This is a genomic window from Verrucomicrobiota bacterium (assembly GCA_034440155.1).
In the GTDB taxonomy this organism is placed as follows: domain Bacteria; phylum Verrucomicrobiota; class Verrucomicrobiia; order JAWXBN01; family JAWXBN01; genus JAWXBN01.
This window is the reverse complement of record JAWXBN010000084.1, coordinates 1-42152: the sequence shown is the minus strand read 5'-3', so window position 1 is coordinate 42152 and position 42152 is coordinate 1. Positions and strand designations below refer to the sequence as shown.

At 45.0% G+C, this 42152-nt stretch carries 40 protein-coding genes; 18 read left to right on the top strand and 22 right to left on the bottom strand.

Annotation, left to right across the window (positions count from 1 at the left end):
- A partial coding sequence (locus SGI98_08890; GenBank protein MDZ4743516.1) for a fucose isomerase occupies positions 1-1290 on the bottom strand: 1290 nt, incomplete at its 3' end.
- 97 nt (positions 1291-1387) lie between these two features.
- On the bottom strand, positions 1388-2038 hold the full coding sequence (locus tag SGI98_08885; protein MDZ4743515.1) for a CAAX prenyl protease-related protein: 651 nt from the start codon (positions 2036-2038) through the stop codon (positions 1388-1390).
- A 123-nt stretch (positions 2039-2161) separates the two neighbouring features.
- Between SGI98_08885 and serA the strand changes: the two genes are divergently transcribed.
- Positions 2162-3757 (top strand): phosphoglycerate dehydrogenase, encoded by a 1596-nt coding sequence (gene serA / locus SGI98_08880; GenBank protein MDZ4743514.1) that lies wholly within the window; start codon positions 2162-2164, stop codon positions 3755-3757.
- A 41-nt stretch (positions 3758-3798) separates the two neighbouring features.
- Here serA and SGI98_08875 read toward each other — a convergent pair whose 3' ends face one another.
- Positions 3799-4023 carry a type II toxin-antitoxin system VapC family toxin gene (locus SGI98_08875; protein ID MDZ4743513.1) on the bottom strand — a complete coding sequence of 75 codons (225 nt, stop codon included), beginning with the start codon at positions 4021-4023 and terminating at the stop codon, positions 3799-3801.
- A gap of 424 nt (positions 4024-4447) precedes the next feature.
- Here SGI98_08875 and SGI98_08870 point away from each other — a divergent pair, with 424 nt between their 5' ends.
- Positions 4448-6694 carry a heavy metal translocating P-type ATPase gene (locus SGI98_08870; GenBank protein MDZ4743512.1) on the top strand — a complete coding sequence of 749 codons (2247 nt, stop codon included), beginning with the start codon at positions 4448-4450 and terminating at the stop codon, positions 6692-6694.
- Positions 6695-6698: 4 nt separating this feature from the next.
- Here SGI98_08870 and SGI98_08865 read toward each other — a convergent pair whose 3' ends face one another.
- The 7 genes from SGI98_08865 to SGI98_08835 form a co-directional block, all read right to left on the bottom strand.
- Positions 6699-7106 (bottom strand): iron-sulfur cluster assembly accessory protein, encoded by a 408-nt coding sequence (locus SGI98_08865; GenBank protein MDZ4743511.1) that lies wholly within the window; start codon positions 7104-7106, stop codon positions 6699-6701.
- A gap of 39 nt (positions 7107-7145) precedes the next feature.
- Positions 7146-8585 carry an NADH-quinone oxidoreductase subunit N gene (locus tag SGI98_08860; GenBank protein ID MDZ4743510.1) on the bottom strand — a complete coding sequence of 480 codons (1440 nt, stop codon included), beginning with the start codon at positions 8583-8585 and terminating at the stop codon, positions 7146-7148.
- Entirely contained in the window at positions 8582-10078 is a 1497-nt protein-coding gene (locus SGI98_08855) for an NADH-quinone oxidoreductase subunit M (GenBank protein ID MDZ4743509.1), read from the bottom strand. The genes SGI98_08860 and SGI98_08855 overlap by 4 nt, the downstream gene beginning before the upstream one ends.
- Positions 10075-11901 carry an NADH-quinone oxidoreductase subunit L gene (gene nuoL, locus SGI98_08850; GenBank protein MDZ4743508.1) on the bottom strand — a complete coding sequence of 609 codons (1827 nt, stop codon included), beginning with the start codon at positions 11899-11901 and terminating at the stop codon, positions 10075-10077. Before nuoL ends, SGI98_08855 begins: the two co-directional genes overlap by 4 nt.
- A gap of 8 nt (positions 11902-11909) precedes the next feature.
- Positions 11910-12215 (bottom strand): NADH-quinone oxidoreductase subunit NuoK, encoded by a 306-nt coding sequence (gene nuoK, locus SGI98_08845; protein MDZ4743507.1) that lies wholly within the window; start codon positions 12213-12215, stop codon positions 11910-11912.
- Positions 12212-12712, bottom strand: coding sequence for an NADH-quinone oxidoreductase subunit J (locus SGI98_08840; GenBank protein ID MDZ4743506.1), 501 nt, complete (start codon positions 12710-12712; stop codon positions 12212-12214). Before SGI98_08840 ends, nuoK begins: the two co-directional genes overlap by 4 nt.
- Before the next feature lie 157 nt (positions 12713-12869).
- On the bottom strand, positions 12870-15125 hold the full coding sequence (locus SGI98_08835) for a mechanosensitive ion channel (protein MDZ4743505.1): 2256 nt from the start codon (positions 15123-15125) through the stop codon (positions 12870-12872).
- Positions 15126-15237: 112 nt separating this feature from the next.
- On the opposite strand from SGI98_08835, the gene SGI98_08830 reads away from it, so the two are divergent.
- Positions 15238-15972 (top strand): HAD hydrolase-like protein, encoded by a 735-nt coding sequence (locus SGI98_08830; GenBank protein ID MDZ4743504.1) that lies wholly within the window; start codon positions 15238-15240, stop codon positions 15970-15972.
- A gap of 66 nt (positions 15973-16038) precedes the next feature.
- On the opposite strand, the gene SGI98_08825 is transcribed toward SGI98_08830, so the two are convergent.
- The gene (locus SGI98_08825) at positions 16039-16440 is read right to left on the bottom strand and encodes a response regulator (GenBank protein ID MDZ4743503.1); all 402 of its coding nucleotides are present in this window, start codon (positions 16438-16440) and stop codon (positions 16039-16041) included.
- Positions 16441-16731: 291 nt separating this feature from the next.
- On the opposite strand from SGI98_08825, the gene SGI98_08820 reads away from it, so the two are divergent.
- The 4 genes from SGI98_08820 to SGI98_08805 all read left to right on the top strand — a co-directional run bounded on the left by SGI98_08820 (position 16732) and on the right by SGI98_08805 (position 20254).
- Complete coding sequence (locus SGI98_08820; protein MDZ4743502.1) at positions 16732-17838, top strand: LacI family DNA-binding transcriptional regulator; 1107 nt, start codon at positions 16732-16734, stop codon at positions 17836-17838.
- A gap of 5 nt (positions 17839-17843) precedes the next feature.
- Complete coding sequence (locus tag SGI98_08815; GenBank protein MDZ4743501.1) at positions 17844-18980, top strand: LacI family DNA-binding transcriptional regulator; 1137 nt, start codon at positions 17844-17846, stop codon at positions 18978-18980.
- 461 nt (positions 18981-19441) lie between these two features.
- Entirely contained in the window at positions 19442-19738 is a 297-nt protein-coding gene (locus SGI98_08810; protein MDZ4743500.1) for a hypothetical protein, read from the top strand.
- Between the two features lie 21 nt (positions 19739-19759).
- Positions 19760-20254: a PEP-CTERM sorting domain-containing protein gene (locus SGI98_08805; GenBank protein ID MDZ4743499.1), complete on the top strand. Its 495-nt coding sequence runs from the start codon at positions 19760-19762 to the stop codon at positions 20252-20254.
- 354 nt (positions 20255-20608) lie between these two features.
- Here the strand turns inward: SGI98_08805 and SGI98_08800 are convergent, their stop codons facing one another.
- Complete coding sequence (locus SGI98_08800; GenBank protein MDZ4743498.1) at positions 20609-21079, bottom strand: ferritin-like domain-containing protein; 471 nt, start codon at positions 21077-21079, stop codon at positions 20609-20611.
- A gap of 223 nt (positions 21080-21302) precedes the next feature.
- On the opposite strand from SGI98_08800, the gene SGI98_08795 reads away from it, so the two are divergent.
- The 11 genes from SGI98_08795 to SGI98_08745 are packed head-to-tail and all read left to right on the top strand — an operon-like array spanning position 21303 to position 32654.
- Positions 21303-21956, top strand: coding sequence for a cytochrome c3 family protein (locus SGI98_08795; protein ID MDZ4743497.1), 654 nt, complete (start codon positions 21303-21305; stop codon positions 21954-21956).
- Positions 21953-25219, top strand: a complete 3267-nt coding sequence (locus SGI98_08790; GenBank protein MDZ4743496.1) for a TAT-variant-translocated molybdopterin oxidoreductase — start codon at positions 21953-21955, stop codon at positions 25217-25219. Before SGI98_08795 ends, SGI98_08790 begins: the two co-directional genes overlap by 4 nt.
- A 5-nt stretch (positions 25220-25224) precedes the next feature.
- Entirely contained in the window at positions 25225-26727 is a 1503-nt protein-coding gene (nrfD, locus tag SGI98_08785) for an NrfD/PsrC family molybdoenzyme membrane anchor subunit (GenBank protein ID MDZ4743495.1), read from the top strand.
- Position 26728: 1 nt separating this feature from the next.
- Positions 26729-27283, top strand: coding sequence for a DUF3341 domain-containing protein (locus SGI98_08780; GenBank protein MDZ4743494.1), 555 nt, complete (start codon positions 26729-26731; stop codon positions 27281-27283).
- Positions 27280-27900: a cytochrome c gene (locus SGI98_08775; protein MDZ4743493.1), complete on the top strand. Its 621-nt coding sequence runs from the start codon at positions 27280-27282 to the stop codon at positions 27898-27900. The genes SGI98_08780 and SGI98_08775 overlap by 4 nt, the downstream gene beginning before the upstream one ends.
- Positions 27901-27903: 3 nt before the next feature.
- On the top strand, positions 27904-29115 hold the full coding sequence (locus SGI98_08770; protein MDZ4743492.1) for a hypothetical protein: 1212 nt from the start codon (positions 27904-27906) through the stop codon (positions 29113-29115).
- 8 nt (positions 29116-29123) lie between these two features.
- On the top strand, positions 29124-29522 hold the full coding sequence (locus SGI98_08765) for a hypothetical protein (GenBank protein MDZ4743491.1): 399 nt from the start codon (positions 29124-29126) through the stop codon (positions 29520-29522).
- Positions 29523-29524: 2 nt separating this feature from the next.
- Positions 29525-29779 carry a cbb3-type cytochrome oxidase assembly protein gene (locus SGI98_08760; protein MDZ4743490.1) on the top strand — a complete coding sequence of 85 codons (255 nt, stop codon included), beginning with the start codon at positions 29525-29527 and terminating at the stop codon, positions 29777-29779.
- A gap of 5 nt (positions 29780-29784) precedes the next feature.
- Complete coding sequence (locus SGI98_08755; protein MDZ4743489.1) at positions 29785-31284, top strand: cbb3-type cytochrome c oxidase subunit I; 1500 nt, start codon at positions 29785-29787, stop codon at positions 31282-31284.
- On the top strand, positions 31281-31898 hold the full coding sequence (locus SGI98_08750; GenBank protein ID MDZ4743488.1) for a cbb3-type cytochrome c oxidase subunit II: 618 nt from the start codon (positions 31281-31283) through the stop codon (positions 31896-31898). Before SGI98_08755 ends, SGI98_08750 begins: the two co-directional genes overlap by 4 nt.
- An 18-nt stretch (positions 31899-31916) precedes the next feature.
- Complete coding sequence (locus tag SGI98_08745; protein MDZ4743487.1) at positions 31917-32654, top strand: cytochrome c; 738 nt, start codon at positions 31917-31919, stop codon at positions 32652-32654.
- A 48-nt stretch (positions 32655-32702) separates the two neighbouring features.
- On the opposite strand, the gene SGI98_08740 is transcribed toward SGI98_08745, so the two are convergent.
- The 10 genes from SGI98_08740 to coxB form a co-directional block, all read right to left on the bottom strand.
- On the bottom strand, positions 32703-32984 hold the full coding sequence (locus SGI98_08740) for a hypothetical protein (protein MDZ4743486.1): 282 nt from the start codon (positions 32982-32984) through the stop codon (positions 32703-32705).
- 42 nt (positions 32985-33026) lie between these two features.
- Entirely contained in the window at positions 33027-33461 is a 435-nt protein-coding gene (locus SGI98_08735) for a DUF420 domain-containing protein (protein ID MDZ4743485.1), read from the bottom strand.
- A 2-nt stretch (positions 33462-33463) separates the two neighbouring features.
- The gene (locus SGI98_08730) at positions 33464-34144 is read right to left on the bottom strand and encodes an SCO family protein (GenBank protein ID MDZ4743484.1); all 681 of its coding nucleotides are present in this window, start codon (positions 34142-34144) and stop codon (positions 33464-33466) included.
- The gene (locus SGI98_08725; protein MDZ4743483.1) at positions 34111-34902 is read right to left on the bottom strand and encodes an ABC transporter permease; all 792 of its coding nucleotides are present in this window, start codon (positions 34900-34902) and stop codon (positions 34111-34113) included. The genes SGI98_08730 and SGI98_08725 overlap by 34 nt, the downstream gene beginning before the upstream one ends.
- 2 nt (positions 34903-34904) lie before the next feature.
- Positions 34905-35849, bottom strand: a complete 945-nt coding sequence (locus tag SGI98_08720) for an ABC transporter ATP-binding protein (GenBank protein ID MDZ4743482.1) — start codon at positions 35847-35849, stop codon at positions 34905-34907.
- A gap of 483 nt (positions 35850-36332) precedes the next feature.
- A complete protein-coding gene (locus tag SGI98_08715; GenBank protein MDZ4743481.1) occupies positions 36333-37004 on the bottom strand; it encodes a cytochrome c oxidase subunit 3 in 672 nt (223 codons plus the stop codon).
- A 145-nt stretch (positions 37005-37149) separates the two neighbouring features.
- Complete coding sequence (gene cyoE / locus SGI98_08710; protein ID MDZ4743480.1) at positions 37150-38049, bottom strand: heme o synthase; 900 nt, start codon at positions 38047-38049, stop codon at positions 37150-37152.
- Complete coding sequence (locus SGI98_08705) at positions 38046-39164, bottom strand: COX15/CtaA family protein (protein ID MDZ4743479.1); 1119 nt, start codon at positions 39162-39164, stop codon at positions 38046-38048. Before SGI98_08705 ends, cyoE begins: the two co-directional genes overlap by 4 nt.
- Positions 39165-39188: 24 nt before the next feature.
- Positions 39189-41048, bottom strand: coding sequence for a cbb3-type cytochrome c oxidase subunit I (locus SGI98_08700; protein MDZ4743478.1), 1860 nt, complete (start codon positions 41046-41048; stop codon positions 39189-39191).
- Positions 40994-41881 (bottom strand): cytochrome c oxidase subunit II, encoded by an 888-nt coding sequence (gene coxB, locus SGI98_08695; protein MDZ4743477.1) that lies wholly within the window; start codon positions 41879-41881, stop codon positions 40994-40996. The genes SGI98_08700 and coxB overlap by 55 nt, the downstream gene beginning before the upstream one ends.
- Positions 41882-42152: the final 271 nt, after the last annotated feature.

Below are 42152 nucleotides of genomic sequence, written 5' to 3'. Positions count from 1 at the left end.
CTTCATGGTCCCACCACCGAGGCGGAAATACATCGCGGGCTGGCGTTCACTCGAGGCTCCCTTGTAACCACCGATAAAGTGGGAAGCCGGTGCGGCCCCAGAAATCAGGAAGACCCAGACATAGGCGTCGAGTTTGTCATCCTTATATTGGCGGCCCCAACGGAGGTCGTGCAGGGTATTGTCCGGTTGGTATCCCAGTTCATTCCAACAGATTTTGGTAATCATCCCGTCCATACCGGCACATTCATCGACTTCATTAAAATGAGTAAGGGCTTCACCGGGCAGGATCACTTTGCCTGTTTTTTCAGACTTAACCGGAGGGCGGTCGGAACAATTCAGCATCCCTTCGACAAGGTCAGAAGCGGGAGTGAGGTCTTTTAACCCCTGCTGATACTGGATACCGATTGCCGAACAACCGAATTCCTCAGCAATCCGAACCGCCGCAACATACATTTTACACTGTTGTAGGATTTGATTCTCGGTTAACTCATTTTCTTCATCTTGGCCGATATTAAATTTCATGCCCTTATCAAGAAGCCATTGATAAACGCCACGGGCCTCATCGTCAGAGATGGCGAGCATTTTAGCGTAAAGGGAAGACTGGCTGAGGCGTTCCTTAAAAATGCCGGTCTCGTGGAGCAATTCATCGGGAACGATGGCATTATACATGCCCATACAGCCTTCATCAAAGACACCCATGATTTGTTTCTTGCGGCGCAGCTCATCGGCGAGGCGTTCTGCTGTTTTTTGGATCGCACCAGAGACTTTAAGGTCTTTGAGTTTACGGACATGGGTGATTTTGTGTTTGATCTCCCCGTTCTTTAACCAGTTAGAGAGCCCTTTTTGGAAAAATTCATCATCGAAATTCTCACTCCAGAGGGAACTATACTTGACTCCTGCTTTTGTAAGCGAACCATTAAGATTAAGCATACCGACCAGCCCAGGCCAGATACCGCTCCAATTAGCCAGTGTCAGGATCGGGCCTTTGTGGGTGGAAAGGCCGGCAAGCAAATGATGGCTGTATTGCCAGACACATTCAGCGATGATCAGCGGCGCGTCTTGGGGAATTCCTTCAAAAACTTTCATCCCCATCTTCTGGCTGTCAATGAATCCATGCCCGAGCTCGCGATTGTATGAATGGGCCCGTTTGACAGTGTAACCCTGGGCCTCGATGGCTTTGGTTACGATTTTCTCCATCTTTTCCTGTTCTGGCCAGCATTTGGCATTTGCAGTGGTACGGAGATCGCCATTAGCGACCAAATAGACAGTTTTTTTTAGGGTTTTTGCCATAATTTTCTCTTAAGGTTAAAAGTGGTTAATGCGTTTGAAGATAATGCAATATTTTGTATTTATGCAATCACCTAATTGTAACAATCCTAGTAGAAGACTACCAAAAATACCATTTTTGCGTGGCCACCACGTACACTCCCAAAAGGAAATTCGTCACCCCGTGGGCGACCATCACACTCGACAGGCTCCGGGTGTAACAATACCAAGCTCCAAAAATAACCCCTGTCGGGATCGCCACCATCCATTCACCCCAATGGGCAATGGAAAAAAACGCGGTTGTCACCCAGAAGGAAAGGTGTGTGTAAGTTCCTTGGGGGACTTTCTCAAATTCATTTGCCACCAAGAACCGCTGGAGGAATCCCCGGATAAAAGCCTCTTCCATGACTGGCACGATTAAAGATGCCCCCAGAATCCGGAAAGCAATTAAAACCCAAGCGGTATGCCCAGCAAATTGCGCAAAAGGATTATATCCGCCTTGGCGTGCCGACTCTTTGACTATAAGGTCATAAGGGAGAATCCAAATCAGCAGGACGAATATCCCCACACCGACCGAAAGGAGCAAATGGCGCGGCTTTGCCAGTTCAAGTCTCTTCCAGACAAAAAGGATCAATGCCCCGACCAAAACCGTTTTCAGGGGGTAAACCCAGTAGATTGCTTTTTCATTAATCCCCTCTAACAACCCCAAAAGCCCGAAGGCCAGATAGGAGGCGACAAATGTAAAAACAGGCGTTTTCAAGAGTTCTTTCATGGAGGTAGTCTAGCTGATTCAAGTCAAAATGCAAAAAACTCATGAAAAAAGTCTTTTTCAAACAAAGACTCTCCCTCAAAACCGTTGACGATAACCCCGCAATCGAATAGGTTTTGGGGTCTTATGGCAGCGAAATTCAAAGCATTGATTACGGACGGCCTCGCCGATCGCGGGGTAGAAATCCTGATTCGTGACGGAGTCATCTCCGTCGATAAAAAACCCGGCCTCAAGGAAGAGGAACTCCTCCAGATTATCGGGGATTACGATGCTTTAATCGTCCGAAGTCAGACCAAGGTGAATGCCAAGGTGATCGCCGCTGCAAAAAAACTCAAAGTCGTCGGACGCGCCGGAGTCGGTGTGGACAATGTCGACACTGAGTCCGCCACCTCGCGCGGAATCATCGTCATGAATACCCCCGGTGGAAATACCATCGCCACGGCCGAGCTGACTTTCACCATGATGATGGCCCTCACCCGTAAAATCCCCCAAGCCCATGCCAGCATGGTCGCGGGAAAATGGGACCGCAAATCTTTTGAAGGGACCGAACTCTACGGTAAAACCCTCGGGATTATCGGTATGGGCCGTATCGGCAGCGAGGTCGCACGTCGCGCAATCGCATTCGGCATGCGTGTCGTCGCCTTTGACCCGTTCCTTTCCTTGAGCCGCGCCAAACAAATGCAAGTCGAGCTGATCGATAAGGTGAATGACCTTTTGCCCCACGCCGACTACATTACGGTCCATACCCCGTTGACAGCAGAAACAAAAAACCTGCTCAACTCTCAAACCCTTAAGCTCTGTAAAACCGGGGTTCGCCTAGTCAAATGCGCCCGAGGCGGATTGATTAATGAAACCGACCTTTACGAGGCCCTTCAAAATGGACAAGTCGCGGGAGCCGCCCTCGACGTTTATGAAAAAGAGCCGCCTGCGGAAGACCTGCCCCTCCGCAAATTGCCCAATGTCGTCCTGACCCCACACCTCGGTGCTTCCACCGCTGAAGCCCAGGAAAGTGTCGGGATCGAAGTGGCTGAACAAATTTTCGACTACCTGACCACAGGGACCGTTCGTAACGCAGTTAATGCCCCGAGCGTGGATGCCAAAACACTCGCCATCCTCGGGCCACACCTGAATCTCGCTGATAAACTCGCCAAAATCCTCGCGCAACTTGCTCCCAAACGGGTTGATTCCCTCCAGATCACTTTCTGGGGAAAAGTCTATGATGAGGACATCCGGCCGATTGCCCGCACGATTGTGAAAAGTTTCCTCGAAAGTGCCGGGGATAACGATGTGAACCAAGTCAATGCTTTAAGCTTGGCTGAGCATCTCGGCATCAAAATCGAGACCATGAAAAATTCCGAGGATGTCAATTACACAGAAATGGTCAAAATCAGCGTAAAAAGTGCCGAAAGAGAAATCTCTGTCTGCGGAACCCTTTTCGCGCATGAACCTCGCCTTGTTTCCGTAAACGGAAAAAATGTCGAAGTCACCCCGGAAGGCATCCTCTTCTTCATGGAAAATACCGACCGCCCTGGCGTCGTCGGTTGGCTCGGCACGATCATGGGCAAACATAAAGTCAATATCGCCAACATGAGTCTGTCCCGCATCAAACAGGGCGGACATGCCCTGACGGTACTCAATCTGGATAGCGAACCCACCGCGGAGGCACTTGCAGAAATCCGCCAGGACAAAGACATCCTGAATGTCCAAGTCGTAAAGGTATAATGGGATAGTACTGCAAGGGAGGGGATGAAGTCACCCCTATCTCATACCGGTTTTAAAAGTGATGATGGATTACGTATCGAATTCTCAACTTTTAATTCGCCCACCCGTTTGGATTCATTCACATTATCGGTCACTAAAATCAATCCGTGTGTAAGGGCAACTGAAGCAATTTGCATGTCATAAGGCCCGATGGGATGACCTTTTTTTCCGAGCAACAGCCGGATTTTTCCGTATATGACTGCACTTTCCACATCAAAGTCGAGAATGTCGAAAAGCCCGATAAATGCCGTACATTAATGCCTATACTTTTTACTCTTAAAACAACCTAAATTATCATAACCCCCAATAACTGGTTATACCCGATTACTTCACTCTACGGAGTGTTTACCTGGTCTCCTTCACGCCAAGTCTTTTCCTGAATTCTTCCAATAGAAATATATTTACCCCTTAATTCCTCGACTGTTCCTCGTATAGGATCTCCGCCCATATTATGGTTTCCCACTTAAAATGCCGAAGACCCTTTTTGATAAAATGATACAGGAGAGGACACTCGTGAATGTCCAGGCCATAAAGGTGTAGAGACTCAATAGCATTGGGGACACTATCGCCCCCGAATAGGTTGTTATCTGGTATGAAAATACTTTTTCGTGCTAGCTCTGCCGTCCATTTTTCGTCATATACGACTACCCCATGAGTGATTCCCCCGATCGTCAAGTCGAGCATCTTTCCCGGTTTTTGGGAACCCAGAATGACATTGAAGCCATCCTCTACGACCCTGAAAAAAACAAAGTCTCCCTCGCTTTCCTCGGTAATGTCGATCAGGAAGCCCTCCAACGCGCGCTCAAGGAGACACTCAGGATCCTCGAGCATGAGCTGGGCGCGCAACTTGCGCAAAATGACACGGTAAAAGCGGAAGATGACATTTCCATCCGCAAATTGCCCCACCAGATTCTCCTCGAGAAAAACCAGCACAAATCAGTGTCTGATGATTGGAAATGGAAGGATTTCAATCTTGAGCCCTTGACAAATGCAACCGAGGAAGAGGAGGAAGAAGATTGGCGTGTGCAAGCGGCATTTGCTGCCGTATGCGGACTGGGGATTATTCTCGGGTGGACATCGGAGCATATGAATTGGCACCCATGGCTTCATAACGTATTTTATATACTGGCCATTATTGCTGGTGGATGGGACCCGGCCATTGAAACTTTTGAAAATCTCAAAAAACGCAAGCTCGACATCCATTTCCTGATGTTAGCCGTCGCCCTCGGTGCGGCTGCCATTGATGCCTTAACCGAAGGAGCCCTGCTCCTTTTCCTTTTCAGCCTTTCTGGAGCACTGGAAACCTTTGCCCTCCACCGGACCAAAAAAGAAATCAGCGCCCTCTTTAAGACTACTCCCAAACGCGCCACGATCATCGGGGCTGATGGCAAAGAAAATGATGTTCCGGTCGAAGAAGTCACCACGGACCAAATCCTCCGTGTCAAACCCGGTGACCTCGTGGCCGTCGACGCCCTGATTATTGACGGGAAAACGGCTACGGATGAATCCACCCTCACCGGGGAATCCGTGCCGGTGAATAAAAATCCTGGGGACACTATTTTCAGCGGGACCATTAATACCTGGGGCTCTGTCGATGCCAAGGTGCTCCGTCCGGCAAACCAAAGTGCTCTCCAGAAAATTATCACCCTGATCCAACAAGCCCAAAAACTCAAAGCCCCTTCCCAAAGGTTTACCGACAAATTTGGCACGGGTTACACTTGGTTTGTCCTCGGCTTGACGACATTGATGTTTTTTATCTGGTGGCTGGGATTCGGGATTTCTCCTTTTGATAATGTGGACGGGAAATATTCTTCCTTTTACCGGGCCATGACATTACTTGTCGTTGCCAGTCCCTGCGCCCTTGTCCTTTCCATTCCTTCTGCGATCTTAGCTGCCATCGCTTGGGGTGCAAAAAACGGCATTCTCTTCCGTGGTGGTGCCGCCGTGGAAAAACTCGCTGAGGTCGATACTTTGGCCTTGGACAAGACAGGAACCATGACCACGGGTAATATGCAGGTAGTTTCTATCGATAGTTACCCTCCCTCCCGTGAACGCGAGATTGCCGAACTCGCCTATGCCCTTGAGAGCCAGTCGAAACACCCCATCGCCCATGCGATTGTGCAATACGCCCTCGAAAACAAACTCCCCCTGAAACAAATTGATTCATTCCAATCCCTCACGGGCAAAGGATTAAAAGCCAAAATGGGAGAAAGCCAGATTATCCTCGGGCGACGTGAATTACTCGAAAAAGGACCTCTTGCAAAGTCCATCGGGACTATCCCACAGCCCCAACCCGGAATGACTGAAGTATGGTTGATCTATGATAAACTGATCGGCTGCATCATGCTTAAAGACGAGGTCCGCAAGGAAACAAAAGAAGTCCTCGCGAAAATCAAATCATTGGGAATCAATTCTCTCATGCTCACAGGCGACCGCCAAGAGGCCGCCCTATGCGTGGGTGAATCGGTTGGACTCTCCCCCGAACAAATTAAATTTGGACTACACCCTGAGGACAAGGTAAAGATCATCGCAGACCTGACACGTTCAGGTAAACGTGTCGCCATGGTCGGCGATGGGGTCAATGACGCTCCTTGCTTAGCGGCCGCTTACGTTTCTATCGCGATGGGAGCCCGGGGGAGTGATGCCGCCCTTGAACAAAGCGAAATCATCCTGATGAAAGACAGGATCGATAATATCCTTAACGCCTTTTCACTGAGCCGTGAAGCCCGCAAAATCATCAAACAAAACCTGGTTATTTCCCTCGGGACAGTCTTGGTGATGGTTTGTGCAGCCATGGGAGGATTTGTCCCCCTCACCCTCGGCGTCATTGCACACGAAGGTAGTACAGTTCTTGTTTGTATTAATAGCTTGAGACTGCTTTTCCTGAAAAAGGAATAGGAATTTAAACAGCAAACGATTCGCCACAGGAACACGTGGAGGATGCGTTGGGATTAATGACCTTGAATCCGCCTTGCTGGAGGTCATCGCTGTAGTCGAGCTGCCCACCGGTAACAAAAAGAGCGCTTTTAGGATCTACAACCACTCGCACCGCGCGGGAACAAACAAGGATATCCTTATTCCGAGGGGCATCAACGATATCCATCTTATAGCTCAGTCCCGAGCAACCACCACCAACAACAGCGATTCGCATGGCTCCCTTGTCCGATTTACCCTGTTTGTCGAGGATACCAGTCAATCGCTTTGCCGCTTTATCGGTGACTTGGAAAAACTTCTCATTACCCTCTTTGTATTGGACTCCATCATAAAGGGGGATCGAGTGGAGAGTAGGAGCGATTTGCGTGTATGACATAGTTCCAAAAATAAGCTAGGGCAGCTCATCCGTCAAGGGTCAGTAACCCGAACCAAAATTACCCAATGAATTCGTAATCCAAGTCGTGAGTGTATTCTGGCATATCCCGAGGGCAAAAACCGCGACAATTAAAACAATCATGGTGAACTTTGCTAAAGTGGAATAATGGAGGGCACGATCGTCTTCTACCTTGCCGAAATACATCATTTTCACAATGCCGAGATAATAATAAAGGCCAATCAACGTGGAAATAATCCCGACAGCGACCAAAATCCAGAATCCTGGATAGGCTGGGGCGTTATAAATCGCGGCACTGAATACCAAGAACTTACCGAAAAATCCAGCCAATGGGGGAATACCAGCCAATGAAACCAAACCAATCGTCATGGCAAAAGCCAGTCCAGGGCTTCTTTTGGCCAGACCGGAAAATTCAATAATATTTTCAGAATGGCTCGTATTGGAAACAATAATCAAAACCAGAAAACATAGGATAGTGGCAATGACATAGGCAAAAAGGTAATAAACGACTGCCGTCAGGCCAAAACCATTCACTGTCGAGAGCCCGAGCAAGACAAATCCCGTATGTCCGATACTCGAATAAGCAAGGATACGCTTGATATTGGTTTGCGGCAGGGCTGCGAGATTACCAAAGAGCATGGTCACACCAGCAACAGCCGCCAACACCGTGGACCATAGTCCGACCATCGAGGGGGTCGCAAACGCGAGAAAAAGCACCCTCATGAGGGCGACATAACCAACGACCTTTGAGGCCGTAGCCAAAAAGGCGGTAATGGGCGTAGGGGCCCCTTGGTATGTGTCAGGCACCCAAATATGGAATGGCACTAATGCCACCTTGAAACCAAGGCCTGTAATGATAAAAACCAGTGCCATAATCGCAAATCCCTCAGCAGGCAATGCATTGATCAGCGACGTCGTTCCGAGAATTCCAAAATAATAGGCGATCCCCATCAGCAAAAATGCACTGGTCAACGCACTAATCACGAGAAACTTAATCCCAGCCTCCAAGGATCGTGGACTCTTACGCAAGAAACTGACCATCACATAAAATGAGATCGTGACCAGTTCCAAAGAAACAAAAAGCGTCATGAATTCATTCACCGAACAAAGAATCATCATTCCTGTCGTCGCCATCATGACTAAAAAAATCAGCTCTGCAAATCCCAGCGGAATTTGCGAACGATATTCATAAATCAAGACTACTGTGAATAAAGAAGAAATCAGGATTAAAGGTTTGGTGATCGCACTGAATCCGTCATGGATGTAGAGTTCATTAAAAAATGCAGAAGGTATCTCGAAATCTCCAAAAAAGGATAATCCGGTTAACCACAATAGAACCAATACGCTCAGTCCTGTGACAATCCCCCTGTCTGCTTTTGGATTAAACGCATCCCACATAAGGATCACCACCCCCCAAAGAATGAGTCCTATTTCGATTGAATATGCTGGTAGAAAAATCATTTCGGCATCACCTCGGCAAATTTAAACCAATAATCAACACTCGGCCCGACATACTGGAGTAAAAGCTGGGGCGCAAATCCGACAATTAAAAGGCTAGCAGTCAATAGCAGGTAAGGCCACCTTTGTGTCCCGGTAAGATCTTTGACATGCTCATGTTTGGCGGAGAGATTCCCGTAAAATATATTTTTGATCGCGCGCATCATATAGATGGAGGAGATAATGACCCCCCAGAGTGCAATCACCGTAAACCAGACCCAACCCGCACTCCATGCCCCAAAGAAAATCAGGATCTCACCAGCAAAATTTGCAAATCCGGGAACCCCTACCGAAGCCAAGGCAGCCATCATAAATATCACCGCCACAAAGGGCATTTTCTTCATTAATCCCCCCAGATGATTCATCTCTGTGTGCCCAATCTGAGCGTGAATATACCCGGCTAATCCGAAACCAATGGCTGCTGTTAATCCGTGGCCAAAAATATAAAGCACCGCTCCGCTAATCCCTAAAGTATTTCCAGCTAATATCCCTAAGAAGATGTAACCCATATGGGACACACTCGAAAAACCCAGCATCATACGCAAATTGCGTTCGGCCACGGCGACGTAACCTACATAAAATATATTTGCGCAAAGAAGAACACCAAGAACAACCGACCATCCTTGGGCACCCGCAGGAAGCAGAGGTTCAGCAACACGGATCAAACCGTAAAGCCCGAATTTCTTGAGCACTCCGGCATGGAGCATGGCCGCAGCGGCCGGGGCCCCGGCATAACCTTGAGGTGCCCATGAATGGAACGGGAACAGAGAAATTAAAATACCAAAACCAATCAACATTAACGGATAGATATATGTTTGTACATTCGCACTGATGTAGCCGGGGTCATAAAGCAAACTACGGATTTTAATCAGGTCGAAGGTTTGTTGTCCTTCCGGAAGGGCGAAAAAGAAGGCTAGAACCCCCGCCAAAAGAATCAGACTTCCTAATGATAGGTAGATGGTCAGCTTCATGGCCACTTTTTCACGGTCAATCGATTGTCCCCATAACCCGATGAGTATAAATGTGGGGATCAAGGCAAACTCGTGGAAAATATAGAGGAAGAATAAATCCAATGAAATAAAAGCACCGATCGCACCCGTAATAATGAAGTTAATACAAATAAAATATTCCTTCGCGCGGTCTTTGATGCCAGAGGAAACCCCGATGGCAGCCACGGCGACAATGGCCGTCAACAACAACATCACCAGATTAATCCCATCGACTCCCACACTATAACTTAATCCCATCTGATCCACCCAAGGGGTGACTTGGCGGAACTTAAACCCGTCAAATGCCGGGGCCTTCGGATAAGCAACAAAAAGGTAAAGAACCCCGAGCAACAACATGATAGATGCCATCAAGGAAATACGGTAAGGAGCATTTTTGTCTGCTCGGAAAAGAACAATTGTACCCACGGCAATCAAGGGAATAAAGAGTAATATCGTTAAAATGCTCACGGTTGAACTCCCGACATTAAATTCATTAAAGGTGCCAATCCAAACATAAGTAGCAGGAGTACAATCAAGCCGAATACTAGTGTAATCGTGTAAGTCTGTAAATTGCCGGTTTGCAGGAGGGCTGTTGCCCGTCCGAAGACATTAGTGACAATTCCTGATCCGGAGACAAAGAGCCCGTCGATAAACCAGCGGTCGATAAAGGCCAGTAACCGGGCAAAATTCTGCTGGATACCCTCCACCAAGAATTCATAGAATTCATCCCAATAAAACTTCTTCTTTAAAACCGTAATATTGAGTGGATCCCTCGATTTATCCTTGTAAAGGAACCATCCCAGTGCCAACCCGCAAAAAACACAAATGGACGAAGCGATTTCAACAATCTTTGAAGCATGGGTTTCTCCTCCCATACCTAAATAATGGGGTACTCCGACATAACCGACGGCAATAGCCGCAATCGCCAATATCACCAATGGCATTGTCATGACCCAAGGAGATTCCTGCGCGTGTTCCACAGCGGCTTTATTATCTCCTGACGGTTTATTAATAAAGGCAACCATATAGAGACGCATCACATAAAATGCTGTGAGGAACGCAGTGAAAGTCCCGATAAACCAAAGGGCCTTATTATGTTCAAAAGCCACTGTCAGAATTAAATCCTTACTAAAAAATCCACTTGTCAGTGGGAATCCCGCCAGAGCTAATCCCCCGATGGCGAAAGTAACGGCGGTAACCGGCAACTTTTTGAATAGACCGCCCATTTTCCATATATCCTGCTCATGATGCATGGCAATAATCACCGAACCTGCCCCTAGGAAGAGTAATGCCTTGAAACAAGCATGGGTGGTGAGGTGGAACATTCCGGCATCCGGGCTGGTTAATCCTACCGCCATGACCATATACCCGACTTGCGACAGTGTCGAATAAGCTAAAATCTTCTTAATATCATTTTGCTGAATCGCGATAAAGCCAGCCATACAACAAGTGATGCCACCGACCCATGCAATGACTTCCAAACCCGTTTGTGACAAGGTAAGTACAAAGAAAATACGGCTGAGCATATAAACACCAGCAGCCACCATAGTAGCCGCATGCATGAGTGCCGACACAGGTGTGGGGCCTTCCATAGCATCGGGTAACCAGACATGGAGCGGGACTTGTGCGGATTTACCGACCGCACCACAGAAAAGAAGGATAACCGCCAAATCCACCGCGACACCCAATTGCCCGGTCTGGCTTTGAAGTTCAGTCAAAGATACAGTTCCTGTCGTGACATAAATGAGGATGATTCCCATGATAAATCCGAAATCACCGATTTTATTCGTTAAAAACGCTTTTTTTGCGGCATCAGCGGCTTCATGTTTAAAGAACCAATGTCCGATGAGGACATAGGAGCTCACCCCGACCAACTCCCAGAACATGAACATCATGATCAAGTTATCCGCAAAAACGATACCCGTCATGGAGAACATGAATAAAGACAGTCCGGCAAAATAACGGGATTTACCTTCATCACCTTTCATATATCCCAAGGAATAAAAATGGACAAGGAACCCGACTACAGTGACAACCAGCAGCATGAGCTGGCTGAGGTGATTATACCAGAACCCGATTGTGACATTAAGCCCCCCAATGGTCATCCAGTGAAACGGGGCGGGCGGAGTCAACCCTCCAAAGGCCAGAATGATCGAAAGAAGCGCACAAATACCGGCCGAGGATGTCGATATTAAACTGCTTAATGAAGAACATTTGATTGTAAAACAGGCGATCACTGCCGCGCTGACCAGCGGAAGGAATAAAATAAGCCATACGGGGTTAAAATTCATAGTCATCTCTAAAACTTCATTGAGTTCATGTCTTCGATATGCGTTGTCTGCTTGAGCCTGTAATAGGCGACAATAATCGCCAGTCCCAAGGCTACCTCAGCAGCGGCTACGGTGATCAGGAAAAAAACCATTATCTGGCCGTCCAGCACATCATTAAATTTTGCAAAAGCCACAAAAGCCAAGGCGGCTGCGGAGAGCATGATTTCCAGACACATATATATGACGAGGATATTCCTCCTCAAAATAACTCCGAGCAGCCCTATGGTAAACAGGAGACCGCTCACTAAAAGATAATGTCCGATTGTCACAGTCATTTGATTTTGACCTCCTTGCGGCTCACATGGACGACGCCTACGGTGGCGACTAATAATATCAAGCCGACGATTAAAAACGGAAGCATATACTCAGAGTAAAGGAGATGACCAAGGCTTTTGACATCATTGACCCTTTGTGTCAGGTGGGGCATCGGTGCATTATCCACCAATGGGGCAAATTGCTGGCATAAAATAAAGAAAAAGACTGTAACGATCACCCCGGCAAAAATCCCTTGGAGTTTGATTTTACGGCGCTTTTCCACCTTTAAATCCAAAAGCATAACGATAAAAAGGAAGAGAACCATGACCGCACCGGCATAAACCAGGATTTGAACGACAGACAGGAAAAAAGCTTCTAACAAAAGAAACAGCCCGGCCACCATGCCAAAACACATCGCCAAACACAAGGCGCTGGCCACGGGATTCCGGTTAACAACCACCAGTAACCCGCACATAAGCATTACAAAGCTGAAAACCACGAAAAGGGTAAATTCCATAAGTTCCGTTATATCAATCACAAATTGCACTGGGCAACCGCTTTAGCAAAAGCCCCAATTTCCCAATGACAACATGTGGAATGAGGTTTTGCAGAAAAACTTTTCCTGACGCAAGCAAATTTCCTATACAAAACCGATTCTCACTCCAAGAAAAACTTCAGGCTTCCTTGCCTAAAAAAACCTGTACAGGCTTTGTGACATCCAGGTGGATATCCCTCTGAGGGAAAGCCATGACAATATTTTCTTTTTGGAAGGTTTCGGCAATCCGGTGTCTTAATTCACTGGAAATCAAATTCAGGTCGGAAGTCCCCTGAATCCAAAATAAAAGCTTGAACTGCAATGTGCTATCCCCGAAATCCTCAAAAACAACCCCTGGAGCCGGAATTTTGAGGACTTCCGGATGACTCATCGCCACTTGTTTAAGCAAATTGTCCACGTGTCTGGTCGGGGAACCGTAAGCCACCCCGACAACAATCATATAACGGTTCACATCGTCCGAAAGCGTTAAATTCACGACGCTTTTCTCCAAAAATGTACTATTCGGTATCAAAATCTCGATTCCGTCGAAACGGCGGATCTGGACACAACGGGCTCCAATCTGAGTCACCCGTCCTCTCGCCCCCTCGACCTCGACCATATCCCCGACCTTAATGGGTTGTTCAGCCATCAGGATAAAACTGCTGATAAAGTTATTAATGAGGTTCTGGGCTCCAAAACCGACACCGATAGCCAAAGCACCTCCCGCAAAAGCAAATGCCGTCAGGGGGATTTTAACTAAAGCCAGAGCACTGATCAGGATTAAGACGACTAACAATGTATAAAGAATCCGAGACCAAAGCAGAGCCCATTGCGGGCGTATTTTGAATTTCTCCACGGCAATCCTGTCGGAAAAACGGATCACGTGACGTCCGGACCATATCCCCACAAAAAGCATAACCAGGGCAATCAATATCTTGCCGATGGAAACCGCCCGTTTTTCCCGGAATGTTTGCCCGTCAATAATGATGGCATCCTCCACGGCGAAAACCTCGTAATGCCAAATATCTCCGAGTACTTTTGGTACCTGTTTAAAAACCTGTAACATCCGGTCTTCTACAGGTTTTTTGGTGGTCTTTGAGGCTATGTCGTCAAGAATACTCTGCGCCATGCGTTGGAGGACTTGACCTTCCATGACTCCCCTATCCAAAAGCTTTACCCTCTGTTGTTGGACATCCAAGATTTCTTCAAGCGCTTTTTTACCCCGTGGTGTAGCAGTGGCCATATTATACTCCACTTCCTGTATCTGCTCACGTAATGGCCTCAGACTATTCTCAAAATACAAAAGGTACCCATCCAGCCGGACCAATCCCTTTTGAATCTGGGTACGGGCCTCCAAAAGGTCATTGAGGTCAGTGGCGGCCATGAGACGGAAACGTTCTTTAAAATAATAACCTGTAGCAGAATTTCCTAAAGTCAGGATCCTCAACTCTTCAATCTGACCCCGTAAATTTTTCTGAAGGAATAAGGCCATCTCCAGGTCTTTCTCCAAAACGTCATTCCGCGCCCGTTTTCCCGCCGTTTTATCCTTTGAAAATGAATCCCGGATTCCTTGGATGACTTGCTCGACTTTATGATCCCTTTTTTCGACTTCTAAAAGTTTCTTTTCATCAGACAGACTAACCTGCTCCAGCTCTTTAAGCTTTGCCTCAAGCTCATCCCCTGTAAATACGGTCTGGGGCAGGACGGAGTAGAGTTTATTCTTTTGAAATGCCACATTCTGGCGGTTCACCGCCAATGCCTCATCATTAATCCTGATCATGAGCTCCGAAGCGACAATGGCCTCCTCGGCCACTTGGATTTCAAGTTGCCCCAATTGCCTTTGCCAACGTAGTTTTGCCTGTTCCGCCGAATCTTTCGCGCTTTCGAGTTGGTCATTGATTTTCCGAAGTTCCTGTTGGGCCTTTTCCCGAGTTGATTTTGCATTCTGGAGTTGGGTCCTCTGCATGGACTGCCGGAATTCCTTATTCTCTATTTCTTGGTCTAAAAGATAAATAGTACGCCTGATCCCGTCGGATATTTCCAGATTATAGGGAGGTTTCCCGGGAAAACCGGACCAGGAATTAATCGTATTTTGAAGTTCTGCGGCTGATTGTTGGAGTTCCAGATAACCCTTTGAAGTATCATAGAGCTGTTCCATCGTACTCAAGCGTCGGATCATTAATGATACTTTTTTTTGCTTATCGGCAAGGGTGATCCCGGGGACATCGCCTGCAGCCGACTCCATACCCGCCTGCACGGATTCAAGCTCTGACTTTGCTTCATTTATCTTTTTACCAAAATCATCAATTTGATCTTGCGTGACAATCTGTGCCGCTGATGGCCTTGCTGACCCGCCGGATTTCACCTCTTGGCACTGCCCGGAGGTGCGAATCAAAAAAGGCAATAAAACAAGCAAGAGTAGGACACATCTCCTGCATCTGGTCCGGTGAAATACTGGAATCATATCCGGCAATATAACTGTAAAAATCCTGATGAAAAGAAATCAAATGACAACACGGAAAAACTCTGCTTCATTCTCTTCCATGAGTGCACGCAAATTGCTTTTATGGGATATTGATGGAACCCTCCTGACCACCGGTGGAGCTGGGGTGAATGCCTTGGCGAATGCCCTCAATCGTGAATTCAATGTCAATTTCCAGCCCAAAGATGGGGACCCTGATATCGGAGGCCGCACCGATAGGTATATTACCAGCGCGCTTTTGCAGCGGTTTGGCAAAGAAGTAGATGCCGAGAATATCCGCCGGTTCCTCGAGGCTTATCTCGAAGAGCTGCCGAAGCAACTTGCTTCACGCACAGGTAATGTTTTTGGTGGAATCGTCGATATCCTCGATGAAGTCACCCGCCGCCCCGAGCTTGCCCAAGGCTTGCTCACAGGCAATTTGCAAAGCGGGGCAAAAATCAAACTCTCCCATTATAATATCCACCATTATTTTGAATTCGGGGCCTTCGCCGATGATTCACCCATCCGGAATGAACTCGGGCCCCACGCCCACAGACGGGCCAAAGAGAAATTCCAATACGACTTCCCTTCCCACCATATTTTTATTATCGGCGACACCCCTCACGATATCGAGTGTGGAAAGACCATCGGTGCCCAAACCATCGCTGTGGCCACGGGGACATTCTCCATGGAGCAACTTGCTCCGCACAATCCCTCGGCCTTATTCAAGGATTTGACAGACAAAAAAGCCTTCTTCGATTTTATTGACTCGGTCCAGTGAGGCAATATACCAGGGCAAAAATAATCAACGTGCAGAAAATGAGACTACGGGATAAACTTATTTTTCTTACCGCCGCACGTGTTCAAGGAGGGAAATTCTGAATTGAAATATCTCGAGCTCCGTCTTGAGGTCTGCAATATGGAATGGCTTCGATAATACCCTGAAATGGGCCTTTTCATCAGGCAAAAGGTCATCTTCGGTCAATGTGCCGGAAACAAACAAGACTTTAGCTTCTGGGTTCTTGTTAAGTATACATCGGGCAGCATCAATCCCATTCATACGGGGCATTTGTCCGTCACAAATAAGTAAGTCCGGTTGATGTTTTGAATAGAGTTCCACAGCCTCCACACCATCACAACCCGTGTCGACCACTTCATATCCCAAAATTCCCAAGGCATCTACTAAGAGCGAACGGATACATTTGTCATCATCGACCACCACAATACTCATATTTTGATTAGTATTCATAACTTTTCTCCTGTTTGTTATATTTAAAAAGATAAAATAACCAATTATGTAATCATGATAATAACTGTAATTTGATTACTCTTTTATCTATCTGTTTTATTTCGTATGGCACCTGTACAATAAAAACTTATCTATGATCAATCCTCTAAAGATTTAGGACTTCAAATATGCCTTAAAATAATTATCTATAACATGTTTATAATAAACATATTATGATTTAATTTCTGGTATAATTATAATATTGCCAAAAATAATCTTCTGAAGAGGCTAATTTACCTTTATATATTTGGTATGCCAGCCACCAAAACCAACCTGCGTTTTGAAAGCACACAGTATCGAGTGTCAAAACTGGCGGGAGTCTCACAGACTGCCGTTTCTATGGCTTTGAGTGGAACAGGCACCATCTCCGAAGAAACCCGAACCCGGATTTTAGAGGTTGCGCGGCTGCTGAATTATTACCAGTCAGCTACTACCACGAAAATAAATAGTATCCGCGACATGAGGACATGCAGTCATAATATCGCCATCAATTGGATTAATGAAGATGGTGATAGCCTTTTCCAAAACTCATTTTATGCAAAGATCCTCCATGGGATCATCGAGGAATGTTCATCAAGCCGGGTGGGAATCGTCCCGTTAAATACATGCAAAAAAAATCTTTTCGATTTTTCCCGTGCTCTAAATTGCAACGGAGTCATCCTTTTACCCATCGAGTCAGAAGGAGACTCCACCCTGAATTCTCCCTTGAGTGTCCCCATCGTATCCGTAATGCACCAGTACCCTCATTTGGCTTCCGTCACTGTAGATGAGAAAAAAGCGATGGGTTTGGTATTAGAACACCTCTCGAAAAATAATCACAAAAAAATCGGTTACATCGGATTATTGAACGGGCGAACCGCTGAAAACCGTTATCAGTATTTTCAAAAAGGCTTCCGCGCAATCAATGCACAATTTGATGAAAACTTGGTGTGCATGTCATATAATTATGATTGTTTCAAAGGGGGCAAACTCTCTTTCCAAAAACTCTGGGGGGAAGAAAAACGCCGCCCCACTGCTATTGTGGCTTACAATGACATGATGGCCTTGGGGATTTACGAGGGTGCGATCCAGCTAGGAGTCAAAGTGCCCGAGGATGTTTCCATTCTTTCTTTTGATAATATCAATGAATCAGAGTGCTGCACGCCCCGATTAACAACCGTCTGTATGAATCTTGAAGAACTAGGTAGGAGGGCGGCACGGATGATTATCCGTTTTGCGGTCAAAGAGTATTATTCACAAGAACATGATGAAGTGTGTCCATCATTAATTACGAGGAATTCAGTCAAGTTATTATCTCCTCCGACCAAATCATTTTTAAAAATTGCACAAGAAAGACTTTTCCCCGTCACAGAATCATAATAGACTTGTCTAGGACTAGACGCATGATCTCCCCGCTGGATGATTCACCGGAGGAGCAGCGATTCACGATATATGATGAGACAATGTTCGAGAAAGAAGAAAGCACACAATTGCGCATTGCAAGATTGGCCGGGGTTTCCCAATCGTCAGTCTCAATGGCGTTAAAAGGTAAAGGTTCGCTCTCCAAGGATACCAGAGAAAGAATATTGGAGATGGCCAAGCTCTTGGAATACAGCCCCATTTCTCCGTGTGGGAAGATCAAAAAAGAGAACGGGCTGCCGAGCACTTTAAGGTTTGGCATCAGCCTCCCTGACAAAGTCGAAAGACAAAACAGGAATTCATTCTATTCCCAAATCATCAATGGCATTATTTCTGAAATATCCCGCAGTAAGGTGGAATTCATTCCATTTGATATCCAGTCTGATTCCCTAAAAGGGAATTTTCCATCAGTGGATGGGATTATTTTTTTCGATTCAAAAACACTTCATCACCTTCAAGTTTCCCATCTGACAAGTCTCCCTCTCGTGTCAATATTGACCCGGATGCCATTCATTTCACAGGTTAATACCGATCAAAAAATGATTGTTGATTTAGCCATGTCCTATCTACATGAAATGGGGCATAGAAAAATCGCCTTTATAGGGGAACAGAGTCACCAAGGACGAAAAAGATTCGGCTATTTTGAATTATTCTTTCGTGAAAAAAGCATGCTTTTAGATCAGGATTGGATATGTTTTTTTCCCAAAGAAAATTATTGGGATCAGTGTGAAATGATCTTGAAAAAACTTTATGCTTCCACTAACCGCCCAACTGCAATATTTGCCTGGAATGATACGGTGGCTCTGGGCATCCTGAAAACAGCCCTCGAAATCGGCGTTAAAATCCCGGAAGACATTTCGATTATCTCTGCCGATGGGATCTATGAAACATCTTTTTCAAGCCCCCCGCTGACAACCGTCTCCCTTAATCTCGAAGCCCTTGGATCCAGTGCTGTTGTCTTGCTGAAAAAATTTGTGGAGACTTCTTCCTACCGGGCAGATGAGGTCACTGTCGAACCCCGATTAATCATCCGGGAAAGTGTCAAAAATCTGAATCCAAAAATTATGGGTCGGCTCATTATCAAGGGGTGGGCTGGCGCGTAAACTACATCTTATTTTACAGGAACTTGCCTGTTCATATCTGCCTGCCTGCCTCTCAAAGCCGGTTTTTACAGTATTGAATTACTACCCAACCACGATTACCTCTACGGTTCAAGCGACGTAAATGATAATGGCTACACCGTAGGCACTGATATGCAAGGCGGCACATCAGGTTATGGTACTGGTTGGCTATGGACTCCTCAATCCGGCAAAACTTCCCTCGGTTATATGCCCTCCGGTCATTATGCGCCGATCAACTATTCGGGGGCCTCAGGAATCTCCGATGATGGTAACACGATTTCTGGAGGGGGATCCTCTAATACATATCCGGATCCTGGCGGATTTCGCCTACCGGGAGACTCTGAAGCACTCAAGTGGATCTCTTCAGAGGGATGGCAAGGATTAGGTGACATTCTCGGTGACAAATTCGCAAGTGCAGCATCTGGAGTCTCTGAAATGGACAGGTGGTCGTTGGATTTGGTGAGCCCCCCGGACCTAATGGCGAATTTTCTCCCGATGTCCGTGCAGCCATTTTTAACCCCAGAAATGTACAATATCTGGGAGTGATCGGATCCCATGTTTTAAGTTATGCCTATGGAGCAAACTATGATGGTACGGTTGTCGTGGGACATAATGACTTTAACGAAGCCTACCGTTGGACCCAAGGCACAGGCATGCAAAGTCTCTGGGATGTGGACGCTGGTACCTCTACAAGTATCGCCTACCGGACAAGTGCCGACGGGACTTTAACAGTGGGATGAGGAACAAGTGCCGAAGGGCAGGTGGCTGTTATATGGAATGGAACCAGCTTCACTAGCTTGGGCGATTTCGCCGGAGGAGCGGTTCATGCCACTGCTTTTGATATTTCTGCCGATGGATCATTGGTGGTCGGCTATGGAACAACAGCCGCCGGTCAACGGGGTTTGGTCTGGAGTCAGGCCCTAGGCCTCATGGATGCCGCTACTTTTCTTGCCACCCAATGGAATCTTGGCATCGAATTTGCCGGTTGGACAATTACCTCTGTGAGCGGAGTTTCTGCAAACCATCTCTGGATGACAGGAAGCGGTATTAATCCGCTTGGTCAAACCCAGTCTTGGAGTGCCACTCTGACAGCCGTTCCTGAACCCTCTTCTTATCTTATGTTAGGAATCGGATTATTAATGAGTGCTATCGGTTTAAAAATGAGTCGTAAGAAAAAAAACAAAGTCACATTAATGGACAAAATGTTTTTTCTTTCGGGAGAGAGAAGCACCGTATATCCCGCATACCGTTCCTAAAAGGATCAAGAAAATACTCCTGAAATCACAATTCAGGAGTATGCCCCCTAAAGAGGGGAATGTTATTTCAGCAATAGAAGCTGGTATCAAGGAAAGAGGAATTGAATCATTTATTTGAATGGCAAAAGCGGACATGCCAAAGAGAGAAAATAATATAATTGCAGTCAAAGGAAATACATTGACATTAAGCACCTGACCTAGGAGTCGAATTGATTTCATGATTCAAATAAAGCAGTAATATTTGTAAAGGAAATATTTTTTCGACAAGCGGTGTGATAAATTCGTTAAACGGCAAGTATTAAAAAAACCCTTGGGAGGATTACTCGCAAGGGATTTCTAGAGAATGGCTTATGATTAAGAATTATATTCACAAAGGAATCCCATGAACTCACGACGGTGTTCCTCTTCGCTTCCAAGTGTCTGAATACAAATATCTTGAGTCACATAATCACGCCCATCACACATTTTGATGATTTTATTATATTGGGCGATCGCATTTTCTTCGGCTTTAATAACACCTTTAATAACGTAGATAATATCCGTGTTCTTTTTCGGTGGTTGTAAAAAGCTTTGACTACGCACGAGTGCCAAAGAACCAGGAACACGTCCACCAATTGTTTTAATCCGACTTCCTAATAATTGGGCATGAGCGATTTCAGTCGTAATATCAGCAGCCAATGCCTTTTTGATCACATCAGAGCGGATCCCGTCCAAATCAATTGAATTAGCAATATAGTTCTGAACCGTTTCTAATTCCATGGAATAAGCGACACAAAGTTCGCGGATAATATCTGTATTTAAAGAAGATTTTGATTTTGTAGCCATGGCGGGAGAGTAATGGGTGTCCCTAGTCCCGTCAACGCAGAAAAAAACGGTTTTTCTACTTCAAATAGCTTATTTTATCATTTATTAAGACTGATTCTCATTTAGTTCTATTTCAAACAAATAAACAGGATTTTGAAGACATGAATAAAGTTTGTGAAAAAATTCACAAACTTCTTGCACAGTCTAATAAGACTAATTATATCTTCATCCGATAACTAAGAACATGGCTAATTTATTTCCACGTTGGACTAACATTTTACCCCTACAAATACTGGTTGTTTTGGGGCTCATCGGGGCTGCCGTTACGGTCGGCGTCTGGTATTATTTCACCCCGAAATACACACGGGTCGGGTACCAACCTGTTCAACCTGTACCCTTTAGCCACGCGCTCCATGTGAATCAATTGCGGATGGACTGCCGTTACTGCCACACTTACGTCGAGAAAGCGGCGCATTCGAATGTTCCGACGACTCAAACCTGCATGAATTGCCATACGCAGATCAAAAAAGACAGTCCAAAACTTGAGGCTGTCCGAGAGAGCTGGAGAACAGGTGAACCAATCCCATGGGTGTGGATTCATAAGACCCCGGATTATGTTTATTTTAACCATGCCGCGCATGTTAACCGTGGGGTTAGTTGCGTACACTGTCACGGAAATGTCAACAAAATGGAAGTCGTTTACCATGCCAAACCCCTATCCATGTCATTCTGTTTGGACTGTCACCGAGCACCTCAAGAGTTTATCCGTCCTGTCGCAGAGGTCACTAATCTCGACTGGAAAGCCCCCTCCCGGGAAGATCAACTGGTGATGGGCAAAAAATTGGTTCATGACTGGCAGGTAAGTCCTCCGGTTAATTGTCAAGGTTGTCACCGATGAAGAAAATAATTACACATCCACCTGAAGCACCTGTCGGCAAGCGCTACTGGCGTAGCCTTGACGAGTATTCGCACACCGATGAATTTAAGGAATGGCTTTCACGCGAATTTCCCCAAGGCGCAGCGGAGTTTACAGGAGACGATGTTTCCCGTCGAAATTTTATTAAGCTCATGGGTGCTTCCGTAGCTTTGGCAGGAATCGGTCTAAGCGGATGCCGCCGGCCTAGGACAGAAATAATTCCGTTTACGAAAACCCCCGAATTTCAGATCCCCGGCAAACCCCTGTCGTATGCGACATCAATTCCACGCCGTAACGGAGCCCTTCCCCTTCTCGTCACTACTTATGACGGGAGACCGACAAAAGCCGAAGGAAATTACACTTTCCCCGGATTAAACGGTTCCACTGACCAAATCGCACAAGCGTCCGTACTGAGTGTTTACGATCCTGACCGTTCCAAAGGGTTTGTTCTCGATGGAAAAGTCATTACTGAAGATGCATTTAATATTTTTCTCGAAGACTTCAAAAAAAGGTTCTCCCAAGGCAATGGTCTCGCCATTCTCTTAGATGAATCCAATAGTCCGACTCGTGCCCGGCTGATCGCGCAACTTGCTTCACTTTGGCCAAAAGCAATAATCTACAGCTATGACCCCGTCACATTTGGGCGGAACAAGGAAAAAGCTGACGCAATCGCCTATGGGGCAAATCAATCTTCTGTGCCCCTTTATGACAATGCCAAGATCATTGTTTCATTAGATTTTGATTTCTTAGGTTTTGTGGATGGCACACCGACAAGCGTATCCCGTTATTCTAAGAGCCGACGTATCACTAGTCCTGAGGATTCCATGAGCCGGCTTTACGCTGTCGAGCACCGTTATACCCTCGCAGGTGGAATGGCTGATCACCGCCTTCGTTTACCTTCCAGCCAAATTCCCGCTTTTACAGCATTATTAGCGACTGAATTAACCAAGCAAGGTCTCAATGTCGGAGCAAATTGTGATCAGTTCGCGCAATTTGCTCAACCCGATGATTTTAAACAAAAATGGATCCAAGAGTTAGCCGCTGACCTGATCAACCACAAGGGACAATCCCTCGTCGTAGCCGGCCCTAACCAACCCGTCGAAACCCATTTAATGGTTGCTGCGATCAATAGCGCACTTGGTGCCCTTGGGAAAACTTTGGTTACCCGAAAAAATGAGACTCCTTCTTATTCAAGTATTGTTGACTTGGCCAATGCGATTAAATCAAACTCTATTCAATCCCTCCTGATCCTGGGCGGCAATCCTGTTTATAACGCTCCCGCCGATCTCGGTTGGAGCAATTTGCAAAGGCAAGTCGCCGAAACCATTCATTTGAGTTTTGATTTTAATGAAACTTCAAAACTTTCTAAGCTACACATTCCTGCTGCAACTTATCTTGAATCTTGGGGTGACGCATTAGCCGAAGACGGCACTTATCTGAATATCCAGCCCCTGATCCTCCCTCTCTTTGATGGGTTATCGCAGATTCAATTGGTCGAGAGGCTCTTGGGACTACCGGGACTCGTCGCCCCCGATGCCGTCAAAGAAACATTTAAACAAATTGCCAAACCCTCCGACTTTGAAACAGCTTGGAACCGTTTTATCCACAGCGGCTTTCTCGAAAATAGTACTGCAAAGACAAGCGGATCAAGTGCCCAATTAAATGCCATCAATCAATCTCTAGCGAAACCGGGTGTTTCATTTGTCGCCCTCGGTTCCCAAGACCTTGAACTGGTTATTGAAGCTGATTATAGTGTCGAAGACGGTTCATGGGCAAATAACGGATGGCTCCAGGAACTCCCCGATCCCATTACAAAAATCACTTGGGGCAATGCCGCATTGGTCAGTGCAAATACCGCCAAGGCACTCGGCCTCAAAAGTTATACAAAAAAAGGAATTGATTATGGTGAATTCCTCAGGATTTCGGTCGGCGGTAACGATGTCCAAATCCCCATTCAAATCGCTCCCGGGCATGCGGATAATTCCATTTCCCTCTTCCTGGGATACGGACGCAAACTCGCAGGACGCGTAGGCGGGGTCGAGTCCCACCAAGTCGGGTTTGATGTTTACCCACTGCGCACTACAAATGCGGCAAGTATCATTTTACAACCCGCCATTCAAAAAATGGGAGGAGTTTTTGGCCACGCCATTACCCAACAACATTGGGCCATGGAAGGACGTGCCTTATTCCGTGAAAATACCATTGAAGGATTCAAAGAAGATCCCCTCTCAGCAAAAAAGATGGGGGTAGATGCCCATGTTCCTCCTAATATTTCCATTTACCAGAGCCCTCCCCTCACAGCCAAGCAACAATGGGCAATGACAATCGATTTGAATTCCTGCGTGGGTTGTAATGCCTGTATGATCGCTTGTCAGGCGGAAAACAATATCCCGATCGTAGGGGCTGAACAGGTCAAGAATGGCCGTGAAATGCACTGGATCAGGATCGACCGTTATTTCGCCGGACCTCAAGGCTCCGAAGAGCAGAATGACATCGAGAACCCTGAAATGGTCATGCAGCCCGTCGCCTGTTTACACTGTGAGAATGCACCTTGCGAAGTTGTTTGCCCTGTCAATGCCACCGTCCACAGTGAGGATGGATTAAATGTAATGGCATACAACCGCTGTATCGGCACACGTTATTGCGCCAATAACTGTCCGTATAAAGTCCGCCGGTTTAATTTCTTTGATTACAACAAGCGCCCGATCCAAGATCACCAGCTTTATCTTGGACCCATGGCTACCAAGAGCGAACAAGATACCGAGCTCTATAAATTCCAGCAGAATCCGAATGTCACAGTGCGTATGCGTGGTGTCATGGAAAAATGCACATACTGTGTCCAGAGGATTGAAGAAGCCAAGATTGACCAATTAATCAAGGCGAAGGATTCCAGTCCGGCAATCATACCGGACGGATCACTCAAATCCGCCTGCCAACAGGTTTGCCCTGCCGAAGCAATTACATTTGGTGATATGAATGATGAATCAAGTAATGTTTCGCGCAATTTGAAAGATCCGAGGAGTTATGCGCTCTTGAGTTATTTGAATACCCGTCCTCGCACATCCCATATGATGCGTCTGCGTAATCCAAATCCAAAAATGCCGGATGCAGCCAAAGTGGGTCTCATCAGTATCGAAAAAAATGATTCAGATCATGACGACCATACATTAAATCCCGAGTTGCCTGCCGGAGAGCAAAAACATGAAGCGGCGTCACCCGCACATGGGCAATCAAAATCACATTAATTCCAATGGCCACAGACTCAACAATTCATCAGACAGTCGCCTCACCCATGCCTTCCACAGGAGTCATGGATCGCGAGCCCTTGGTGACCAATCATCGCACCTACTCCTGGGTCTCAAATAAGGTCTGCGGTATTGTGGAAGGAAAAACACCGCTCTGGTGGTGGATTTCGTTTGTCATCTGCGCCATTTTAGGCACGGCCACTCCGATTCTGATTGCATACCAAGTTTCCACGGGTGTCGGTGTCTGGGGATTAAATCATCCGGTTGCTTGGGCTTGGGACATTACGAATTTCGTTTTCTGGATCGGTATCGGACATGCTGGAACCCTGATCTCAGCCATTCTGTACCTGACCCGTCAAAAATGGCGTACATCCATTAATCGGGCCGCAGAGGCCATGACGATTTTTGCTGTCATCTGCGCGGGCATATTCCCTGCATTCCACGTGGGGCGTGTCTGGATGGCATGGTTTCTGGCACCAATTCCCAACGCAAATGCCATCTGGCCAAATTTCCGTAGTCCCCTTCTCTGGGATGTGTTTGCCGTATCTACTTATTTCACCGTATCACTGTTATTCTGGTATACAGGATTGATTCCCGACCTTGCCTTGCTTCGTGACCGTGCAAAGACAAAAATTAAAAAGGTTGCGTACGGGATTTTAGCTGTCGGCTGGAGGGGTTCTAATCGGCAATGGTGGCATTACGAGAAAGCTTATTTAATTCTAGCTGGCATCTCGACCCCGCTTGTTCTTTCGGTACACTCCATTGTTTCCTTCGACTTTGCGACCTCGGTCATCCCGGGCTGGCATACAACGATATTTCCTCCTTATTTTGTTGCCGGGGCTATCTTTGGTGGTTTCGCCATGGTTTTAACCATCATGCTTCCTTTTCGTGCGATCTATGGGTTACAGGATATGATCACCCAGAAACACATCGATAACATGTGTAAAATCATCCTTCTGACGGGAACCATTGTTGGTTACGCCTATATTATGGAGTTTTTTATTGCTTGGTATTCAGCAAACCCCTTTGAATGGTATACGTTCCTCCACAGCCGTATTGCGGCTCCATTCTTTAAAGTTTTTGAAATCCTACCCTTTGAATGGGCCCAGAATCTTGCTGGACTCGGACATAACCCGGCTCCCTACTGGTGGGCCTACTGGCTGATGATGTCATTCAATGTCCTTTCACCCCAGCTTTTCTGGTTCAAATATTGCCGGACAAATCTCTGGGTCATCTTTACTGTGGTCATGATGATTAATGCAGGAATGTGGTTTGAGCGTTTTGTCATCATTGTCACCTCCTTGAGCCGTGACTTTCTGCCATCCTCTTGGGATTATTTCAAACCCACATGGGTTGATGTTATGACGTTCGTGGGGACATTCGGTATCTTTCTGGCCCTCTTCTTGCTTTTTATTCGTTTCCTACCGATGATTGCGATACAAGAGGTCAAAGGTGTCCTGCCAGAGGCAGACCCGCATTATCACCCCCCTGGAAAGGAGAAACACTAATATGACTCTGGATAAAGAAAAGAGTTTATATGCTTTCGGGGCGGAGTTCTCCAGCTCGGCTGAACTTTATCATGCTGCTGAAAAGGTACGTGACACAGGATTTAAACGTTGGGATACATTTTCCCCTTTCCCTATTCACGGGATGGAAAAGGCCATGGGACTAGGACACTCCTATCTGTCCTCGTTTTCTCTCGTAGGCGGAATCACCGGTCTATTAGTCGCACTCACACTCGTGGTGTATCCTTCCGTTATCGAGTATCCTCTTATTACCGGCGGAAAACCTTATTTCAGTCTTCCCGCCTTTTTTCCAATCATTTTTGAGATCACAATCCTTTTGACCGCATTCGCGACAATGATTGCTCTTTTCGGCCTCAACCTCCTTCCCCGCTGGAACCATCCGGTTTTCAACTGGGATCTATTCAATCAAAAAGCCAATGATGATGGTTTTTTCCTCGTCATTGAAGCCCGCGATAGGAATTTCTCTATCAATGCCACCAGCAAATTGCTCGAGGACTTGGGCGGGACAAATATCACACCTATCTATTGGGAATCATGAAATTTTTACGCTATTTCTTTTTTGCTTTTGTGTTGTCCGTATTAACGGTGGTCATCATTGCGGGCTATCGTGGCCAAATAACGACTAAAGAGCCGATCGAAATCTTTCCGGATATGGATCGACAGCTAAAGATCAAAGGGCAAACAACCAGTGAATTTTATGCTGATGGATATGCTAATCGTCCTGCGGTTAGCGGAACTGTCCCTCATGTGCCTGCTGCTATAATAAACTATGAAACAACTGGAAAAATGGGTAAGAATTGGGGAACGGGCATTCCGGTAAAAGTTACTTTGGAAAAATTAAAACGTGGTCAAGAACGTTATCAGATTAATTGCGCTGTCTGTCATGGGGCTTCTGGCAACGGTAAAGGAATCACGAGTCAATACGGACTTGTAGGCATCGCAAACTTGAATGATGACCGTCTCGTACAGATGTCTGACGGACAAATCTATAATACAATCGCCCATGGCATCGGAAATATGGGTGCTTATCCGCACATTAGCGTGGAAGACCGCTGGCTGATTATTGCCTACGTCAGAGCTCTGCAAAAACAACAGAAAATGATGGAACAAACAAATGTCACACCGGCAGCTCCGGTTACAGGACAGGCAAAGTAATTTATGAGTGACGCACATTACCATCAACCACAGCCCGAAAAGGTTCAATTGGCAGATTACTTTTTGCCAATGGTTGTCTGCATGATTATAGGCGTTGCCTGTTTAGTCGTAGCATTTGGTTCCACGGCTATCGGCATGTTTACTTGGAAAGAAATTTCTGTTTCATGGTTATTTGCATGTAGTATCGGTACTCTTTTATGTTTTGGTTCGTTCTTTTGGGTGCTTTTACAACACGTCACAAATTCTGGTTGGGGCATCTCTATCCGCCGTATCCCCGAATTGATTGCAGGGAATATTTTTATCATGGGTTTACTCTTCCTCGTGCCTATGGCGTTTTTGGCACCAAATATATATAAATGGATGAACCTCAATAGTCATGATGACCACTTACTCCACTGGAAACATGGCTTTCTCAATGAACCATTTTTCTGGACGCGTGCCGTTTTTTATTTTGTTGCGATTGGAACATTGGCATTCCTCTTTAAAAGACTTTCGACGAAACAGGATAAAACCGGTGATGACCGTTTATCCTTGAAGCTCCGTCATATTTCCTATTTGGCCGTCCCTCTTTTCGCACTGACAATGACTTTCTGGTCTTTTGATTGGTTGATGGGATTAAACTTCCATTGGTATTCCACCATGTGGGGTGTTTACGTTTTTGCCAGCTCTGCAGGGGCCTCCATGGCCTTGTTGATCTTAATTATTACAGGTTTACGTTCGATGGGTTATATGAAGGAAGTTATCAGCGATGAGCATTACCACCTGATGGGTAAATTGCTTTTTGCATTTACCGTATTCTGGGCTTATATCGCATTCAGCCAGTACATGCTGATCTGGTATGCAAATATCCCTGAAGAAACCATTTTTTTCCGTAATCGTTCCTCCGGAGGCTGGTGGTGGTATGCAGTAATCCTTTTTGCGCCGTGTAAATTTGCTGTGCCCTTTGTGTTACTTTTAACCCAATGGATCAAGAAAAAGCCTCAGTACCTCTGTTTGATTTCAGGATGGGTTATCCTGATGTTTATCTTGGAGATTTATTGGATTATCATGCCGGAATTCCGCGGCAATCGTATCATGCCAAGTATCCTCGATATTCTATCAATTGTTGCGGTTTTTGGAATTTTGTCAGCAGGATTTCTTAGGTCATTAGGAAAGTATAATATATTTCCTTTATTTGATCCCCGCTTGAAGGAGTCGGTAACTGTTAAAAACTAGATAAAATTATGTTTTTCACCACTGTAAAAGAACTTTTGAAAGCCAAATGGATCCCTGTAGTCGGGGTTATTTTGGGGATTCTCATTGGAATGTTATTAATGCCCACAATCACTGTTATTATCAGGAATTATCACAATTCTGCTCCTTCGGGGGAAATCACAGAGAACTCTGGATTAATCAAAAAACTACAATCATTTTTTGCAACAAAGAGCTACGATACCATTATCGAGGAACAACGCCTCAATAGACTCGATAAATTAGTGGAAACAGACAAAGCCGCATTAGTCGGTATTGATAATGCCATGAATTTAACCGTCGAAGAGTTATCAAAGAAGCAGATTCAAATTGCTGATTCAGCCACGAATGCTGTTCCTACATTAATCGTACCGGAATACCTGAAAAAATAAATATGAGCTTTATCACCATCATAGCAACATCCTTGAAACAAGTTGAGTGGCCAACGTCCATTAACGATGTAAACCCTTTTTTTATCGTGATTATTGGCGGCATGCTATTTTTCGGGGCATCAGCATTGTGGGCATTTTATTGGGCGGCAAAAAAAGGGCACTTTGAAAATTTCCAAAGACAATCAGAAGAGATCTTTGCCAAGGATGAACCGATCGGGACAGTAACAGATCAATTTCCGGTTAAGAAAAAGAAATAAATGCCATGAAAAACAGGTTTAAACTCTTATCAGCAAGTGCACCATCGGAAGTCCATACAGGTGGAGCTTCAACTATCCATCTCACAGACGATAAAATTGAACGTGCTGAGATTGATAAGTCCACGCGCATACCCGTACTTATCTACTACAGCTCAGCCATATTTTGGCTTCTATTTGGCACCCTCATGGCCATCATTGCCTCTATTAAACTCCATACACCCTCATTTTTAGGGGATTATTCATTTTTAACATTTGGTTTAGTGCGGTCCGCACACTTGAATGCCGTTGCTTATGGGTGGGGAGCAACAGCCGGTATTGGAACGGGCATCTGGCTTTTCTCCAGGCTCTGCCGTGCAAAACTAGTTAATCCCATTCTTCCTATTATTGCGGCCGTCTTTTGGAATATAGGAATAGCTGTAGGAATATATGGAATACTCTCCGGCGACAGCCGCTCAATAGAATGGCTTGAGGCCCCCGCCTATTCTACACCTCTGATTTTCCTTTCATTTGCCCTGATCTCTATTTGGGGTGTCCTCATGCTCTTTAAGCGCAAATGTGCGCATCTTTATGTTTCCATTTGGTATCTTTTTGCGGGATTCTTCTGGTTCCCATGGCTCTATGGAACAGCTCAAGTCATGTTGATTATGGAGCCCGTCCAGGGAACAGTCCAAGCCGCGGTAAACTGGTGGTATGCCCATAATGCCCTTGGTCTATTCTTTACTCCGATTGGATTAGCCAGCGCGTACTACTTCATCCCAAAGATTATTGGACGCCCTGTACATAGTTATTATCTTTCGATTATTGGCTTTTGGACTTTAGCCTTATTTTATAGCTGGAATGGAATGCACCATTTGATTGGTGGACCGATTCCCGTATGGATGGTGACGGCAAGTATTGTCGCCAGCTGGATGATGATTATTCCTGTGATAAGCACTGCCATTAACCATCATATGACGATGAAAGGCTATTTTGAACTCCTCAAATCTAGTCCTGCCCTTCGCTTCGTAGTCTTCGGAGCGATGATGTATACTGCCTCGAGCCTCCAAGGAATCACCATGGCTTTCCGCGATTTGAATAAAATCACACACTTTACTCAGTATACCGTGGGTCATGCTCACCTCGGATTATATATGTTTTATACGATGATGATGTTTGGCTCCATGTATTACATCGTACCTCGGTTGGTAAATTGGGAATGGCCATCGTCTACAATGATCAAAGTCCATTTCTGGTGCACAGCCCTTGGGAGCGGCTTGATGGTGGGCTCATTGACTGTAGGAGGACTGATTCAAGGACTTGCCCTCTATGATGCAAAAATACCATTCATGGCTATTGTAAGCCTTATGCAACCATTCCTCATTTTTCGCAGTATTTCTGGGATAATGATTGCCATTGGTCACATCGTCTTCGGTGTTCTCTTTATCATGATGATACTCAAAGTCGGATCAAAACAATCAGGTCCCACTCTCTTGAATGAAGTCGAGAATGGAGGCGAGAAGTTATGAATCGTATTCCACTCGTCTTTATAGGGCTATTTTGCACCTTTTTATTTTCATGGTTAGGGTTGGTTATTTCTCCATTTGTCCAATTCGGCAAACTACAGCCCTATGTCAATGATGATGGCGAAGTACTTCCCCACCCATTAAATGGTCTTGCACAACAGGGAGAGCTTGTCTATGTGGCTAACGGTTGTGTTTATTGCCATAGTCAACAAATCCGACCAGCCCAGACAGGATCAGATATTGAACGTGGATGGGGTAACCGTCAGACAGTCGCCCGTGATTATATTAATTTTAAGACAATATCATTAGGAACCATGCGCACCGGCCCAGATCTGGCAAATACAGGAGTTCGCTTACGTGATAAGCAATGGCACTATAAACACTTGTATAATCCGCAAATTACAACCCCTGGATCAACCATGCCACCTTTTGCATTCCTTTTCCAGAAGAGGCCAATTCTCGATGGAAAGTCATCAGTTGATGCAATTCAGATAGAAGGAGCTTATGCACCTCCTGCTGGATATGAAATCGTCCCTACCCCTCAAGCCATCGCACTTGTCGAATATCTCTTATCTTTAAAGATGAATTATCCTTTGCCCGAGGCACCTGTCGAATAACACTGATTAAAAAGCCGTATGACACCTGAAGAACTCAAACATAACGACCATGAAGAAAAACTCAAAGCAGCCGCACAGGCGGAAGCTGAGGAAAAGTATTCAATTGAGGAACTCCATCAAGCGGCTATGCGTGAAAATAATGATCCGGAGGAAGGGCTCGAGCCAATCCCCCTTTGGATTGTTGCCCTCTGTGGATTAGCTATCTTTGCAGGTGGTCTTTACTTAGGGAAATATAATGGTGGGTTCCAATCAAATGTTTTTAACGAGCGACAAGTAGTATTCGGCCCTGTCAAATCCACTGGCCCTAAACAAATCGATCCCATCGCCTCAGGAAAAAGGCTCTTTACCGCAAATTGCGCTACCTGCCATCAGGTCACTGGACAAGGTGTAGCTGGACAATATCCTCCATTAGCTGGTACCGATCAGGTTAACGGTCCCCAAAACCGTTTGATTCGTATTTTACTGCATGGTTTGAATGGACCAATAGTGGTCAAAGGAAATACCTACAATGGGAATATGGCATCTTGGAAAGATCAACTTACTGATCAGCAAATTTCATATATACTGACCTATATCCGTCAAGAGTGGGGTAATAATTCGGGGCCGATTTCGAAAGAAGCAGTAGCCGCAGAACGGGAACTTGTCAAGGATCGCAAACAACCATGGACATGGCCTGAGCTCTCTCAGGTTGCTGGCAAGGATTATCAAGATATAGCAACATCAACTCCTGCACCATCACCCACTCCAGCAAAATAATTCAAGATTTTTTTAATGGCTCAACAAAAGCATCTGTGTGCTTTTTACTCAAGCTTTGGAACTGACGGACTTACTTTTTCTTTTTAATACGTCGTCCCGCTCGGCTTCAACTTTTCTTATAGTATGATAGGAATACCGTCCTACCCCTGCGATCAGTCCCATAGGAAATAGCAGCATGAAAATAACACTATAAGAAAATCCTTTTTGCACATTCTCAATATTCTTATTATTAGTCTGGCTAGTGTATTTGCATCCCGGGCAAGCTTCTACCCCATTAAGAGCAAATGCCATTAATGACGCAAAAACCAGAATGATAATCTTATTTACCATGTCTATAGATTAACTCTTAAATATTATTGAAACAAGGCGATTTTAACGGACAGCACCGGAATAGTGGTAAAGCATCCAGTAAATGACGACTCCTGTAATAGAAATATACATCCAAACTGGCCAGACCCAACGAGCAATTTTTTTATGTTTCTCCCATTTTTTAGTATAGACGAACCAAAGTAATGAAAAAATAAATGGTAAAACCACTACTGCCAAAATGCTGTGACTCGTTAAAATGATTAAATAAACCGATTTTGACCAGTCCTCCAATGGATAACGTGTTACCTGACCAGCCTTCATATAATGATAATAAAGATAACAAGCCAGAAAAACGGTAGAAACACAAAAGGCTGATCCCATCATGATTCCATGGGCGGTTTTATTACCCCTTTTGATACAGATATAACCCGCACAAAGCAATATTGCGGTTATTGCATTCAAGGAAGCATTGATCGTAGGAAAGACGGACAGGTCCATTGTTAGTTCGACCCTCCTTCCCTCATGATGAATCCTATATCCAGAGTCAACTTCTGCAATGCTTCAGGTTCAGAACCATCATAATAACCCCTAATCATCCCATGACTATCTACAAGAACAAATCGAGAACTATGAAGATACTTGCCATTAGCAGGGACTGCCTCTGGAGGATTCTCATCAATAGGCAATAAAAAACTTTTAACAGCTAACTGGTGAATCTTTTTTAAATCACCTGTCAAAAATAACCACCTATCCGGATCCGCCTGAAATCTCTCTGCATATGTGGTGAGTACTTCCGGTGTATCAGTGTGAGGATCGATACTGAAACTCACTAACCTTACCTCTTTTGTTTTACGAAGGATTTTTTGTAGCTGTGCAAATTGTCCTGACATATTCTGGCAAATCCCGGGACATTCTGTAAAAATAAAATTTGCCACCCAGACTTTCCCCTGGAGATCCCTATTGGTGATCGTCTTCCCACTTCTTTCTGTAAATGAAAATGGTTCAATCGTCCTGAGGGCAGGCAGATTACCCTTTGATGTCAGGTAAATGGAACGCCAATAGCGATAAACTGAAAATGTCAAAACACCCACAACGAAAAAAATCAGCACAGTCCAAATGATGGCCTGAAAATAAGGATTCGGAGGCCTTACGCTTTTCGGTTTATTTTTAATGTCATCCATACGCTGATAGCAAGTAGCACAATGCAAGAGATTATTGTTACTGTCAAAGACAGACCGAATCCAGGTAAAACCACACCCGATTTCACCGGATCAAAAAGTACCCACCGCACGGTGGCTAACGCATAATAAAGAGGGTTTATTTTTACTAAAAACCCTATCCAAGGAACCGATCCCTCTGGAGGAAAAAGGGCTCCTGAAAGAAACCATAACGGGATTAAGAAAAGATTCATAATCGCATGAAATCCCATTGCAGAATCCAATGGCCAGGCAATCACATAACCAAGTGCGGTCAATCCGATCCCTATGAGAAAAAGCAAACCGATCAATAAAATGAATTGCGCAGGACTGACACTAATTCCGACCATAGGAGCAAATACACAAAAAAGTAGGGCTTGGATTAAGGCCAATAATGCACCACCCAAAACCTTCCCCCCTACAATCGCCAAAGGATGTACCGGTGAAACAAGTACTCCTTGTAAAAATCCCTCACGCCTGTCTTCAATAATGGATATAGTCGAAAAAATCGCTGTAAAAAGGACAATCAATACGAGTGTACCGGGAAAGAAATAGCCAAGATAATTCCCCACCGCCTCACTACCACCTGGGCGGAAGGAATTCCCCACTCCAGCCCCGATCAAAATCCAAAATATAATCGGTGTCAAAAGCGCCCCAATTACCCGGTTCCTTTGCCGGACAAATCGCACCATCTCCCTCGTCAGGAGAGCCAAACACGGTCTTATGATTAACAAATCTCCCATATTTATTTTTCCTCTCCAAAGTTTTTCCCGGTCAGTGCAAAAAATGCGTCTTCCAGCCCTGATTGCGACAATGTCATCGTTTCAATTGTTCCGCCAAATTCCCGGCTCACAGCAGCCACAATATCTCCCCCGCTGCCATTGCTGATCTCTACCCTCAGTCCAGAATGGCTAACTTTTGATTTAAGGGAAAATTGCCCGGATAAATAATTTGCAATGTCATCAGGTCGTGGTGTTTTTAATGTGAGAATCTCATGTGGGAATTTTTTCATTAACTCAATGGGTGAATCACATGCCACAATCCGCCCTTCATCCAGAATAAGTACCCGGCTAGATTTCTGCGCTTCATCCATTAAATGGGTGGTCACCAGAATAGTCACTCCTTCTTCTTCGCAGAGTTGGAAAAGGCATTCCCACAGCTCAGACCGTGAACGCGGATCAAGACCTGTACTGGGCTCATCTAAAATCAGGATTTCAGGTCTGTGTAAGAGGGCTTTGGCCATTTCCACACGCCGGGCTAACCCGCCTGAAAGACTTTCCACAAAGTCGTTCGATCGGTCCTCCACCCTGAGTCGTTTGAGCCAAAAATCAATTTGATCATTGGCTTTGGAAGTCGGCATTCCATAAAGGGCAGCTTGGCAACGGAGATTTTCTTTGACAGTAAGTTTTTTGTCGAGTCCTGGGGATTGAAAGACAACCCCCAAAAGGGACCTCACCTTTGCCACTCCAGAATTAAAATTTATCCCTTTACAGATAATCTCCCCGTCTTGAACAGGAACGAGGGTAGATAAAAGTTTAAAAAGTGTTGATTTTCCACTTCCATTTGGTCCGAGAATAGCCAATACCTCCCCTGCACGAACGGAAAAAGACACTTCATTGAGTGCCTTCCTCGACCCGTATGCAAAGGATAATTGACGAACCTCTAAAATCATGCTGACTTCATTCATCATATAATTATCACTGTTTCCAATTTACCAAATTCCATGTCAAACGAGATTAACCCAAATAAGCCAGACTATTCATTCAAAAAAGCCCGAACGCACCTAAAACGAGCTCTTTCCTTAAAGTGTCCCCTTTGTGGTTCTTACCCCATATTTCCTGAAATCAGAAAAACTCGCACTCTTTTTAATTGGTTTCAACCTCTTGATGGTTGTCCAAAATGCGGGTATGCATATGAGCGCGAACCAGGCTATTTTCTTTTGGCGACATGGGGTGGGATCTACGGGTTCGGTTCGATATTCGGTCTTATTCTATATGTTATTATTGTTGTAATTATCAAACCCGACATCTACTGGATCTGGGAACTGGCTATCATTTGTTTCATTTCAATGATCTTCTGCTTCCTCATTGCGCGTCATGTTAAATCACTTTTTATTGCTTTAGACCGTTTTTTCGATCAGGACTCCAAACACTAAATCCATATAGCTCGGTGCTTAGAATAGACCCCAAAGCACTTTACCAATAGGCATCAGAATATGGCCAACCAAATCAAAATAAAGTAAGCTAAATAAGCCTACCCACACAATATCAACAAAGTGCCAATATAATCCTGCGTTATCAAAAAATAAATGCCGCTCCTGTGTGAACTTCCCGCGCGATACTCCGATAAATGTCCAAATGAGCAAAAGCACACCGACAATCACGTGGACACCATGAAACCCAGTCAACGCAAAAAATGTCGCACCATAAACCCCATCTTGGAAAACAACATGCTTATGGTGAATCAGGTAGTTCCACTCATAGGCTTGCCCACAAAGAAATACACTTCCCATCAGGATGGTCACAAACAACCACTTCGCGGGACTCTTACCGGATTTGATCGCCACCTCGGCAAAATGAAACGTAAAACTGCTTCCTATCAAGATCATCGTGTTGATCGCCATAATGATATTAATCATGGTGGGAGGCATGTGAAACATATAGGAGTATTCACCGACAGCGGGCCATACAGGGGCTGTCCATCGCAGCACAATATATGCTCCGATCAACCCCGCAAAAAGCATCGCCTCTGAAGCAAGAAAAAGGATCATACCGAAGCGTGCGCGGGTTTTTTCCGCCTTAAGTTCAAATTCAATTTCATCAACCGATAATGTTGCCGGGGTCATAGGTATTTCCTCAATAGGGTTTGTTACTGACAAACAAAATACTTAATACAAACAGAATAATCATGAATATTAGCATCCCGATGGCCATATTCCTCTTCCTCTTTTTGAGTGTATTTTCTTTTAAATTCATAAATTACTTTTTCCATTAAAATTTATTCAATACTAACCATGCCAAAAGCAAGGGCAGGTAGATTATGGATGCAATAAAAAGTTTCTTTGCCCGTACATTATCAGGTTTCCTCATAAACTGAAAAGCCATCCAAGCATAAATAAGTCCCAGAATAAAAGCCCCGGGGAAATACCATGCCCTGACCATTAGATACATTGAGGGAAGCAGACTCACAGGTAATAATGCAATCGCATAAGCAAATGACTGTCGTGAGGTCGCCAGACCATCTTGATCCTCATTAGCCAACATTTTAAGCCCTCCACGCTCATAGTCATCTTTATAAAGCCATGCAATCGCTAAAAAATGAGGCATTTGCCAGAGGAAAAGGATTGCAAAAAGATACCATGCCTCAGCAGAAAGTGTCCCGCTAGCCGCAGTCCATCCGATGACAGGCGGGAGTGCCCCTGGAACAGCCCCCACCAAGGTATTCAATGAGGAATACTTTTTCATCGGTGTATAAACAAAAACATAAAGTGCCAAAGTCAGCGCGGAAAATGCCGCAGCCAAATGATTGACTGCAAATCCTAAGACAAGCATTCCTGCAATCGAGGTAACCAAAGCAAAAAGTAGCACCTCGTCAGGGTTTAATCTCCCAGCCGGCAAAGGGCGGTCGAGTGTTCTCTTCATTCTTGAATCAATGTTACGCTCAATGAATTGATTAAAGGCACTCGCCCCGGCAGCCACCAAAGCTGTCCCTACCATAGTACAGAGCAGTATCCCTAAATCCACTTGGTTACGAGCCCCCAAATAAAAACCAGCCCATGTGGTCATTAAAACCAAAAGGGTCAACCGTGCCTTACATATTTCACTCCATTCCTTCACCCACACTTTAATGGGGGAAAAGAAGGGGATTGATTCGATTGTTTGGGCCTTCATGCGTTTTGCCCTGTTGGATTGAGTTTTATATCCAAACTTTCAGAAACCCCAGAATCCATCTGGTTTATCGCGCCACCGGATAAACGGAAAAGGAGAATGGTCGTTAAAGAAACCTCTAACAGCAGGATTGCCCCTAAAAGAACATGTGCCGTGGCGATGTCAGCAGCTTTATCTGAAATAACAGTCCATACGCCAAGCGCAAATTGCACAAGGACTGACAATACCAAGATAAGGGAGACAAACCATGCAAAGGAATTCCTCGGCACAGCTTTGATTATTTTGATGGCATAGATCATGGTGGCAAACACAATGAGACAAGCAGTAATCCTATGTGTCATATGAAGATATATTTGGACTTTACTTACAGGCATCATATTTTTTAACAAGCGATTCTCATTAATGCTTCCCATTGTGGCCAAATCTGTCTTTGGCCAAAGCTTCCCATAGGCAAGCGGAAAATCAGGAATCGCCAATCCATTATGTTGGTGCCTCATTGAAGCACCGATGATGAGTTGAATGAAAACCACGATTGTAAGAATCACTCCAAATTTTAAAAGGGTAGGATTTTTCATAATCCCTTTTGAAAACCGATTAAGAATATCCATCTTTTCCCATTCCATCCACGTCTTCGAAAGACACAAGGTAATTGCCGCAGTTAAAACAAGAAAAACTTGAGCGACAAAACCATGAACAAGACCGAGGTAATTATTGAGCTCAGTCACCCTCAAACCACCCAAAATACCTTGGATAATCACCAAGATCAAAGCAACCGTCCCCCACCAGCAAAGCCAAGTACGCTCTTTACGTTCCGGGCTGAACCACAACCAAACACATAACCCAATCATTAAAAAACCAACACCACTGGCTACCACACGGTGAGTATGTTCATAAAAAATCGCACGATCCCCAAACCACCGAGAGAAAGGAAAAAGAAACATATTATATCCGTAACTTGTAGGCCAATCGGGTACTGCCAAACCAGAACCGGTACTTGTCACTATGCCACCTATACAAATCAGGATCAAAGTGGCAAAAACACAAAAGAAAGCGTACAGATGAAGTAATCTGCGGGACATACCATAAAAATAAGCACTTTCATTCATGTCTTGATTCATACAATCCCAGATATTGCTCTCACACTAGTGGGCAGCAGCAAGAGCCTTTGTCATTTTCACTGTCTCTTCCTCGTCAAGTTTCTGATCCTGCGGGAGGAAATCCTTTTCTAATCCAGGCACACTATATTCGTATGGGCCATGATAAACGGTAGGGATTTTTTGAAAATTACCGTGACCGATTGGGTGGGAAAGGGTCCATTCAAGCGTGGTTGCTTGCCATGGATTCGGCTCAGCAGGTTTACCTTTAAGTAGGCTGCGGAAAAAATTATAGAAGAAAATCAACTGAACAAGCCCTAGTCCCATTGCCGCCAAGGTAACAAATTGATTAATTGGCTGCAAATTGCGCAGGTGTTCGTAGACAGTTGGATCAGCAATACGACGCATCATCCCCCCCAAACCGAGGTTATGCATTGGGAAAAAAGTAAGATTGAAGAAAATTAAAGTCAGCCAGAAATGAATCTTGCCTAAAGTTTCATCAAACATTTTTCCAAACATTTTCGGATACCAAAAATAAACTCCAGAATACATTGCAAACATGGATCCCCCAAAAAGAACATAATGAAAATGGGCAACAACAAAATAGGTGTGGTGTACAAATAGATCTACAGGGGTAGATGCCAAAAAGATACCACTCAAGCCACCGATAATAAACATTGATACAAAACCCAAAGCAAAAAGCATAGGCGTATTAAAGCGTATATTCCCCCCCCAGATGGTCCCGAGCCAATTAAAGACTTTAATTGCAGAAGGAACGGCAATCAACATAGTCGAGGCAGCAAACCATTCTGATAACACAAGCGACATACCACTGACGAACATATGGTGACCCCAGACAATAAACCCTAATAAACCGATTAAAACCATTGCATAGACCATGGCCTTATAACCAAATATCGGTTTCCTTGCGAATGCTGCTAAAACGTCTGAAACAATACCCATCGCAGGTAAAATCATAATGTAAACCTCGGGATGCCCGAAGAACCAAAAAAGATGCTGCCACAGGAGTGGATCCCCTCCTCCTTGGGGAAGGAAAAAACTCGTTCCATAATTCAAATCAAAATAAAGCATGCATCCAGCTGCTGATAGGACTGGGACTGCTAAGAGAAGCAGGACGGAGGTGACAAAAAGCGACCAAACAGTCAAAGACATTTTAAAAAGCCCCAGGCCTGGTGCCCTCATCAAGAGGATGGTCGTTATATAATTGATCGCGCCAGCAATAGAGGCCAAACCGTTCACAAATATCCCTAAAATCCACAGGCTTTGCCCCTGTTGTGTGAGGTTATATGTAGCGACAGCACTGAGGGGGGCATAGGCTGTCCAACCAGAATTTGCCGAGCCACCCGTCACAAAAAAACTAGAAAGCATGATGGCTCCAGAGACAAAATACAGCCAATAAGAAACCCCGTTTAAAACAGGAAAAGCCATGTCTTTTGCTCCAATGTGGAGTGGTATAAGGAAATTACCGAATGCACCAATCAAAAGGGGCATAATAACCAAAAATACCATAATTGTGGCATGCATGGTAAAAAGCATGTTGTAAAACGCTGGCTGTATAATCGCATCTATCACATAAGGTTCTCGTAGGAATTGTCCAAGTATCGGGAGTGGAGTATTTGGAAAACCAATCTGCCAACGAACAAGTAAGGCTAGAAATCCGCCAATCAAAAGAAAGAACAGGCTAGTAAAAAGATATTGTAAACCGATCATCTTATGATCAGTTGAGAAGATATAAGTCCTAAAAAAACCTAATTTATGCTCTCCATGGGATGCATCGGGCTGTGGTGTATGTGATTCTGTTGTCGCGATACTGCTCATAAAAATGCCTCGTTTTACTGTTTGATCATGACTACCGGTTGCGGTTCTGGTAAAAATCCCTGAAGCCATTTCTTGTATTCATCCTCTGTAACAATTGAAATTTTGGCCTTCATATTATAGTGGCCTTTCCCGCACAGCTGGTTGCAAGCCAATTCATGGTTGCCCACTTCGGTAGTAACAAACCAAACCCAGTTAATCGTCCTACCAGGGACCATGTCCTGATAAAGACGGAAAACAGGAACATAAAAAGCATGAATGACATCCCGAGAACGGATAAGAAGATGTATTGGTTTCCCCACGGGGATCGTCATATCATTGTAGGTAGTAAAGTCATCCTTACCTGCTGGATCATTGGCATCAAGGCCCAATTTATTATCTTTAGACATTGACGAATCTTCAGCCTTACCGAGTATACCGTCAGGCCCGGGATAACGCATATTAAAACCATATTGTTCCGCTGTTACCTCAATGGTAATCGCATCGGCAGGCGGGGTTTCATGGAATTCTTTCCAAACATGATTACTCCAAAAGAATAAACCAAAGAAAATAAGTGTCGGGGTAATTGTCCAAATAATTTCGAATTTATTATTCCCGTGGCTATAGACAGCCTTTTTTCCCTTTCTGTAACGGTATTTTACACAATAATAAATTAACAAGATTTGTGTAACTATAAAAACAACTGTAGTCAGCCAAAAGATGAAATAAAAGATTTTATCCGCTTCTTGACCTCTGGTTGTAATGACTGGCGGCAACCACCAGAGGTTGTCTGTTCTTGCTGCGGCCATCAAATCGCCTGAAGTCAAGGTAATGGCTGCTATGAAGCCTGATATAAAGAGAATAATCCAACGTCTAGAAATCATCTTGTTAATCGTTAATTTTCGGGAAGTAAAAGTCAAGGACACATTGTGAATTTTTTCACAATCTACAGACGGTTTTAACCATTTTTATCTTGTTTTGACTTTAAAAACATTCATTTCTCTATCCTTTTTGAGTATTATATTCTACGTGTAAAAGATTTTATCATTATCTTCAAAACTTGGTAGCATGCGTGTCGCCTCAAAAATAAATGACACCGAAGAGGGGGTAGAATTAGACATGACACCCTTGGTTGTCCAGAGGCGTACCACAAGATGCTGAGGAGCGCAAGGAGCCCGAAGGGCGACTGGAGCGACG

Bases quoted from the DNA above. Each gene is read 5' to 3' on its own strand.
- SGI98_08825 (MDZ4743503.1), bottom strand. From the start codon at position 16,440: ATGAATACTAATCAAAATATGAGTATTGTGGTGGTCGATGATGACAAA.
- SGI98_08795 (MDZ4743497.1), top strand. From the start codon at position 21,303: ATGGCTAATTTATTTCCACGTTGGACTAACATTTTACCCCTACAAATA.
- SGI98_08730 (MDZ4743484.1), bottom strand. From the start codon at position 34,144: ATGGATGACATTAAAAATAAACCGAAAAGCGTAAGGCCTCCGAATCCT.
- SGI98_08720 (MDZ4743482.1), bottom strand. From the start codon at position 35,849: ATGATGAATGAAGTCAGCATGATTTTAGAGGTTCGTCAATTATCCTTT.
- SGI98_08745 (MDZ4743487.1), top strand. From the start codon at position 31,917: ATGACACCTGAAGAACTCAAACATAACGACCATGAAGAAAAACTCAAA.
- nuoK (MDZ4743507.1), bottom strand. From the start codon at position 12,215: ATGACTGTGACAATCGGACATTATCTTTTAGTGAGCGGTCTCCTGTTT.
- SGI98_08770 (MDZ4743492.1), top strand. From the start codon at position 27,904: ATGAGTGACGCACATTACCATCAACCACAGCCCGAAAAGGTTCAATTG.
- SGI98_08860 (MDZ4743510.1), bottom strand. From the start codon at position 8,585: ATGATTTTTCTACCAGCATATTCAATCGAAATAGGACTCATTCTTTGG.
- SGI98_08755 (MDZ4743489.1), top strand. From the start codon at position 29,785: ATGAAAAACAGGTTTAAACTCTTATCAGCAAGTGCACCATCGGAAGTC.
- SGI98_08700 (MDZ4743478.1), bottom strand. From the start codon at position 41,048: ATGGCTTCAGGGATTTTTACCAGAACCGCAACCGGTAGTCATGATCAA.
- SGI98_08775 (MDZ4743493.1), top strand. From the start codon at position 27,280: ATGAAATTTTTACGCTATTTCTTTTTTGCTTTTGTGTTGTCCGTATTA.
- SGI98_08760 (MDZ4743490.1), top strand. From the start codon at position 29,525: ATGAGCTTTATCACCATCATAGCAACATCCTTGAAACAAGTTGAGTGG.
- SGI98_08705 (MDZ4743479.1), bottom strand. From the start codon at position 39,164: ATGAATCAAGACATGAATGAAAGTGCTTATTTTTATGGTATGTCCCGC.
- nrfD (MDZ4743495.1), top strand. From the start codon at position 25,225: ATGGCCACAGACTCAACAATTCATCAGACAGTCGCCTCACCCATGCCT.
- SGI98_08725 (MDZ4743483.1), bottom strand. From the start codon at position 34,902: ATGGGAGATTTGTTAATCATAAGACCGTGTTTGGCTCTCCTGACGAGG.
- SGI98_08820 (MDZ4743502.1), top strand. From the start codon at position 16,732: ATGCCAGCCACCAAAACCAACCTGCGTTTTGAAAGCACACAGTATCGA.
- SGI98_08885 (MDZ4743515.1), bottom strand. From the start codon at position 2,038: ATGAAAGAACTCTTGAAAACGCCTGTTTTTACATTTGTCGCCTCCTAT.
- SGI98_08865 (MDZ4743511.1), bottom strand. From the start codon at position 7,106: ATGTCATACACGCAAATCGCTCCTACTCTCCACTCGATCCCCCTTTAT.
- SGI98_08790 (MDZ4743496.1), top strand. From the start codon at position 21,953: ATGAAGAAAATAATTACACATCCACCTGAAGCACCTGTCGGCAAGCGC.
- SGI98_08715 (MDZ4743481.1), bottom strand. From the start codon at position 37,004: ATGACCCCGGCAACATTATCGGTTGATGAAATTGAATTTGAACTTAAG.
- serA (MDZ4743514.1), top strand. From the start codon at position 2,162: ATGGCAGCGAAATTCAAAGCATTGATTACGGACGGCCTCGCCGATCGC.
- SGI98_08780 (MDZ4743494.1), top strand. From the start codon at position 26,729: ATGACTCTGGATAAAGAAAAGAGTTTATATGCTTTCGGGGCGGAGTTC.
- cyoE (MDZ4743480.1), bottom strand. From the start codon at position 38,049: ATGAAGGCCCAAACAATCGAATCAATCCCCTTCTTTTCCCCCATTAAA.
- SGI98_08740 (MDZ4743486.1), bottom strand. From the start codon at position 32,984: ATGGTAAATAAGATTATCATTCTGGTTTTTGCGTCATTAATGGCATTT.
- SGI98_08840 (MDZ4743506.1), bottom strand. From the start codon at position 12,712: ATGGAATTTACCCTTTTCGTGGTTTTCAGCTTTGTAATGCTTATGTGC.
- SGI98_08735 (MDZ4743485.1), bottom strand. From the start codon at position 33,461: ATGGACCTGTCCGTCTTTCCTACGATCAATGCTTCCTTGAATGCAATA.
- SGI98_08750 (MDZ4743488.1), top strand. From the start codon at position 31,281: ATGAATCGTATTCCACTCGTCTTTATAGGGCTATTTTGCACCTTTTTA.
- SGI98_08765 (MDZ4743491.1), top strand. From the start codon at position 29,124: ATGTTTTTCACCACTGTAAAAGAACTTTTGAAAGCCAAATGGATCCCT.
- SGI98_08830 (MDZ4743504.1), top strand. From the start codon at position 15,238: ATGACAACACGGAAAAACTCTGCTTCATTCTCTTCCATGAGTGCACGC.
- nuoL (MDZ4743508.1), bottom strand. From the start codon at position 11,901: ATGAATTTTAACCCCGTATGGCTTATTTTATTCCTTCCGCTGGTCAGC.
- SGI98_08870 (MDZ4743512.1), top strand. From the start codon at position 4,448: ATGAGTGATTCCCCCGATCGTCAAGTCGAGCATCTTTCCCGGTTTTTG.
- SGI98_08800 (MDZ4743498.1), bottom strand. From the start codon at position 21,079: ATGGCTACAAAATCAAAATCTTCTTTAAATACAGATATTATCCGCGAA.